Here is a 57,671-nt window from a genome sequence, read left to right on the forward strand (position 1 = left end):
AATTTATGAAATGGAACAAATCCATCACCACAGCGCAAGAACATGATAAAGCGCTAAAGAGACTCTCTTCAATATTTGATACCAATCCAGATAGTCCTGAAGGTATGGAAGCAGAACTATTGGTGACGCTGATAGACAAGTTTGAAAAAGAGCACTACCCTATCGCCTTGCCTGAGCCTATCACGGCGATCAAAGAATATCCTCAAACCTCTCATTAATCAATTCCTTATAAGAAGCTTTAAAATCATCAGAAAGAAAACTGATATCAATCCATTCCATCCAAAGTTTTTTTGATCTGATCATCTTATCAAAAATATAGGCTTGTTGTTTATTGGCTATCCCAGCAGCATCAAAGGACTTAATAAAATCTGCTCTTTTTATTCTATTCCTTTTACCGTTAAGTGTTAAAGCCATTTGTTCTTTATCAGCAGGGTTGACTAATGCCGTATTGACCATATCATAGGCAGGACTTAATACAGGACCTAATTCAGGCTGATAAATCAAAGAAAAGTTTTTGAGATGCATATCGGCATTGCCCGTTAAGAAGCTGAACAAAACCTGTTCATAGAAATTGATTAAGTCTAGACCAGGAGTTTTTGAATATAACTTGATAGCCTTAGCTATCTGTTCATAAGATGCCCTGTACTTATCCTCAGTCAGTCTTTGCAAGAGCTGGCACATATCTTCCATGTGAATCTTGGAATGCTTTACTCTATCGATTCTTTTGGTGATGTAGGCTAGATTCCCTGACTTCAATCGGATGAGTGCATGAGGAACTACTTTAATTTGGCTTAGCTCAGCAAGGTGCATCGTTAAATCCTCAACTTCAGGAAGTTGTGGGTAATATTGAGATGCAGGCTTTAAAATGTAACCTCCCCATAAGCCTACTATTGTAAACTTCTTAGGCACACTCCTTTCTGAGGATATATGCAAAGAAATTTTTGCCTGAACACCAGTCAAGCCAGTATGATTAGCAATTGAGATTTTAGCTAATTCACTTAGTTCTGATTCTGAATAGGGTAATTCAGGGGCTCTAGCAAGTCCAAAAATCTTCTTACTACACTTTACATGGTAATCTATCTCTGTCCCTGATAAAGGTTGATAACAATATAGACATCTATTTTCCATGCATTATATACTAAGTGGTTCAATGCTTACCGCTCCAATTGTATCCTTACAACAAAGCAACAAAAGCCCCATTCTATCCCGGGGATCTAGTTTCCAATTACTCACGGCTATATCCAATAACCAGCCCTCTGGAATCAAACCATCAAAAAATGGAATCATGGTCAAGGAATCATAAGTTGCCTCCTGAAGTGGTAAAGTCACACTTATAGGTTGTGCTTCTTCTTTACTCAAATAAGCAGGATCATATGTAAAATGATACCCTGTATCATCTTGTATATAGATTCCTGCGAGAGAACCATGCATCAATACTTTAGCACTTCTATTGCTCATCTTGCGCTTCTGGTATAGGGCCAAGCCTATGTCCGAACATGGAAAGAACTTGATTCACTTTATCCATTCTCAAGGTCTCTTTACCTTGTTCCAACTCTCTGAGAAACCTCAACCCTACCCCAGCCTTTTGAGCCAGCTCGGATTGTGTTAACTTTACAGCGTTTCGCTTTCCTTTGACAAAATTCGCTAAATCCATTTCTTTATACCTTATCGGGTGTAAATTTAATAAAAGATTAATATCTATACCATATCGGGTATAAAAAATTAAATTGAGATCTAAACTATACCCTTTTGGGTATAATTTGAGCTATTGAACTTATTTACCATAATAGAAACCGGCCCCAAAGGGAACCGGTTTCTTTACTTATCAAAGGCATGTTTATGGAAATTTCACACTGATCATGGCAAAGAAATTCCTTCCAGGCGCAAACAAAGGCACTCTATCTGGACCAATAGGCCTGTTTAAATGCTCATAGTAACTTTCGTTCAATAGATTCTGTGCACCAAGCTTAAAGGAAATTTGAGGGTTGAGGGCATAACTGGCATCAATGTCCAGCAAAGTAAACCTAGGTGTGGCCATTTCGCTGAAACTTTCAGAAATCCGGTTTTGGGCAATTACATGGCGAAGCCGAAGCGCTGTATGCAGGCGGTTGCTCAAATGGGAACCCATCAGACTGTATCGGATATCCAAAGGGGCAATTTCCGGCAAGGCTTCATTGGCAGTCAAATTTTTGCCATAGGTATAGGCCATCATTACTTGCTGCCTAACACCCCATCCTAATTCATGGGAAACTGCCATTTCAAATCCTGTTTTTAAGGCTTCATCTACATTGATAAACTGTCTCACCCCAGGGCTGCTGGGAATCCTGGGTGCTACATCAATTCGCTCTGCAGTAATATAATCGGTCAGGTACGCAGCAAATACACTCCATTCCACCTGAATGCGGGATTTAGTGAAGCCCAACACCAAATCAACCTGATTGTTGGTTTCCGGCTTTAATGCTGCATTACCCACCATTTCATAAGGATCTACACCTACGGGAAAATAATTGATAAACCTTTCGGTGATGCTGCCACTGCGCTGCACCCTGGCCAGCCACAGTCCCAGATTAAAATGTTGACCCAGATCCCTTTTCAAACCGGCCGAAATACCTGGATTCAATTGGGTAACCTCTGTTTTTTCGTTGATTTGTTCAAATTCAGGTTCCTTGTCCTGCGCTAAGGCCTGATTGACATCTATTCGGCCGGCAAGGCTGAAGACATAAGCTCCCACAGGTAACTGATAGGTGGCAAATACCCCCGCTTTATTGATCCTGGAGTCCTGCCAGGCATTGTCAAACAAGGTTCTTCCAGCATTAGGACCCATCAAAAATTCACGCTCCCGGATACCCTGAGCGGCTTCTGTCCTAAAGTCCGCACCAGCGTACAACTTTGCATTTCCCAGCTGCCACACTCCTTCTGTTCTGGCTCCCAAATTTTGGGTATTGGCAGGGGTTCTTGCATTCATCATCCTGGGTTGGATATCTCTGAGCCCATTGTCCATCAAATGGTCTACCAAAGTAAAATATCCGGAGGTAGTCCATTTTTGAAGGTTTCTGCCCTGAAAATTTCGGGTATGCCTTACACTGCCCATCCAGGTATCATCCGTCCTCAAATCCATGCCCAAAGTCGGGAAGTCCACATCTCTGGCAAAGTTCCTGTTTACGGTCACCTGAAGTAAATCATGATGTGACAATTTAAAATCAGCATACATACCGACCGTTCCCCTACGGAAATTGGCAGGGACGACATTGCCATCCCCGTCCACATAATCTGTTCCTTGGGACCATGAACCCATTATTCCAATGTCATGGTTCTCTCCAGTAAACCCTACCCTTCCTTCATTTCTGAAAATATTTCCATTGGACTCGTACATGCTTGAATATCTTCCGTAAACTCCCCTTTCCACAGAAAAATGAGGGTCTTCCTGTATAAAATTGATTGTTCCTCCAAGGCCTATCCCATACCTCAGCGCATGTGGGCCTTTCAGTATTTCCACTTGCTTGATCCGGTTTAACGCAACTTGGGAAGTAGGCGGGTCCATGCGGTTAGGGCAGGCTGCATTAGCACTCTGCAACCCATCAATGACAATATTCAACTGCTCGTATTTGAATCCCCTCATCACGGGATCAAAGGCAAAGGCGCCACTTTTCCTTATCCCATTTACCACAGGATTAAGGTTAAGAATCGCACCGGCGTCATGATGTAACCTTTCCTGATCCGAGATGAGAATTTTTTCATCCTTTTCATCCATCATTTTGAGAGAAATGACCGATATGGGCTGTAGGTTGATGATTTGTTCCTTTCTGTAAATTCTATTCTTGGAGGCTGCTTCCAGAACTTCTTCCGGGCTCAACTGCCACTTTCCATACAGAATATGGGAAAGATGGAGGTTTTCCTTTGCATAATAGGACAAATTAATGAACCCTTGCTCGTCTGAAATCCCTTTCTGGAATCCATAATGATAGGTCAAGCCGATGATGGGTTCTTTATTGATCTGATCCATAACCTGAAACCTGACTTGTTGTTGGGCCATAGCGGTAACCGCAAATAAGCAAGCTAGCCATATCAAAAGCCCAAGTTTTTGAATGGATATGATATATGTTTTCATGGTGAAATCATTTTGAATTTGATAATGGAAGGCAAGGGTTTTCCCGCAGTAGGGAAATACTGAGCAATTGCCTTTGAAAAACAGGTAAAGTGGCGCTAAGATCTTGCGCTTCTTTAGAAAAAAATCAAGCTTGTGGGGGATGGAAAAAATCTTTAATGGACAACAAAATTTCAGGTTTTTCATCCAGAACCCCAAAAACCGGATGATAATGCTTCCAATATTGGTCAAGGGCTGATTTTACTTCTGGTTTCAGATACACCCATGTAACTTCTTCCTGTACTGCCCTACGTTTATTTTCTTCAGTTTCCTGGGCTTCATCCAAACGTCTTTCCAATTCGCATTTCCCATCGCAGGCCAGTTCCGGTTTGTCTTTATTGATACAAAAGAGGGCTGCTATTTTATCCTGATAAATGTAAAAATCAGCTTGGATTACAGAATATCCCATGCCATTAATCAAAATGAGCAATGCAAGCAGGATATGTAGGGTACGCTTAAACATTTTGGATGCAAATTTATCTTCCTATTAATGCTCAGAGGTGACCTAAATCACTTCTTGTTTACTTTTTAAACTTTTTTCCTCACCGGAATCCACTATTGTCTTAACCAGATTGGTTGCTTGTATTTCTATTGATATGATAGCTTTACGTTTGAATTTACCGGCCAAAACTTTGACCAATACAATACCAGCCATCATGACAAACAAGAGGACAATTGACCAGCCATTTACCACTCCAAATATAGTCCTGAGTGAACCCATCCCTGTAAGGGAAACCAATAACCTGCCCAACAGACTTACCTGAAATAGTATCCAAAATGGCCACAATATTCCATGGTAAGGACTTTCTTTTATGTTCAGTACCATGGGCAGAATGATAGGTGCATGGGCCCAAATCATAGAGAAAGTAAAACCTAAAAAGAAGGTGTGCAGGTATAAATCATAGTATAGGGCATGCTGCTCCAAAAAGAGCAGGATAATACCATTCAACGTAAGCCATAAATAGCCTACCCTAAGACCTACCCCGATATATTTGAACTGACGGGATTTTTTTGAAGCAATTTTAGCCATATCAAAATGCAGCAACCAAAATGAAATGAAAATAGCCGCAGCCCCCATGATCCAGTTTCCATGCCTATGAAAGGGCAACCACATCCCGAGCAGAAATAACAGCAGCAGGCCATTGAGGCCTTTTTTGGCCCAGCGGGGTGTAGGTAAGAACTTACTTAATTCCAACCTTTCTCCTATGATCGTAAACAATATAAATCCTATCCACCAAGGGGTAGCAGCGGCTACCAAGCCGGAATGGATTAAAGAAAAATTACCGACCAACCAGAATACAGCCCCCAAACTCATGATCAATTGATGAACTACCTGGTGTTTCAAGGTTTGCAAATACATTATAGTGACCAAGCCCAAGCTGGCAACAAACAAGGCATATGTCCCAAGGGAGGCCCATCCCGCTACCATAAGCGGGACAGACATTCCACTAATAAATGGAACCAACAACCAAATTTTATTTTTCATCACCATTGCTCTTTCCAGAGCGATCAAGGTGCCTAAGAAACCTCCAACCATCCATATTCCATGGTGAGATGCTGCATGGGGCACCAGCCATTCTGTATAGCCCAAACGTACCCAGCCACCGGATATACCGAGTAAAAGGGCCAGTACGACCAAAGGGAACAGAAATATGGGTTTGATCTGTATTTTCATAATAAAGGACAATTTTATCCTTATTTTATCCTTTTTAATTGTTTTAAAAAGGGAGAATGATATTCTCCCCTTTATTGATAGCTCAAAGATAAGAACAAAAATATTATCGGACAAATATATCTTTTATTTTTTTTCTGTTCTTATATCTTTATTTTTTGGCCATTAAACCCACCTAAGAAACTGTAGGCACCATACCTTGAACCTCTTCCTGAAGGGTTTTCAATTGAACCTTCATTTGTTCAAGGACATGGTTTGCATCCAAATTAACCCGCTGTACCAAATCCTGATAGTAGTTGATCCCATCGTTTAAATTGGTCTTAAACTTATCGATATAAGAAACATACTTAGCAGTCTGTTCAGGAAGCGATTTCTCAATCTCCTTTTGCAAATGTTGGACATACAATTGCAGTTCTTTAATGAATACATGAGGCCTATCCGGATCCAACTGTAATTGGATTTTACCATAGATATGATCCACCATCTCTTTTAGAGTAAAAGTGCCCTTAAAGTAAGCCAGGTTTGGTCCGGGACAAATCGTAACGGCATTGAGGTTTCTTCGAGGTTGCTCGCCTGCACTTAGCAAGGCCGGTGCACTCAATCCCTCACATAGGCAATCTTTTTCCAGTATTTCATTGACTTCCTGCTCCCCTACCTCTCCTCTATCCAACTGCTTCAATTTCAAATGTTGGTATTCTCTAGAGGCCGTACAAATGGGTTTCTCTGAAAACTCCGTGCTAAAGGTCAAAAACTTTTTATAACAGGGGCTTCCGGGCCTATTCTTTGCAATTCTTGCCTTTCTTTGATCCTCACCACTACTGATACGGAGGTTGTTAAAGGGAACTCCTAAGGGTGACGCATGACTGAGGTAAAAATCAGATTTTTTGGCTTTCAAAAGGCGCTGTAAGGTATCTTCATCCACGCTGGTAGCTTCTGGTACCAATAAGAAAGGACTTCCCCAGCCTGTGCCATCCAATTTATAATGCTTCAATAGAAACGCATTCTCCTCTGCATTGCCAATACCTCCCTGATAAGTGATTTTGGGCACAGCCTGCGCTGCAATACTTGTATAGCCTTTTTCCTTCCATACTTGCTGGCAACCTGTCAGCAGCGTTTGCGCCAATTCCGCCCTGTTATTTTTGAAATCTTCCAAAATAGGGCCCACCAATAGGCCATCCGTAGCAAAAGCATGTCCTCCACAGTTCAACCCCGATTCAATTCTGAACTCCGACACCCAAAGGCCTTTTTTGGCCAAAAATCTTCCCTGAATCAAGGCTGATCTATAATCTGATACTTTCAGGATAATTCCTTTCTTGATCTGACCATTTTGGTCAGGGAAAAAGTCTTCAAACTGCTCTGCATAGGCAAAAAGGGCAGGATTCAATCCCGCAGAAAATACCACCGAACCTTTGGCTTTGCTTTTTGCAAATCCTCTCAATGCAGAAAGGGCATCAGAATATTCCCGCGGCAAGGCCTCTCCGGCTTTATTATAATTGATTTTATCCACTTTGGTCATGATGTTGACATCAATTTGACCAGGCTGAATATATTCCCGAAGTTTTTCCTGCAAGACTTGTCCTTGCTTTCCTTCAGAATTCATCATCTGCTGATACAATTCCGTCGCAGGGTGCTGCTCAGGCAGAAGTTGAAAATATTGATTGATTTCGCGGCTGCTTTCAAAATCAGCCTGCTTTAATACCTCAACCTGTTGGTCCACCACCTCCTGAAGCAAGTTGAGATAAGCGGTGACCCTTTTCGCTCTATAGTCCTCACTGCCCTCATCAATGGGCAAATATGGGATTTGGTAAGTCCTGGAATAATACCTTCGCATATCTTCCAAGAGGTGGTCATCCATAATGGATACAACAGAAGATATTCCAAATTGGGCAACTTTAATGGGAGAATCTACAGTAAAGCCCAGTCCCATGACCGGTATATGAAAAGTGTGAGGTGATGACATGCTTGAGGAAATTTAATGAATGCTATTAACTAACTAATTGAATATGGTAATGAGACAAAAGTAGGGTATATAAAATCCTCAGAATATGATTTATGTCAGGATAAATGAAAACTTCAGTGGTTTTTAAGGCGGACACTTTGATAATTAATGCCCAAAAACGGACAGACCATTATTTCAAATGCTGAAATTTTGCGAAATTTCAAACGTTTCCTTGCATGGCATTGCATTTGAACGAATAATTACAAAAAACACCATGGCAACTTTCTTACTTTGGCTTATTCTTATCGTGATTTGCTGGCCGCTGGCCTTATTGGCCATCATCTTGTATCCCATTGTATGGCTGCTGGTTTTGCCTTTCAGGTTACTGGGCTTTGCCATAGACCTTTCCTTTTCCTTCATTAGAAATCTGGTCATGTTGCCTTTTAACCTGATCAAAAGGTAAATGTCCCACTTTATTGAGAAAGTCTTGATCCGTTGGATCAGATCAACTTTTTAACCTTTTCCTATAATGTAGGTACTACCATTTGCTCAAACCATGGATTCCTTCTTTGCCAGAGCTTTGAATATTCATCCCCTAAAAGGTATACGATTAGGTTGAATTTGCAAAAAAAGCACCTTGAAAATTGGAAGACAAATTTATCCTTTATTGCTTGTTCGACCTAATTTTATGAAAGATTTTTTCCCTGATTTAAGTCAAGTTCAAACATGACCAAAGCCCTATACCAACCTTATTCTAATCCTTACCTTGTCCATGTTTTTATACATTTCCACCTCGCAAACCACAAAAATATGGATCAATTTGTCATTAAGAGAAACGGGGAATATGCCCCTTTCGAAGCTTTTAAAATCGAAGATGCTTTAAAAAAAGGATTTCAAAGCGTTCATAAACCTTACGATCCGGTTGTATTCCAAAAAATTTTGAAAAAGCTTGATCAGCAAACCACCTGGGCAGTAGAAGATATACAGGACATTATCGAAAAGCAATTGTTTGAATCTGGCTACTTCAATGTCATGCGCTCTTTTATGCTTTACCGGCACACCAGGAAAATGCAACGGGAACACGTGGCCGGGCTAAATGAAGACACCACCTATGTGGACAGCACGCAGACCATAGAGGAATACATTATGGAAACAGATTGGCGGATCAATGCCAACGCCAACACTTCCTATTCCAATGCAGGATTGGTAAATAATGTTGCCGGGAAAATCATCGCCAATTATTGGTTGGACAAAATCTACAACAAGGAAGAAGGCTATGCCCACCGCAATGGGGACATACACATTCACGACCTGGATTGTCTTACCGGCTATTGTGCCGGATGGTCTCTCAGGGTGTTACTCAATGAGGGCTTCAACGGTGTACGGGGAAGGGTGGAAAGTAGGCCTCCCTCCCACTTTCGTGAGGCGCTTGGACAGATGGCCAATTTTCTCGGGATACTTCAAAGCGAATGGGCCGGTGCACAGGCCTTCAGTTCTTTTGATACTTATCTGGCGCCTTATGTTTTCAAAGACAATTTAAGTCAAAAAGACGTAGAAAAAGCCATTCGTTCTTTTGTATACAACTTAAATGTTCCCGCAAGATGGGGACAATCCCCTTTTACCAATATTACTTTGGACTGGGTAGTTCCGGAGGACCTCAAAGATCAAATTCCCACTAAAAATGACCTTCACCTTTTCAAAGGATTGGAGGACCCCGAGTTGTTGATCCGAGTGATAGGTAGAGGGGTCAATCATGTAGAAGAAATGACTTATAAGCATTTCCAAAAGGAAATGAACATGATCAATAAAGCCTACTATACTGTAATGACCGAGGGAGATGCTTCAGGACAGCCTTTCACATTTCCTATTCCTACCGTCAATATCACAGAAGATTTTGACTGGTATGGAGAAAATACAGACTTGCTTTTTGAGAATACCGCCAAAATTGGTTCTTCCTACTTCCAAAACTTTATTGGAAGTCAATACATGTATGATGAAAATGGAAATAAAATAGAAAACCCCGAAGCCTACAAGCCCAATGCAGTCCGTAGTATGTGTTGTAGGTTACAATTGGACCTGCGGGAACTATTGAAGCGGGGCAATGGTCTTTTTGGCTCAGCAGAGATGACCGGAAGTATTGGAGTAGTCACCATCAATATGGCCCGATTGGGATATATCTATAGGGGAAACAAACAAGGGCTTTACAACAGACTGGACACCTTAATGGCCATTGCTAAATCTACCTTGGAGAAAAAGAGAAATTTTATTCAGGAAATGTACGATCGAGGACTTTACCCTTACACCAAAAGGTACCTACCACATTTCAGAAACCACTTCTCCACCATTGGAGTCAATGGAATGAATGAAATGATATTGAATTTCACTTGTGAAAATGAAGATATAACAGGAGATTTTGGGCAGCAGTTTGCCACTGAAATTCTGAAATACATCAGAAATAGGATGAAAGAATTCCAAGAAGAAATTGGAAACCTTTACAACCTGGAGGCCACCCCGGCCGAAGGTACTACTTATCGCTTTGCCAAAGAAGACCGTAAACGCTTCGTGGATATTATTCAGGCTGGGACTGCCGAAAACATCTATTATACCAACAGTTCTCAAATACCCGTGGATTTCACAGATGATCCATTTGAAGCCTTGATACTTCAGGATGAATTACAGTGTAAATATACAGGGGGAACCGTCCTGCACTTGTACATGCGGGAAAAACTTTCCACGCCGGAAGCTTGTCGCAATCTGGTCAAAAAGGTCCTCACCAATTTTAAACTCCCTTACATTACGGTAACTCCTGTATTCAGCATCTGTCCTGTACATGGATACCTGAATGGTGAACATGAATATTGCCCAAAATGTGATGAAATTCTATTAGATCAAATTAACCATAAAACCTCTTAAGTTATGCAAACAAATGAAGCAACAATTGAAAAAATTGAAACCCAAACCTGGCTGGAAGCCAACAGGGATAAAAGAACCAAATGTTTGGTCTATACCCGGGTAATGGGATACCACAGGCCAGTAGAAAGTTTTAACATTGGAAAAAAAGGTGAACACAAGCAACGGGAACATTTCAAAGAAGAAAAGGACAGATACTGCTAGACCCATTTATAGCATTACCCCTTTTACATTACTGGATTATCCTGACCATACAGCCTGCATCCTTTGGTTTGCAGGCTGTAACATGCGTTGTGGATACTGTTACAATCCTGAAATTGTAGCAGGCAAAGGGAAACTTAGCTATGGGGATATTCTTCAGTTTTTGGAGAAAAGAAAAAATCTTCTGGATGCGGTTGTATTCAGTGGAGGGGAATGCACCCTCCATCAGGATGTCCTGTGGTTAGCCCATCAAATCAAAGAATTGGGCATGAAGGTGAAGATCGACACCAACGGCAGCAGACCGCACGTTTTGGAAAACCTCATCGCAGAGAAACTGGTAGATTACGTCGCTTTGGACTTTAAAGCCCTGCCTGGAGCTTATCAGAAAATAACAGCCTCCCAGCTTTACGGTGAATTTGTAGAAAGTCTGGATATCCTGCTGTACAGCAACATCAATTTTGAAGTCAGAACCACCCTCCACAGCTGGCTAATCAGTGAGGAAGACCTTTTTAACATGGCCAAGTTCCTTAAGGAAAAAGGATACCAAGGCAACTACTACCTTCAGCATTATGTCGGAGACAAAGGCAGCATTTCCAAGCTACCGGAAAGTATAAAGAAAGTATATACCCATGAGAAATTTGATTTTCCGGTGAAAACCATTTGGAGGAATTAAAAAAAGGTGAAGTCAAGAACCTCACCCTTTCATTCACCGAAAACACATGATTTACACACACATTTCTGAAGCCAAAATTTGAGGTTCCATGATGACCATGGTCTTAATAGAGTTAGAAATCAGACAAGCATTTTCAGATTTTTCCAATACTTTTAACGCCTTACTTTCAGACTCCTCTGTACAAATGGTCAACTCGGGCTTAAGCACTATTTCTGTCATCATCCATTTGCCTGACTCTCTGGAAAGCCTTCCAAATGCCTGACTGGAGAAATGTTCATATTTTAATTTGTAATTATCTGCCACGGCAAGAAACGTCGTCATAAAACAGCTGTTGACTGCTGCAGTAAACAGGTGCTCAGGAGACCAGATTCCCGGAACACCTTCCGGAAATTCGGGAGGCGTAGCACATGAAAAAGAATGTTCAAGTTCAGGAGAACTCATCTTTCCGATTCTTCCATTTTGCCAATGGACATTGACTTCATAGGTAAATGATTCAAACATATATTAAAATTCTAATTGGTTTAAACTGTTTCTATTTCTTCTTCTACTTCCTCAAGGTGATGATCAATCTTTTCCATTTCATAGGCTGGTTTGAGATGCTTGGCACTTTTCAACACAAACCAGGTCAGAGGAAAGAGGCCGCCGATACAAAAAACCGCTCCCCCTACAATCCTTAACCAGGTCATTGCCTGAAAAGGTACACTTTGGATAAACTCCTGAGACCTGGCAAACCAATACCCTTCCTCCATCACTGCAACAAGTTGATGGATTCCTGCAGGGAATAAATCCAAAGTCACCATCAATAAAAGTCCAATATTGATTGACCAAAATGCCGTTTTCACTAATTGGGTGTTCCATGCTTCAGGCTTTAGTAAAAATCTCAAAGCAAAAAGAATGGCTGCTATGGATAAATTACCGTAAACCCCCATGAGTGCTGCATGCCCATGATTGACTGTCAGGTAAGTTCCATGCTCATAATAATTGGCTATGGGAAGGTTAATGATCAGACCAAAGACTCCTGCACCAAAGAAATTCCAAAAAGTAACCCCAATGATAAACAGGAATACTCCAGGCATGGCAAATAGAGAGGATCGGTGTCTTTCTTTTTGCTTGGTCGATAATAGGTAAGGCATACGTTGCATCCTCCATGCCTCCAAGGTTAACAAAATCAGCGGAACCACCTGTAAGGTCGAAAATACACTTCCCAGAGCAAGCGTTCCTACAGGTTTGGCATTCCAATAGAAATTATGTGAAATCCCCAATAGCCCTGAACCCAAAAACAGTAAGGCTGCGATATACACTACTTTCACGACAGCTTGCCTGTTGACCAAACCCATCATCACCATCATGTAGCCTACTATTATCGTGGTGAACACTTCAAAGAATGCTTCCACCCACATATGCACTACCATCCATCTCCAAAAATCAGCAATGACGAAATTGGTTTCAGGTCGCGCTACAAAGCCCGATAATAAAAGAAGTAAAATACAGACAATGGAATACACCAACCAATTGGGTAGGCCCCAGGGCATACCAGGTCTAAGGGTGTTTTTAACCCCCCGATATACAATAATCGCCCATAGTGCAAAGATGGCCAAAAGGAAATATTGGTATAGTCTGCCTAATTCCACAAACTCCCAACCTTGATGCCCTAACCAACGGGAATAATCCCCCAACATCCCCATTGGTCCCATGAAGATTCCCACAAAAGACCCGCCTACCATGACAAAAAATATCCCAAAGAGCAAATTGATCAAAAATAGCTGACCTTTAGGTTCACTCTTTGCCAACAAGGGTAGGATAAAAAAGGAAATCCCAACCCAACAGGCTGAAATCCAAAACAGAGATAACTGAACATGCCAGCTCCTTGAAATTGTAACAGGTAATACTTCCTGAATATCCCAACCAAAGAATTTGGTAAACCCAACAAAATCATGAACAGTCAGAACTCCAGCCAAAACCTGAATCAAAAACAGGATTACCGCAACATAGAAAAACTTAAAGGTGGCTCTTTGGGTCGGCGTAGGTTTGTATTGTTGTAATTTTTCTTCAGTGACCATTTCTGATGCACCTTTTGCATAATACTCCTCACTCAGTTGTTCAAATTGTCCATAGTAATACAGAACAATTCCCAAACCCAATACCAGCCCCAAAAGGCCCACAATACTCCAAATTAAAGTGGAAGGCGTAGCGACATTTCCTGCAAATTCATCATAAGGCCAATTATGGGTATAACTGTATTTTTCACCAGGTCGCTCTACACTACAGACCCAGGATCCCCAAAAAAAGAATGCACTTAAATCCTTGATCTCTGTGGGATCGGAAATATATCCAGTTGGCTTAAATGCCTCATGAAAATCAGGATTGAGAAACATCTCCTGATAAAAGCCCTCCAAATCCCGAATGGCAGCTACCTGAGCGAAAGAAATGTTAACCTGATTGTTATTCTCATCGTATGTATTTTCCTTAATTTCTTTTTGAACTTTTCTTAAAATACCCTCTGACTCAAACTCACTCCTGCTTCCATTCTCATTCAAACTTTCCTGATAAAAACGAAACATGGATTTGGCTCTTTCATTCAAGGCCTGAGCTGTAAAATCAGGACCCCTTAATGCGCCGTCACCAAACATACTTCCATATTCCATCAAAGCATAGCGATGGAAAACCTCCTGTCCTCTCAATATTTGCTCTTGGGTGATGATTTCTTCTCCCTTTTCATCTACATAATGCGGAATAGGAGGCGCTTCCTCGTAAGTCTGATAGGCAATGAACAAAAGACCTACTATACTGATGACAAAGATGACCATAAAAGGAAGCCACCAGTTCTTTTGTTTCATGATGTAATTCAGGAATTTAGTATCCGGTTTCATGGGTTAATGGTTTAAGGTAGATTTATTTCATATTTAAGAGTATTAATTCTTAATTAACAGGAAATTTTTTTTAATCAAATAACCGTACTTCTTCAGCAAGTATCTTTTCTCCTAATTGGGCAAGGCTCGTATTACAGAGATGGGATTTTATGTCCTCTTTGATGCCTTTCCAAAAATTGTGGACAGGACAAGGCTTTTCTACACCACAGCCTGGAAAACCTAAAAGACAATTGTCAAAGTAATCCTCTCCTTCCAAAGCCAAGACAATGTCTATAAGCATTATCTGATCTGATGGTTTGGCCAATGCAATCCCTCCTGAAGGTCCCCTATAAGAGTACAATATGCCTTTATTGGTCAACTCTCTAAATATCTTAGTTAGAAAATGAAAGGAAAGATTCAATTCTTTTGTTATTTCCCCAATACTGACATATTCTCCTGTACTTGGATTACTCACAATATACAATAGAGCCCTTATGCCGTACTTACTCGTTTGGGATAATACTTTCATGCTTTTTAATTAAGACTTTTAACTCTGAAATTAAAGTATTTTTTTCTTGACAATCAAATTTTAAGAGAAAGTTTTTAAGCCCAAAACCCAACTACCACTACCACCAGCAATCCTATAAGGACAGTTGCAAACTTCCAGAAGAAATGGGCCTTACGCAATTCCATAAATACAAAGGCAACCAGGAAGAATTTAACAGCAGCTAAACCCATCACCAGCCAAGTCAAATAATTTACAACTCCAAGATTGAAAACACCAAGAAATGCAGAGACTTGGGTCATCCCAATCAAAATGAAGAGTATTAATAAATTTTTCTTTTCCATCTTAGAATATCAGGTATAAGGAAGGGAATAATAAAAGCCAGATCAAATCACACATGTGCCAAAAAGCGGCCCCAGATTCCAAATCTGTCACCTGAAGAGATCTAGGTCTGGTTTTTATCTGCCACCAACTGAATACCAAAATCACCAGACCTACCAAAACATGCGCAAGGTGGAATCCGGTCATTAGCCAATAAAAGGTAAAGAACATGTTATCCCCCATGTCTAGGTCGCCTGTCAATTTTTCAACATATTCATAGCTTTTCAATCCTACAAAAAGCAACCCGCCCAACATGGTCCAAACCAAGTATTTTTTAGCTGATTCAATAGCCCCTGATTTAAGTTTCAGGACAGTATTGGTCATAAAATACCCACTGACCAATAAAATTAAGGTATTCAAGGTGCCGATAGAAGTATTTAATTGAAGCCTGGATTGATGGAATAGTTCGGGCTCTAATTTGCCATAATAAACCAAGCCTCCGATCCCCAATCCGAAGGTGATCAGCTCCAATATGATGATTATCCATAACAGGATGCCACCCGGAGGGTAAAAGATATCCTTATGATCTATATTCTGGGCTTTTATTTCCATTCCAACAGTCTTTTTTCTCCATCTATATGCTTGATATCTGTGATATCCTGTGACATTTCTATGACCCCACGGTAATTTTTATCCGCATCCCGTACAGCGAAATACCGGATATAGATCAACCTGCCTTTAAAATTGATCCAAAAAGAAGCTTCACTTTGCGTGCCCTTTCTGAATTCCTCCAGTATTCTCAGGACAGTATCCACACTTTTGGGCGGGTGACAGAACCTGACTTCCCTACCAATAATTCCTGCACTTCTTGGAAAGGTCCGTTCCTCTCCTCTATTGTAAAAGATCACTTTGTCATTTTCATCCACATATGTAATATCCAAAGGCATCGTACGAAGTAATAGGTTGACCTGTTCTACCGTCATATAGCCTTCATCATAATGCTGACTTTCAGCCTTAGCAAAACTTAAATCTCTTTGAGTAAAATCTTCTGATGGGTGCACATAGGCCTGTTCAGGATAAGCAGCAGGCTTTTCTGATAGCATCCATCCTATCTCCTCCTCTCCTTTCCGCATTTGCTGCCAGTCTTCTTCTTTAAGTATTTTCAGGGAATTGGGGAATAAAACTGTCTCCTCCACCAGCATGAGCCTTCGGATATTATTGCTTAAATGATGGAAATTCTCATAGACTCCACGGATATCCCTGGCTTCCACTTTTTCCCTGACAAACTTGAAAATACTGCGAATGGTGTCATGAAAAGACCACATATTTTGGGAAGGTCCGTTCCAACCACTTTTTTCAAGAAAGGAGAAAAGTTGGTTTTCTTTGCGTTCAAAACGCCTTTCAATTGTTTGAAGTTTATTAAAGAGGTTGTAGAATACCTGATAATCATTTTCAATATCGCACTGTTCCAATTCATCAATCAGCTGATGAATCATGGCAGTTTCCTGCAAATAGGTATGGATGGGATGACCTTTTGGGAGGTCTAATTCTTGTTCGTAAGCATTCATATTACTGGTGTTTAATCCTTTCGTACAATTTGACCAGGGAACTCAATAGCTCCACCGGTGTCGTCAGAATCTGGTAATGGTTTTGTCCAAACATCTGGGGCAGGTAATATTTGGCCTGAGCTTCTATCGCAAGAGCGTAGGAGTTTATCTGGCGTTCGTTAAGTTCCCGTAGCGCCTGTTTGATATCCTGAATACCGTATTTCCCTTCATAGCGGTCATAATCATTGGGCTTACCGTCAGAAATTAGGATTACCCATTTATTCTTCGTGCTTCTCTGATCAAGTCTTGCGCCTGCATGCCTCAATGCTGACCCTATACGGGTGTACCCCTGAGGTTCTACCGCTCCAATTCGTTTTTTACCCAAATCCCAGCTTTCATCAAATTCCTTAAGGGTAAGGTAAGTGGAGTAATTTCTGGTTTTGGAATAAAAACTATCAATGGAAAAATCTATATCAAACTCATTCAAAATCTCTCCGAAAAGAATGGATACTTCCTTTTCCACGTCAATCACCCGGTTATTGGCAGCATAGCTATCGCTGGATAAACTCACATCCAAGAGAAGTAATATGGAAAGATCCTTCTCTTTTTTCCGTTTGGAAAGGTAAATGTCTTCAGCTGGGGTCTTCCGTGCATGAACGTCTGTAAACAAATCAGTCAAGGCATCAATGTCAAATTCATCGCCCTGATTCTGTTTGCGTTGAAGTTTCATTTTGTTGTTGATAGAAGTCAGCATCTTTCGTAGCCCCAGCAAAGTACTGGCATGCTTGGAAATGGTATTTCGGTAATAGGCCAAATCAGTTTTCACCAAAGTTTGGGGATACACTTTACAAAAATCAGGTTTATAAATCTGCTTTTTAAAATCCCACTCATCGTAGCAAAGGTGGAAGCCTTTTTCATCCCGCTCAGCACTTTCGGAGATGGTAGTGTTTTCTACAAATTCTGCCTGATAAACCGAATGCGCAGGGTCATCCACCCTTACGGTAAATTTCATACTTAACTCTTCCAATGCATCCTGATGATCTTCCAACTCGTCCTTGCCATCAAAATCCCTCCAAACCCCACTTGATTCTTCAGCCGTTTCCACCTTTTCAAAGTTGTGCAGTAAAACATAGTCTTCTTGCTGCTTTTTATCGATGGTGAGGTTTTTGACTTCCTCCACCGCTTTAGCTATCAATGTGGTTGTTGGGTTTTCTTCTTTGCCTTTTTTGATTCGATTGTCAAAATTCTGAAGCGGATCCTCTTCCGTTGCTGAAGGGTCAGCATACATCCACTTTCCATAAAGTAAACTCAAATCTGCTTGCTCTCCAGGCTTGGTCTTAGACTGAAAATGGCTTTTTAATTTTTCATGAAGTTGGGCTGCAATCCTAAACTCATCAGCTAACTTTTCCAGGACGGCAGGAGCCGTCTGTTCGGCCATCTGACGGGAAAGAATCAGATCGTCCGTTTCCTTGGTCCAATTGTAGCCTAGGTCTTGTTGTGCGCTCAGGTAAAGTGTTCTGAAAAAATAGAAATAGAGATTTTCTTCCCAAGTGGGAAACTCGGCAAAAGAAATGGGAAGGAAGAAATTATTGTTTTTAAAACCTCCTTCAGCTTCAGCAGGATAAATGTCAATTGCTTTCCCGGTAATGGCCCTGGCCAAAAAAGTCAATCTTGGTCGGATAACTTCCAAATCCACCTTGTGGTGCATTTCCAACTCGGCTTTCAATCGGCTTTTTTTAAAATACCGAACCAATCTGCCATATATCCATTCATCTATTTCCAGTCCCATCTTCTGATTTATTTCTATTTATTTCAATTTTATTTCGCGAAGCTTATTTATATTCTATTTCCATATATTTCGCGCACCATATTTCAACCATATTTCTATTATATATCCAACATATTTCAATTTCATATCATCAAATCAACCAAATCCTTCATAGACTCAATGGTCTGTGCATCATCGCTAAGCGGTTCCACTATGGCGACATGACAGGCCAACCTTTTGGGAAGACCGGATTGAATCAGCTTCGCCGCATCCACCAACAATCGGGTAGATACCGTTTCGGTCAAACCCAATTCTGTCAGATTTCGGATTTTACCTCCTATAGCAACCAGCTTTTTGGCAATATCCTGCTTCACTCCAGTTTCGTTGACAAGGATTTCTGTTTCAATTTTTGATGTTGGATAACCAAAGCTCAAAGCCACAAAACGTTGCCGTGTGGAAGGTTTCAGCTCTTTGAAACCTCTTTGGTAACCTGGATTGAAGGAAGCAATCAACATGAAGTTTTCATGGGCTTTGACCGTCTCTCCGAGTTTATCAATGAACAATTCCCTTCTGTGATCTGTCAGCGAGTGGATAGCCACTATCACATCAGGTCGGGCCTCTGCCACTTCATCCAGGTAAAGGATGGCTCCTTCTCTAACAGCGGTGGTCAGTGGGCCATCTATCCATACCGTTTCAGCTCCTTTGATGATAAACCTACCGATCAGATCTGTGGATGATGTTTCTTCGTGACAGGAAATAGTGATCAGTCTTTGACCGGTAGCATGTGCCATATATTCCACAAATCGGGATTTCCCGCTTCCTGTTGGCCCTTTTAGAAGCAAAGGCATGCGGTTTTGGAAGGTTTGCAAAAAAACCTCTGATTCCTGATCTGTCTGATGATAATAAGGTGCTTCTATAACCATAATGTTAAGTTTTGAGGTTTGAAAGCCGGGCTGCCAGAAGAGGCGACCCAGCTATTTTCAGAAGTCGGCAAACTGATTAAGAAATAAACCGATGGCCGATTTTCCTGTTTGACAATTCAAATGAAGGGTTTAACTAACCAAAACAGTTTCTTCTTTTTTGGATAGTGCTTCATTAGTAGGTCTTCCATACTTAATAAATTCATAAATATAGATCCCGATTCCAGTTGCAAACATGGTAGCACAAAGCAGCATGACCACAAAGTGGATTTTAACTTCTTCCTGAGCAATCATAAAATCCATACTTAACCTTCTTTCAAGATAAACCTGAACAACACCTGCAACACCAAGTGCTACCACCATACCGAGCATACCGATATTTGATAGCCAGAATGCCAAATGTCCGTTGGTTTTATCATGTCGTTTTCTGCCGGTGATGTTGGGCATGGCATAACTGATGATGGCCAATACGATCATCACATAAGCACCCCAGAAAGCATAGTGGCCATGCATAGCCGTTACCAAGGTTCCATGGGTGTAGAGATTGGTCTGAGGAAGGGTATGGGCAAAACCCAGCAACCCGGCACCAATAAAGGAAACAATTGCAGCTCCTATAGTCCAGAAAAGAGCAATTTTGTTAGGGTGGTTTTTCTCACCTTTGCGGTACATATAGACTGCAAACAGGGCCATGGCAAGAAAAGCAAGTGGCTCTAATGCAGAGAACACGCCCCCTACTACCAACCAGATTTTGTTGACACCAATGTAATAATAGTGGTGACCTGTACCGAGTATCCCTGAGAGAAAGGTCAAACCAACGATCACATACAGCCATTTCTCGATGACTTCTCTATCCACACCGGTTAATTTGATCAACAGGAAGGCCAAGATACCGCCCATGATCAATTCCCAAACGCCTTCTACCCAAAGATGAACTACCCACCATCTAAAAAAGGAGTCGGTTACCTGTGAATCAAACCATATCATTCCAGGGAGGTACAAGAGCGCGGCAAAAACCAGCCCCATAGTCATAACCAAAGCTGTGGTGGTCTGCCATTTCCCTTTAAACAAAGTAGCTAGAATTATTCCCAAAAACAGCAGGACATTGACGACTACCAGATAATCCAATTCACGGGGAATTTCCAGAAATTTCCTTCCTTCCCAGATATTAAAGTGGTAGCCCGTAATAGCGGCCACCCCAACCACAGCCAGAGAAATCAATTGCACGTAAGCCAGCTTGACACTGACAAGTTCCCGCTGGGCTTCCTCTGGAATGATATAATAAGCTGCACCCATAAATCCGGTCAGCAACCAAACAACCAATAAATTGGTGTGCACCGCCCTTGCGGTATTAAAGGGAATCCAGTCATGGAGTCCATCCATGCCGATTCTGGCAAATCCCATGATAAATCCATAGACGATCTGTAGTGCGAAGAGCAGCATACATAAGGCAAAAAACCAGTAGGCTACCTGTTGTGATTTATATTTCATGTTTCTAGTCTTTTAACTTATCTTTTGCCAATGGTGAAACAATACGGTCGAAGCCGTTAAGATCGATTTCCCCTATCCACTTTAGGTATTCAATCATAGCTTCTGCATCCTCATCGCTCATTTCATAGGCGACCATTTTCCTCCCGTTGGGTGCCCAGGGAATGGGCGATTGAAGGATGGCTTTCACCAAAGGTGCACCACGTCTGTCAATCACTTTGGTGAGTTCCGGTGCATAATAGCCCCCTTCCCCCATAATGGCGTGGCAACCCATGCAATTATTGGTTTCCCAAATGTGCTTGCCTTTGATTACCTGCTCGGTAATGTTCTGATGATTAGACTGGTCATTACTAGGGGCCATGGAATAAATGGTTAATCCGATAAATATCAGAAAGGTCACCACTGTACCACCCAGAAAGAAAGTCCTTGCTTGTGATTTTGATAGCATATAGAACTGGGTTAAATTTAATTTAGATTAAAAGACCTTTTTATCTTTTTATGACACGAAGATACAGGTGGATTTCAAAAGTCAAATAGCACAAAGGAAAAAAAATCTACAAATTTGTAAAAAACTGATATCAATCATGTTTTGAATTGCTGTATATCACTTGGGCCAGTACCAAATCCTATTTACTTGCAACTATTATGAATATAAGTCCAAACTGCAAAATGTGTCCAATTGCTACATGCTTGGTAAAGCAATGCAATCACACATGGATTAATCGTTTATCTGATGCCAAAAACTCCCCTATCTATCCAAAAGGGCAATTTGTTTTTATGGAAGGCAGTTTGGTTTTGGGTGCTTACTTTATTTTGAAAGGTAAAGTAAAAGTAATCAGTTCCAATGTAGGCGGAAAAGAACAAACGGTCAGGTTGGCAGGTGAAGGGCACATGTTGGGACATTCGGCCATTGGCCTTGAAAAATACAGCATAGGTGCTGTCACTTTGGAGGAATCACAAATCTGCTTTATCGACAATGCTACACTTTATGAAGCTTTTATGGCCAATCCAAAGTTTACTTTTGAAGTAATGCGGTTTTATTCCAGGGAATTAAGAAAAAGTGAAATCCGTACAAAATGTCTAGGATTGATGAACAATGAAGAAAAAGTGATTTTAGGCTTATTGTACCTTGCTGACACCTACCTTCTAGGATCCCAAGGCAATCAGGTTGAAATTGATTTAAACAGACAAGAAATTGCACAGATCATCGGTACAAATGCAGAACAAGTCAGCCGGGTTTTAACTTCCTTGAAAAAAGAAGGGCTCATCCAAACGGTTGATAGGACAATTCAATTACCTGATATAACAACTTTAAAAGAACGAATACGTCAATATGCCTATGCCACTTCTTACTAATAGCCTGCGAAAATGCAGGCTTTTTTTTGCGAAAATAAAAACCTTCTGTTGAGGTGTATCAGTGTACAATTAAAAATTATCTGGTTTTTTTGTGTCAATGAATAATTGAGAAGTTCATATCAAGCATATCTCCCAAAAAAAAATTAAAACGATAAAGCCATGACTAAAAAACTTTCTTCATTTAAAGGATATATTTATCTTTTACTCTTTTTATCAGGTGCAATATTCACTGCTTGTACCCAAGGTCAATCCAGAAATACCGGAAACTCGAATTACACCAAAGACTACAGTAAAACCAAAGTCTTTGGAGAAATGGTGGCAGAACTAACTGCTCCTCCTCATGTACCACCACCAGTGGGCAACCGTCCTGCCATGAAGCTATACATGGAAATGGAAATAACAGAAGAAGAAATGGAAATGGCGGATGGGGTATCTTACCTTTTCTGGACTTTTGGCGGTACTGTCCCGGGCTCATTTATCCGTGCCAGGGTCGGTGATGAAGTAGAATTCAAAATCAAAAACCACCCTGACAATAAATTGCCCCACAACATCGACCTTCACGCTGTAACAGGCCAAGGTGGGGGCGCTGAGGCTTCATTTGTTGCGCCAGGGCATGAAAAAACGTTTTCCTTTAAACTGATCAACCCCGGACTCTATGTATATCACTGTGCGACAGCTCCTGTAGGCATGCACATTGCCAACGGCATGTATGGACTGATCTTGGTGGAACCGGAAGGTGGTTTACCGCCAGTAGACAAGGAGTTCTATGTCATGCAGGGTGATTTCTACACCGAGGGAAGATTTGGGGAACCAGGTTTACAACCTTTTGATATGCAAAAAGCCTATGATGAAAGACCAGATTATGTGGTATTCAACGGTAGCGTCAATGCACTCAGTGGGGAAAATGCACTGCAGGCAAAAGCAGGTGAAACCATTAGAATATTTTTCGGAAATGGTGGACCTAACCTCGCTTCTTCCTTCCACGTCATAGGTGAAATTTTCGATAAAGTGTATGTAGATGGAGGCGATCAAGTCAACTCCAACGTAGGCACAACCCTGGTTCCGGCAGGTGGAGCAGCTATCCTGGAATTTAAAGCCGATGTACCTTCTAATTTGGTATTGGTAGATCACTCCATTTTCAGGGCATTCAACAAAGGTGCATTAGGTATTCTGAGCGTCACAGGAAAAGAAAACGAGAAAATTTTTGCAGGTGAAATCATGGAAGGAATCTATCTCCCTGAAGGAAGTACCATTCAGAAAATGCCAAAAGATGGCAATGTCGTAAGCCCTCCTGTTACCATGACCAAAAGTGAGCTGATCGATACAGGAAAGAAAATCTACATGCAGGCATGCTTTGCCTGTCACCAAGCCAACGGTGAAGGGGTAGCCAATGCCTTCCCTCCCCTGGCAAATGCAGATTACCTGAATGCCGATGTCAACCGGTCCATCGATGTGCTTCTCCATGGACTATCGGGTGAAATCACTGTTAACGGCAAAAAATACAATAGTATCATGCCCTCTCAGCAACTCAAAGACGAAGAAGTTGCAGCTGTTCTCACTTATGTATACAACAGCTGGGGCAATAACGGGACTGAAGTTACTCCCGACATGGTAAACAAAAGGAGGAAAAAATGAGAAAAGTATTTCTTTTGATTGCCGCCTTGTTTTTGATCAATAATGCTTCTGCCCAAGGAGGTAAGATGGCTCTGGTAAAAGGGGGGAATTATACCCCCCTCTACGGAATAGGTGAGCAAGCAGATGTAGAAGTAAGGGATTTTTACTTGGAAATCAATCCGGTGACCTATGCTGAATTTCAGGAGTTTGTTCGCAATTATTCCAAATGGCAGAAATCCAAAGTAACCAAATTATTTGCAGACGAAAGGTATTTATCCAATTGGGAGAATGACCTAACTGCTCCTGTAGCCCTTTTGGACAAGCCCATCACCATGATTTCTTGGTTTGCCGCTAAAGCCTACTGTGAATGTCAGGGAAAAAGACTTCCTACAGTGGATGAATGGGAATACGCTGCCATGGCCTCCACTACAAAAAGAGATGCTCGGGAAGATAGCCTGTATAATGCAAGCATCCTGCGCAGCTACGAGCAACCCAGAACTTTCCTGAAAACTGTCGGCCAATCCGATGCGAATTATTGGGGAGTTAAAGACATGCATGGCATGGTCTGGGAATGGACCCAGGATTTCAACTCCATTATACTCACCGGAGAGTCCCGTAATAATGGGAATACTGATGCAAGCTTGTTTTGTGCCGGAGGTGCTATAGGAGCCAAAGATATGATGAATTATGCCGCGTTTATGCGATATGCGATGCGATCTAGTCTGAAAGCCAATTTCTCTCTTACTACATTGGGATTTCGCTGCGCGAAAGATGTCAATCATCCACTCACTTTAAACTGATAAAACCATGAAATACTTTAGCCTAATACTGCTCTTAATCCTAATTTTTTCATGCCAAGAAAAGGAAATCATAAAGGACACGATAAATCCTGAAGAAGTTATGGACGACTTATCCATTTATCAGCTCCCCGCCTTATGGAAAACCCAAGATGGTCAAACCATTGAATTCAAAGATTTGAAGGGAAAACCACTGGTCGTGGTCATGATTTACACAGCATGCCGAACAGCCTGTCCCCGATTGGTGGCTGACATGCGAATGATTGAAGAAAAAGTGAGCGGAAAAAAAGGAAAAGACATCCAATATGTCCTTGTCAGCATAGATCCAAAAAATGACACTCCTGAAAAATTGAAAGTTTTCGCAAAAGAAAACGGAATGGAAGATCAAAAATGGCTTTTCCTTCAAGGGACAGAAGATGGAGTCAGAGATTTTGCCAATATCATGGCTGTCAAATACAAGCAGATCAATCCCATCGATTTTTCACACTCCAATATCATCTCGGTTTTTGACCGCCGAGGGGTAATGAAGTACCAAAAAGAAGGGCTTGGATTGGTTGGCGAAGAGATTGTAAATAAGATTGTGGCTGTGGCTAAAAACTAACCGCTCCACCGCTCCTCGAAATTTGTAATTCCAGTCGAGTCATCCTCAAACAAGACCAAGATTTCAAATCTTTTTTAACTACTGTTCAATGACAAAGCTTTGGTTCAGGTGTATAGCTTATTCCAAAAAATAATTCTTCAATAATTTTGAATTTGAAAATAAATATTTAACTTTGTTAGTGAATACTAACTAACCAAATGGAAATCTCAGAAAGACAGCTGGAAATCATCTGTGCCGCCGGCAAAATCCTCACAGAATCGGGTTTGAGTGGCCTTACTACCAAAAATCTGGCGAGGGAAATGGAATTTTCTGAAGCTGCTATCTACAGGCATTTTGGGAGTAAAGAAGATATAATCCTTGCACTGCTCCAATACCTTCGTAGCAATATGAACGAAAGACTGTCGCAGATCTGCCTTCCTGATACGGCTCCTGAACTTAAATTTCAAGCGATCTTCAATAGCCAATTTCAATTTTTCAAAGCCAATCCACACTTTGTAGTGGCAGTGTTTTCTGATGGCTTATTGGAAGAAAGTGAAAAAATCAATCAGGCCATCCTGCAGCTGATGCAGGTCAAAATGAAGTATTTGATGCCCCTAATCATGCAGGGACAACAATCCGGTACATTTACGCAAGCAATTACCACAGAAGAACTTGTACATATCATCATGGGTTCATTTCGCCTGCAAATGTTCAAATGGCGCATTGCCAATTTCCAGTTCGACATCATCCGACAAGGAAAAAACATGCTCGAAGCATTGATCACTTTAATGAAACCTTAAAAAAATTTACTTCAAAATGTTAGTAAATACTCACATACTTAAATTAACCTTGGTTTTGCTGATCCTCTTCAGTTTCCAAGCTCAGGGACAAGTGAAAACATGGACCTTGCAGGAATGCCTTGATACAGCAATGGTGCAAAACAAAAATATCCAGCTCACCAAAAATCAGAGCGAAATCGCACTTCTCAAAAATCAGGAAGCCAAGGCTCAATTGCTTCCAAAGCTCTTTCTTCAGGGGGACTATCGCTATTTCACTGAACTCCCCTTTCAGCTGATGCCACAATCCGCATTCGGAGGTCCTGAAGGTTTCTTCAGGGAAATCCAATTTGGGGTGCCGCATAATATCAGCACCAATCTGACCTTCAGAATGCCGCTCTATGACGCGCAGCTGATGGGAGGGATCAAAGCTTCCCAAACTTATCAGGAACTCGCCTATTTACAGGAAGGAAAAACCAAAGAACAAGTTTACCTAGAAGTTTCCAATCTGTATTACAATGCCCAGATTTTAAAAAATAAACTCGCATTCATCCAGCAAAACCTCGACAACAGCCGGAAACTTGAAAAAAACACCCGTCTATTGTACGAACAGACCATTGCGCAGCGAACAGATTGGGATAAGGTACTCCTCCAAATCCAACAACTCGAAAGTGCAGCGCATCAGGTCGAAAGTCAGTATGAGACTTTCCTGAAAGCTCTCAAATTTGTGATGGGATTGCCTTTAGATACGGAAATGGATATCCCTTTCAACATCAGAATAAGTGAATCAGAGGATTGGTCCACACAGAAAACTTTGGATGAATTAATTCAGGAGAAAAAACAGCAAATAAGCCTACAGGAAATCAGGACTATAAGAAACAGCAGAATCCCAAGCCTTGCCCTTTACGGAAATTATGGCCGGACAGGATTTGGATTTACAGGTCAGCCCGAATCCTTCCTGAATTTCTATCCGGTAAGTTTTGTAGGGCTTCAACTGAACGTCCCGATTTTTAACGGTACGGTTACCCATAAGAAAATCAGCCAGAAAAAAATCGAACTCCAAAACAACCAAATCCAGCAGGAACTGATCGTGCAACAAACGGACATGTTGCAACAAAATGCCTTACTACAAAGTCAGGTAGCCAAAAGCCAACTCAAAACCAGTCAGCAACAGATCCAAATGGCTGAATCCGTTTACCAAAGAATGCTCCTCCAACAACAGGAAGGATTGGCCAGTCTGACTGAAGTCTTGTTGGCCGATAATGCCCTGAGAGATGCCCAGCAAATCTATCTCAACGCAATGGTAGAATACCTGAAAGCAAATCTTGACATCAAAAAAACCAGTGGAAACCTCTTGAATTGATATTAAAATGAAAAAGATCCTATATATCCTGATCCCCTTGGCTCTTGTCGGCCTGATAGTCGCCAAACTCCTGACCAACAAGCAAATCGCAGAAGATCGTGTTTATCTTTATGACAGGGAGCAACCGGTACAAGTTACCGCCCTACAGGTTAGTCAAACCAATATCAATCCCGAATACAGTTTCACGGGTACCTTTGAACCCAATAGAGAAAGCAAACTCAGTGCAGAAGTACAGGGCAAAGTCAACCGTGTCTTGGTAGAATCAGGTTCTACTGTGAGAAAAGGCCAGGTGCTTATCCAGCTAGATGACGCACTGCTTCAGTTGCAACTCAAGGCCGCCGAAGTTCAGGTAAAAGGACTCGAAGCAGATCTCAAACGCTACCGCATCTTGGTAGAAAATGAGGCCATTCAGGGCATACAATTGGAAAAAACCGAATTGGCACTGGAGACAGCCAACGTACAGGTCAGTACCCTGAAAGAACAAATCAGCAAAAGTCAAATCCGTGCACCCTTTGATGGGGTTGTAACAGCCAAACTAACGGAGGAAGGGGATTTTGCGGCACCAGGAAAGCCACTATTGCAGCTTACTGACATTTCTCAGGTCAAATTGGGCATTCAGGTACCGGAACAGGACCTCAAATTATTTGAATTGGGTAAGAGCTATACAGTAAGCATTCCTTCACTTCCTGTAGAAACTATAGGAAAGGTCAACATGATTGGGAGCCGTGGCAATCCTGCCAATAACTTCCCTGTAGAAATCATTGTTCCAAACCTTTCCAAACAGGAAATCAAAGCCGGTATGTTTGGTCACCTGACCTTAATAACCGATAGGGACATTACGGGAATAGTAATCCCTTCAGCGGCTATTGTTGGTTCAGACTTGGAGCCTCAGGTTTATGTAGTCAAAGATGGCAAGGCCCGCATCCAAAAGATTCAAATTGAAAAAAGAATGCAGGATCAGGTACTTGTTCGCTCAGGTCTTCAAGAAAAAGATGTCATCATCATTGGAGGACTGATCAATGTGTTTGAAGGTGCTTCTGTCATCACCAACCTTTAATCCTAAAGCCATGAACATTACCTCCATATCCATCAATAGGCCTTCGCTGATCATCGTACTGTTCAGTATATTTATTCTGCTTGGCTACATCGGATTCACCAACTTGTCCTACGAGTTGATGCCGGACTTTAACCAGCCCGTAGTCGTGATCAAGACGATTTATCCGGGTGCTGAACCCGAAGAAGTGGAAAGTTCCGTTTCCCAAAAAATAGAAGATGCATTGTCCAACCTGGAAGGTGTAGATTATTTGGTTACCAAATCCCTGCCCAATGCCTCAGTGGTCATTGCCAACATGAAATATGGCGTAGATTTGGATCAGGCCATGCTGGATGCACAGCGGTACATAGACAATATCCGGAAGGACTTACCCGATCAGGTTTTGTCTCCCGTAATGACCAAGGTCTCCCCCAATGACCTGCCCATCATGTCCATCACTGCTACGAGTAATCTGAGCAGCACAGCATTCTACCAAAACCTGATAGACGAATACCTTCCCCAAATCCAACAGATCAAAGGCGTAGCTGAAATCACTGTTTTGGGCGGCGAACAGCGAGAAGTACAGGTCAAAGTAGATCAGGAAAAACTGCGTCAATACAAAATATCGCTCAACCAAGTAGTAGAAGCCATCAACCGCTCCGGTTTGGACATTCCTGCAGGCCTAGTTCAAACAGACAAGGAACAAAGTGCCGTGAGGCTGACAGGGAAATTCAGAACCCTCGACGACATCCAACAAGTGCAGGTAGCAATGCCTGTTCCTGGAAGTCCTGTTTATGTTCGGGATCTGGCGATTGTCAAAGAGGGTATCAAAGAGATTACTTCAGTCAGTAGATACAATGGTCAAGAAGGTATAGGCCTCATGCTCAAAAAGCAGGGGGATGCCAATGCGGTAGATGTTTCCCGGGCTGTACGGGAAAAATTGGCCCAAATCGAAAAACTACATGCCGCTGATGGGGTGAGTTTTATCCTTGCAGATGACAGCACCGACAATACCATCGCAGCAGTCAACTCGGTGGTATTTGACCTGATTTTGGCAGTTATTCTGGTTTCGCTGGTCATGCTGCTGTTTTTGAGAAGTTTCAGAAACTCCCTGATCGTGTTAGTGGCTATTCCTACCTCACTGGTCACTGCCTTTGCTGTGATGTGGATATTGGGATATACCCTCAATTTAATGACCTTACTGGCCATGTCATTGATCATCGGTATTCTGGTAGATGATGCGACGGTGGTTTTGGAAAACATCCAAAGACACTTGGACATGGGCAAGGAAAAGCGTGCTGCGGCCATGGATGGCAGGATGGAAATTGGTTTTTCTGCCCTTTCCATCACCTTGGTCGATGTGGTGGTGTTTTTGCCTATCTTATTCCTACAGGTCTTTGTAGCGGATATGTTGAAGCAATTCTCCGTAGTCGTCATTACCTCCACCATGACGAGTTTATTGGTAGGGTTTACCCTCACGCCTTGGATGGCTTCCCGCATAGGCAAGTCTGAAGACCTACAGCCAAGCAATGCCTTTAACAGGTTTTTGATCTGGTTTGAAGAACAATTGGACCGCTTCATTGCTTGGTATGGTCGACAGTTGGCCTGGGTGCTTGACCATAAACTGGCTTTTGTTGGTATAGTGCTCGCACTTTTTGCGATGACTGGTCTGATCTTAAAACAGGGAATTATCGGAAAAGAACTGATAGCCACAGGTGATCAGGGGAAATTCAGGATGTATCTGGAATATGATAAATCCACCAGCATCAAGGAAAACAATATCCGGACACTTGAAGTAGAGCAGTTCCTGCTTCAGCAGCCCGAAGTGGCCACTGTCTTCAGCAATGTGGGCGGACCAAGTACCGGAATAGGAAGCTTGGGAGTAGGGTCACCTTATAAGTCAGAATTGACAGTGCAGTTAAAGGAGGCCAAAGAAAGAAACAACATTCCGACAGAAAGCTATATGAAAAATATCCGTGAAGAACTCAAAAAAGAGTTTCCCGGAGCCAGCTATGCCATGTCTGCCTTGGGTTTGGTGCCACGTTCTGCACCCATAGAACTGACATTAAGCGGTCCAGACCAAGAAAAGGTGATGGCTGAAGCCAAAAAACTAAAAACGGTTATTGAAAATATTCCAGGAGCAGACTTTGTTAAATTATCTGTAGAGGAAGGCAGTCAGGAGTTTCTGGTCATTCCCGACCAGGACAAGTTACAACGCCTAGGGCTGACCAATGCTTATGTGGGATTAAACCTTCGCCATGCCTTAAGCGGGAATGATGACGCAACCCTTAGCCAAGGAGGGACCGAATATCCTATCCGTGTGCAATTAGATAATTTTAACCGCCAAAATTATGACGATGTTCAAAGGCTACTTTTGGTCAATCCAATGGGAATGCCGATTTCTTTAACACAAGTGGCTACTATAGTACAGGATAAATCCCCTTCCCTATTGGAAAGGAAGGACAGACAACCTGCGGTAAGCATTACGGCTGATGCCTTGGGAAGGCCTTCTGGAACAGTAGCTGATGAAGTAGTGGCATACTTTAAAGAAAACCCACTTCCTGAAGATATCAGCTATGTGTGGGGTTCCGATATCAAAAGGCAGAATGACAGTTTCGGGGCTTTGGGTTCTGTTCTGCTGATTTCTTTCCTGCTGATTTACCTGATCATGGTGGCCTTGTACGACAGTTTTGTTTATCCTTTTGTGGTCTTATTCTCCATTCCTGTGGCAGTAATCGGAGCTTTCCTAGCACTCAACCTTTCCATGAACAACCTCAGTTTATTTGCACTATTAGGACTGATCATGCTGATGGGGCTAGTGACCAAAAATGCCATCCTGATTGTGGATTTTACCAATCAGTTGCGGGAAAAAGGGTTAAATGTCCGTGATGCGCTGATGGAAGCTGGTAAAGGTAGGATGCGACCTATACTGATGACTACCCTGTCCATGGTCTTTGGGATGCTCCCTATTGCTTTAGCAGCAGGTACCGCTTCGGAATGGAAAAACGGGTTAGCATGGGTCATCATTGGCGGGCTTGTTTCCTCCTTGATACTTACCGTTTATTTGGTGCCGGTAGTATATGAAGCCATGGAAAAACTACGGGGAAAATTGGGTAAAAAAACGAATAGAGTCAAAGAAGTGACTGCTTAAAGAAATTTGATATTTGGGGTTTTCAAGAACCCCAAAGGTCTTTTTCCATAAATCATTCAAAAACAGCTCATATCCTTGCAAAAAAACCTTTGAGCTTAAAAAAAGACCTCAAAGCTTGGTGACAACCTGACCTTCGGGGTTTTCAAAGCCGAGAAAATAGTTATATTCCAATCTCAAATAAATCCCTTTAATGATACTTATCACGCAATCATGAATCAGAACCCTTCCACATCCTATTGGGAAAATATTTATACGACCAAAGACACACAAAAAGTAGGCTGGTATCAGCCACGACCTGCCTTGACTTTGTCTTTGATTGAAGAACTTTCCATACCCAAAGATTCTCAAATTATTGATATCGGCGGCGGGGATAGCTATTTGGTAGATAACTTGTTGGCCGATGATTATAGGAATGTCAAGGTATTGGATATTTCTTCCAAAGCAATCAATAAAGCAAAACTAAGGCTAGGTGAAAAAAGTAAGCTTGCTGAATGGATAGTATCAGATGTTAGGGAATTCAAGCCTAATCGCCAATACAATTTATGGCATGATAGGGCCGCATTCCATTTCCTCACAGCAGAGGCGGACATCAGTTACTATGTAGAAACGGCAAAAAATGGAATCGTTGAAAATGGCTTGATGATTATAGGTACTTTTTCAGATAAAGGACCTAGCACATGCAGTGGCCTTCCTGTTAGGCAATATACATTGGATGAATTGCAGCAAACCTTTTCACCTTATTTTGAAACTGTCAAAAAATTTAACACAGACCACATCACCCCTTCCGGGCAAAGTCAGAACTACAGCTTTTGTATTTTCAGAAGAAAATAAAATGAATTACTTCTCTGTATTTGCAATCCCTGGGACAGATAAAGAGAATTTGCAATTCAAGAAGATTCCTTCTTAAAGAGACCAAGATTACAAATCCTATTTATCAAGAGTTCGGGATTGCAAATCCCGAATAGCCTACCAAATCCCGCACAGCTTCACTACTTCCAAAATTCATCTTCCCAATCTTCGCAGGAAGTGGCTTTGCCATGGTGTTGGGCGATGATTGTAAGCTGATCTGCTGTTGCTGTGTCCTGAATTTCATTGAATAAGACCCTTTCTTCGAATCTGATATGGGCTTCCAATTGCCTTTCCAATTGATTGAGGTGATCATAATCCGACTTTGAAGCATTAAAAAGATCTTTCAGGATTTGATGTTCCTCGAGTGCTTGTCTTACCATTTCGTGATCATTACCCAGCACGGGAAAAACGAACCGCTCCTCTTCCTGAAAATGCGGCACCAAGTGTTCCTTCCAGAACCAGTTGCAATACTTTTTGATTCTTTTTTCCTCTACTCCCATTTTTATACCCTGTCGGATCTTAAAACAAAGTAACAATCCCTGATGATGGTCTTTACTGAGTCCGTGCAGGCTTTGGTGACGTTTAATGGGTTGGTGCTTGGTCATTTTTTGAAATCTAAGATGGTTTAAAACATGACATAAGGCAATTTGCCTATTTTTGCATCCATGAAAAGAAAAAGCTGAAAAAGTCCTTACAAAAAGCCCGATACATTGTATATAAGGAAACAAGGCACAATCCTACAGACAATGCATGGTCTTTTTTTGGTGGCTTTTTAGGTTTAAGTACTATAGGCATCCTTCAAGGACTCTTCCACACTGATGACAATTCGGATATTTTATTTTTGATTGGAGCATTTGGAGCCACCTCAGTCATATTATTTGGCAATCCTCACGGTCCATTTGCTCAACCCAGAAATTTATTCTTGGGAAGCTTAATCTCGGCAGTTATTGGAGTTACAGTTTATAAGTTTTTTTACATTGAATCCATGATCTGGTTTTCACCAGCATTGTCTGTTTCATTGGCTATTCTGGCCATGCAATACACCAAAACTTTACATCCTCCTGGGGGTGCCATTGCACTAATTGCAAACATCGGTTCGGATGAAATCAAATCAATGGGATACTTTTATGTCATCAACCCGATCCTGACCGGCATCATAATTCTTTTTGTAATGGCAATTTTATTCAATAATTTGTCAAAAAACAGGGTTTATCCATACAGAGATGAAGAAATCCGACACTTAAAATATGGAGAGAAAGTCTGTTTTTGGAAAAAGGAAACCAACCATTCTAAAAGCATCTGAACCTGATGGCTGATAACACTGACCTTCAAAATCTACTTCAAAAAATCCATTCAGGAGAATTTGAAAGTATGATCAATTCAATACAGAAAACCCTGGAATTGGTTTACATACCTGAAAGTGTTCCAACTTCCAACCTTTGCTTTAGAGAAGCCAAAGAAGTTTGTGATGAATACAAAGCCCATTTTTCCAGCCTGGATTTTGCATATTACCTTGTTGGAATTGATTTCGAAAAGAGGGTTAGGAATGATTTTAACTCAGTTATTCCAAAGTCAACCGAGAAATTTTGGCAAAAAATCAGAATTGGTATTAAAAAAGTTTGAACCAATATACTTTCTTATAATGTGTTATTCATTTACATCCTCCTCGAAATTGTCATAGACCTTGGTCCTTACCAAATTTCTAACGAACACTTATTTGGTTTAATTTCAAATTACTGTTTTTCAAAACCTTAAACCTTATTTTGTGTATATTTAAGTATAATCAAAAGAAACTAGCGAGATGGAAAAAACATGTTCAAACTGCAACCACTGGGAGCCAAATGCACCCGTGGTAGCCAAAAGAAAAAACTATGGCGAATGCAATAAATTGAGTCATATTGAATCAAAAATGGACCCCGACTATATTATTCCAGTATTGAATGATGGCAAACCAATGGACCCCAACACCAAAGCCATTGAGTTTATAACCGGAGCCAACTTTGGATGCAATCAGTTTGCCAGTGCTTAATGGATTAATCTTGTCTCCATATTCTATCCATGAATTTGGAGACACCATTTTCCTGGTTATTCTTTATTTTAATAATTCACAATCAAAGGCTTATTGATGCATAAAAATGCATTATCTCTGTTGATATTCCGTAATTTTTCTCTTCCCTGTTCAGACCCAATCTTAAAAATACAGTAAATACAAAAAATATTTTTTTATTTTCGAACCTGCTTACCTAATTAAGTATCCTAACAATCACCCCCAATCATCTCAATGAAAGGAATGCGATTAATACTAATTTGTTTAATGCTGTTGGCTTTTAACCTTAGCTTGGCCCAAGAAGCAGCCCCAGAGGTATTCAATATAGTTGAGATCGAAGGTGTTCGTGTGTTCGGTAAATCCGTTGACCATCAAACCCGCTGTGTCCATTGGCACTCGGCATTGGATGTTATTGCGATCAAATTCAAATGCTGCGATAAATATTACCCCTGTTTTTCCTGTCATGAGGAGGAAGCAGACCATGAACACCAAGTTTGGCCCAAATCTGAATTTAACCAAAAAGCCATCCTGTGTGGTGTATGCGGACATGAGTTAAGCATCCAGGAATACATGGATGCTGATAACACTTGTCCTAAATGTGAGGCCAGTTTCAATCCAGGTTGTAGCAATCATTACCACTTGTATTTTGAAACCAATGAATCAAAAGCCAAAAACACTCCAAAGGACTAAATGAAACAGATGATCTCAGTAACGGAAGCCAGGGCTATCCTCGAAGAAAATATTCCTTTAGGCCCCATAAAGAAGGCGCCCTTGCAGAAAGCCTTAGAATTGGTGGTGGCCGAGCCATTAAGGTCTCCTATGGCAGTCCCCTCCTTTGACAACTCTGCTATGGATGGCTATGCCATAGCCTGGGATGAAACACAGACCCATTGGGAATTGAGCGATGAGGTTACAGCTGGAGATGGGAAAATGCATATGCTGGAGAAAGGCAAGGCCTGCAGGATTTTCACGGGTGCCCCTGTTCCACAAGGAGCAGATACCGTGATTCCACAGGAATGGGTGACAAAAGATGGCAATTCCATCACTTTCGATATTGCTCAATTTCAAAAGGGCCAACATATACGACTAAAGGGAGCCCAAACCAAGTTGGGAGATCCTATTTTAGACAAAGGCCAATTCATAAGCCCGGGTGCCATCGGGCTTTTGGCCTCAGTGGGCATCGCTGAAGTTCCTGTGTATGCCCCGCCTTCTGTAGGGATCATCATCACCGGTAATGAGCTGAAGAACCTTGGTGAACCTTTGGATTTTGGGCAGATCTATAATGCCAACGGACCTGTTTTGGAGGTCTACCTCAGAAAATTGGGTATTAAAGAAATACAGCAGTACGAAGCGAAAGATGAACCTGAATTAGTTCAAGCAGCCATAGACAAGGCTTTGGCAAATCATGATATAATCCTCCTTTCCGGGGGAATTTCCGTTGGGGATTATGACTATGTAAAGGCAGGTTTGGAAAAGGCCAGAGTACGTCAACTGTTTTATAAAATCAGGCAAAGACCTGGAAAGCCTTTATATGTAGGCAAGAAGGCGAATAAAGCCGTATTTGCACTTCCTGGCAATCCTTCTTCCGTGATAACCTGCTTCAATCAATACGTTAAGCCCTCTTTATTGCAATGGATGGGACATTCCCATCCTTGGAAGACTTCTGAAACACTTCCTCTGGCAAGCCCCATCAACAGAAAACCCGGCTTGACCTTTTTCCTGAAAGCAAAAGTTGAAAAGGGACAAGTCCATATCCTCCCCGGCCAGGAATCTTTCAATCTGATCGCCTTTGGTGCGGCGAATTGCTTTGCAGAAGTTCCTGAGGAAGTAGAACAATTGGCTGTGGGAGATCAAATCGCTATTTATTATTGGTAAATGATAATGGAAGAAGCTTGGTGGATCCTTTTTATTTTGATGCCGGTTGCTGCTTTTTTATATGCAGCAGTAGGCCATGGCGGGGCAAGCAGCTACCTGATGTTCCTGGCCTTGTTCAATTTTGCACCTGAACAAATCCGTCCAACTGCTTTGATGCTTAACATTGTGGTATCTTTAATGGCATTTTTTGCTTTCAAAGGAACAGTAAAGTTCCCATTTAAACTTTTCCTTTCTATTACCCTTTTTTCTGTGCCTGCTGCATTTTTAGGGGGTAAAATCTTGGTTGATGCTGGACTATACAGGCAGATTTTGGGCTTACTATTGTTTTTTCCCATCCTCCGTTTTCTCAATGTTTTCCCTAAAGGAAGGGAACAAAAAATCAACGAAAACTGGCTACTTTCCGCTTTTTTAGGATTAAGTATAGGATTTGTATCAGGATTGATCGGAATTGGCGGGGGCATTATCCTTTCCCCGATCTTATTGTTACTTGGTTGGACAGATATGAAAGAAACCGCTGCTGTCAGCGCCTTATTTATCTTTTTCAATTCTATCTCCGGCTTGTTGGGTACCCAGTTTTTAGCAATTGAATTTGATCCCAGAATTTGGGTTTTGATGCCTTTGACCATTACAGGGGGAGCACTTGGCGCTTATTTCGGTGCCAAAAAATTCAATTTCAAGGCAGTTAAATATACCCTTACCATCGTTTTGTTCATTGCAGCAGTAAAGTTGATTTTAGGGTAAATAAGTGCTAAATTTAATTGGAGAATTAAATTTTTATCTGATTATGGTGAATTTTAAAACAATAATTGCAATTGAACCTGGAAAAAGAGGAGGTAAACCTTGCATTAGAGGGATGCGGATTACAGTTGGAGATATTTTGGGATGGTTAGGTTCAGGAATGACAATTAATCAAATCTCAGAAGAATATGATGAATTAACAGAAAATGATGTTTACGCTGCCCTACAATGTGCTGCAGATAGGGAAAATAAAACCATTCAAATTGCAGTATGAAACTTTTTTTCTTACCTCTTGCTTCTTATTTCTTGTTTCTAACTTCTAGCCTCTACATTAAATGATCAACATTACCCATAAATCCCCCACCCTTCGTAAAGCCATTGCTCAGGCCATCGTCAAAGTCAGTACCCAGGCGACTATTGATGCCATTGTTGAAAAAAGGGTACCCAAAGGAGATGTCTTTGAAATGGCCAAGGTAGCGGGCTTGTTTGCTGCCAAAAGGACGGCGGACATGATTCCTGACTGCCATCCGCTCCCAATTGAATTTACGGCCATCAGCTATGAAGTCAAGGATTTGGAGGTTTATGTTTATGTAGAAATCCATACCATCTATAAAACCGGTGTAGAAGTAGAAGCCATGCATGCCGCCTCGGTGGTGGCCCTGACCATGTATGATATGCTCAAGCCTATTGATAAAAACATCAGCATCGAGCAGATCAAACTGGTTGAGAAAAAGGGAGGGAAAACGGATTTTAGAAAAAGCATAGAAAAAGAGATCAAAGCCGCTGTACTTGTTTGTTCGGATTCTATCACCGCAGGCAAAGCAGAAGACCGTGCAGGAAAAGTGATCATCCAAAAGTTGGAAAACTTAGGGGTTGAGGTCCCTGATTACTGGATAATCCCAGATGAAAAGAAAGTAATTCAAAATCAGGTGAAAGATTTGGTGTCTAACAATAGAGATTTGGTCATTGTCACAGGAGGCACCGGCCTTTCTCCAAGAGATGTAACCCCGGAAGCAGTTAGGCCCATATTGGATAGGGAAATTCCCGGCATAGAAGAGGCTATCAGATCTTATGGACAGCAAAGAACCCCCTACTCCATGCTTTCCCGCTCTGTTGCTGGATTGATTGGAAATACCCTTGTTTTGGCCTTACCGGGCTCTACCAAAGGGGCGGAAGAATCCATGGATGCTATTTTCCCAGCTATCCTGCATATTTTCAGGGTGATGGAAGGCCCCGCTTTTAAGCATTGAGCGGAAATTGAGTGAGCAGGAGTTGGCTGTTAGCTTATAATATAAGGACAATGAATAATCAAAAAGTTTATAATTGATGGAATCCATTCATTTTCATTGAAAAAAAGGGAAAAGTAACAAATCTCACAGAAACAATACGAGAAAATATTGATTTTTGTCATATAATATAATCAGAATTGAAAAATCTAAAACTGAAATAGCTTATGTTCTTCGAATTAGTTTATGACAAAAGTTTGGCCCAAGCCAGTTATGTAATCGGATGTCAGGCACATGGTGTTGCAGCCGTAATTGACCCTAAAAGGGATGTTGATACTTATCTTCAGATAGCCAAAGCCAATAACATGGAAATTACCCATATCCTGGAAACCCATATCCATGCGGACTTCTTGAGTGGTTCCAGAGAGTTGGCTGCTTTGACAGGCGCTGAAATGTATCTTTCCGATGAAGGTGATGAAAACTGGAAATATGAATTTCCCCACAACAAAATCAAAGGCGGAGATGTCGTGAAAATGGGTAACCTTACTTTTGAAGTCATCCATACCCCGGGACATACCCCTGAAAGTGTCAGCTTCTTATTGACTGACAAGCCCGCATCCAGCGAACCTGTGATGTTGTTTACCGGTGACTTTGTATTCGTAGGTGATGTGGGAAGACCTGACCTTCTGGAGCAAGCTGCCGGCATCAAAGGAACCCAAGATGTGGGTGCTGCCCAGATGTATGATTCTTTACAGGAGTTCAGCAAATTGGGTGATTTTATCCAAGTATGGCCAGGTCATGGTGCAGGTTCTGCCTGTGGTAAAGCCCTTGGTGCAGTTCCGATGACCACTGTGGGGTATGAAAAAATCAGAAACTGGGCCCTGCAAATGTTGAATGACAAAGTTGCTTTTGCCAAAGAATTGCTGGCTGATCAGCCAGAGCCACCTAAGTACTTCGCCATGATGAAGAAACTGAACAAGGTGGATAGAAAATTATTGACTGAAGTACCCCAAGTTCAAAAACTTACCAAGGACGCTTACGAGAAAGTGAAAGCCGATGGTTTGAAAATCATCGATACCAGACCTTGGCAGGAATATGCAGAAGGCTTTCTAAGAGGGACTTACAGCATTACCAATAACAACTCCTTCTCCACTTGGATGGGTTGGTACCTGAACTATGAAGAGAACTTCGTATTGATCGCTGAAGAAGCTGAGATAGAAGATTTGACCAGAAAATTGATGAGAATCGGTTTGGACAACCTTTACGGTTACATCACTCCTGCGCAATTGGCTGAGTTTGAAAAAGGCAATCTGGAAACTTTCCAACCGATCGACAAAGAAGCAGTAGAAGCAAAAATTGCAGAAGGAAATGTTCAAGTGGTAGACGTAAGAGGTGTGGCAGAATACAAAAAAGGCCATATTGAAGGAGCGGACAATGTGTTTGTTGGAAAACTTCCTCAAAACTTGGACAAGATATCTAAAGATCAGCCTGTAATTATCCATTGTCAGGCAGGCGGCAGGTCTGCGATAGCTTACTCCATTTTGAAAGCAAATGGTTTCGATAATGTTGAAAATTATGCAGGTGGATGGGCAGACTGGTCTGCCAAAGAAGAAGCATTGATTAAAGGTTAATGGTGAACAATTTTTCACAAAAGCCCGGAAGACCGGGCTTTTTTTGTTATAAAATGCTCTTGCAGAAAGCAAATGCTTACTCTTTAAACACCTTTAAGTCTTGCTTTAAAAAATAGGTGTTTTTTTTATCATTAAGTATGATATCTATAGTAGCATGATTATTTTTAATAAATAGCTTTATCCCTAAAATCTGTGGATATCAAGTTTCAAGATAGTCTATGATTAGATTTCAACTTAACCCATAATTCCATGTGCAAAAAGATAGTGGTAATTGGAGGTGATGCAGCCGGTATGAGTGCTGCTTCCAAAATCCGTCGGACACATAAAAACTGGGAAATTACGGTTTTTGAAAAAAGCCCACATACTTCTTACTCTGCATGTGGAATGCCTTATTTGATTGCGGGCCAGGTAGACAAACCTGAAAAACTGATTGCCCGAAGTCCTGACACATTTTAAAAAGACTATAATATTCAAGCTAAAACATTTCATGAAGTGATACAGATTGATCCCAGCAAACAGAAAATTTTGGTTAAAAACCTGGAAAAAGAAAAAGCCTTTTGGGAATCGTATGATAAACTTCTGATCGCAACCGGTGCCTCCCCCAACAAGCCCACAATTCCCAAAATCAACACACAAGGAGTATTCTGCCTCTCCACCCTGCAAAGCGGAATTGAGGTTTGGCAGTTTATGGAAACGCATCAACCCAAAAAGGCTGTAATTGTCGGAGGTGGTTACATCGGGGTGGAAATGGCTGAAGCATTGCTTGAAAAAGGCCTTGAAGTCACAGTTATTGACCGATCGACATATATCATGAAGACCCTTGATCAAGATATGTCTGAAGAAATATGCCAAAGCATGCGTAAAGCAGGTATCCAATTGTTGCTGGAGGAGCGTTTGACAGCCATTGAAACTGATGAAAACAATCAATTACAAGCTGTAAAAACAGAAAAAGGACACATTCCAGCAGACCTTGTCATCCTTGGATTGGGCGTCAAACCCAATACCATAATTGCTGAAGAAGCAGGAATTAAACTTTGCGACACGGGAGCCATTTTGGTCAATGAAAAAATGGAAACTTCCATCAGCAATATTTGGGCGGCAGGAGATTGTGCCTCTTCCTATCACATTCTTAAAGAAAAACCCATGTTTATAGCTTTGGGAACTATTGCCAATAAACATGGTCTCATTGCAGGAAGCAATATGGCAGGTGAAAACATAACTTTCCCTGGGGTATTAGGGACAGCTATCACCAGATTCAACGAACTGGAAATAGCAAGAACAGGCCTGTCAGAAATGGAAGCTAAAAGCATGGGATTGGCATATAAAGTAGCCACCATCCAATCATCCAACTATGCAGGCTACTATCCGGGTGCAGGAAAAATAAAGGTGAAGCTCCTCGCCAGAAAAGACAATTTACAGATTATTGGTGCTCAAATAGTAGGAGAACAAGGTGCTGCCAAGCGCATCGATACCATTGTAGCAGCAATTTCAGCCAAACAGACTACTTATAGCCTAGCCATGATGGATTTAGCCTATGCACCTCCATTTTCGAATGTTTGGGATCCTGTTCAGATTGCTGCCAGACAATTGTTATAAAGTTGTATCCATGCAGGCCTTTATTCAAATATAAAGTCAATTGTAAAGTGCAATTATTGACTGAATGATTGACTTGGTTTTTGAATTGTTATCAATAAGCAGGAGCATATAGAAAAGAAAGAAACAGACACAAAACGGATAAAATGGCTCAAATCCTGAAATCTAGTTCCAGTTAATAGAAGACAAAAGGACAAGTTATTCGTGAAAATATAAATTAAAATCCCGGCTAACTGCAGGGATTTTTCATTTTTTATTCCGCTTAAAAAGCTTACATTTTGAAGTTATTGTTTTTGAAACACGATGAAAAAACATGTTCCGATAATTGCTTTCCTGCTATTTGCATGTAATCTTTCACATGCCCAAATTCTCCACACTGAGAACTTTTCTGTTATCCTAGATACGGCAAAGAACTTTAAGGGGAATATCCTACCTAGTTTCAAATATCAAAACCTCCGGGAAGATCTGATCAAGTTTGAAAATACCGCTGATTTCTCTCTCCGCTTTGGACAAAATGCATTGACAATGGCCAATAGGTTTGAGTTGTCAAAATTCGGCGAGGAAACATTCCAAAGCGGAGGTTATGTCTACTTGGAGTATCGGGCTATTTCCAAAGCATCACCCTTTGCGCTGGAGCCATATGGGCAAGTTCATTGGAATGAAGTCCGGGGACTCGACCGCAAATATGCCGGTGGTCTCAATTTCCGTTGGCGGATAGTTTCCAACGAAACTACCGGATTTTTCGCAGGGATAGGTCCCTTTTATGAATTTGAGCGTTGGGATTTCCGAGGAGTGCGTGCAAACGTTGAACTCCCCAACGACCGCAGTCCTATAGAAAGAGAACTATGGCGATTGGGTTCTTATATCAGTTTCAAACAAGAAGTGGCAGAGAAGGTCATCTTGGATTTTAGCGTGTATTACCAAAACTCCTACGATCAATTATTTACCGATCCACGACTTGGGAGCAGTGCAAGAATTACCTATATGCTGACGAAGTTTCTGGGGCTGACATTATTATACCAAAATATTTATGATCCTGCTCCTCTGGTACCTATTCCAGAGCTGTTTCATGACCTTACCTTTAGTGTAAATATCAGCCTTTAAACTAAGAATCTATGGAACCTATGAAGAGCAGATGGTCTAAATGGAAAGAAAAACTGGATGTCCTATTTGAAAGAATAAAGGACAAATTATCCCTGCTTAAAAAAAAGGTAGGCATCATCGATGAGAGTGAACCCATTTCTTTCGATGTAGCAGAGTTTATGTCTGATACGCAACAGGCATTGGAAAAACTCCCAAATGACTATAGAGAAAAATGCGAAATCAAAGCCATTCAGGATAAGCATAATTTTCTTTTCAGGGAAGAGGAAATGGAAAAAATTGAAAAATGCCTGGAACATTGGAAAGAAGATCGTTTTGTTACAGCAGCCTTAGTAGGAGAAAAAGGGTCTGGCATCAGCTCTTTGGTCAATATATTCTTAGAGAACCATCCAGAACTTACAGTTCTACGTGCGGAAATTGATGATAAAATTTCAGAACAGGATATATGCATGGAATGGCTTTCATCTTTACTTCAAAAGCATCTAGAGAATACCCAGATGGCCATACAAATCCTGCAGGATGAATTTGACGGCAAGGTCATTGTCTTGGAAAATCTCCAGCATCTTTTCCTCAAAAAAGTAGGCGGCTTTGAAGGCATTAGGACACTTTTTGATATCATAGCCAGTACAGGAAAGCAGGTTTTTTGGATCGGAGCACTCACCCCTTCATCTTGGAATTACCTGGACAAAACCGTATCCATCAGGAATTATTTCACTACTGATATTCACCTAAATGATATTAAAGCGGATCAACTCAAACAACTATTTTTGAGTAAACATAAGGGCTACAAACTTAAAATTAAGCCTACGAAAGAAATTGCAAAGGATAAGTCTTTTAAAAAAATGTCTGATAAAGAACAACAGGAGTTTTTGGAGGAACAGTTTTTTTATATGCTCAATTCACTTTCACATGGCAACCTTACCTTAGCACAACTCTACTGGGTGAGGGCCATATCTACTGTAGAAAATCACGAGGTACAGTTGGCCGATATTTCCAAAATTGAAACAGATTTTCTTGAAAACCTGAATCCTGAGCAGCTTTTCTCGCTGCAGCAAATGTTAATTCATGATGGACTGAACATAGAAGACTTTGCCAGCGTCACCAATCAACCCCTGCTTGTTTGCAGAAATACGTTGATTCCTATGAGAGAAAAAGGCTTATTGATCCAACCATCTGAAAAATATACTATAAACCCTGTCCTTTATCAGCCTGTGTATCAATTACTAAAAGACAAAAATTTCATCCATTAATGCTAAACTTATGCGGATACTTGAAACGGTATTGTTGATGACCCTAAGTCAGTTTGTTGTAGCACAGGACATGCCTGAGGTCGGTAAAGAGGTAAACCCTCAAGATGTGCTGGAGTTAATTTCAGTCAGCAGGATACTCTGGACCTTATTTTTCATTATTGCAGGCTATATTGCTGTTAAGATCGTCACCAAGGTCTTGGAATTTTTTGCTGAGAAAAGCTCTAAATTCCGAATCACGATCAAAGGTTTGATTCCTGTGATACGCATTTTGTTATGGACTGCCATTATTTTTTGGATCATCAAGGGCATATTTAATCCTCCCATGGAGATGCTTTTGGCCGGCTTGGCATCCGTAGCGATAGCAGTTGGTTTAGCTGCTCAGGATTTACTTAAGAATGTATTCGGTGGCTTGATGGTTCTAATCGATAAACCCTTTCAGATCGGGGACAAAATACAAGTAGGTGAGCACTATGGAGAAGTCATGGAAATCGGTTTGAGGACTACACGCATTCAGACGCCTGACGATAGCATGGTGGTGATTCCCAATATGGAATTGATGAATTCTTCGGTATCCAACACAAACACAGGAGCCTTAGATTGCCAAGTAGTCACTGAAATATTTCTTCCCATCCATACCGACACACAAATCGCCCGTAAAATCGCCACAGAAGCGGCTCAGGTTTCCAAATACATTTACCTCAACAAACCCATCGTCGTGCTATTCAACAATGAAATGCACAATAAAAAGTCTTTCCTGAAAATGAAAGTAAAAGCTTATGTCATGGATATCCGATATGAATTTCCCTTTCAGAGTGATATCACCGAGACGATTGTATCGGAACTTCTCAAACAAAGAGTCGTTCATCAGGAGGATTTGGAATGATAATTTGGTGTTTTCAGGTCATTCCAGATCAGGATAATCTGTCATTGCTAGTATCAAATAAATTAGGAAATTGAAAGGAAATGACAATTCAACTTACTCAGGATAGCCTTTGGCTTTCTTGAAATCCTACGATGACTACCTGTAAAAGGATTTCACAAACTCATCCATCACCCGATTGGTCCTTGCTCCTGAGTATCCTGTGCTGGGACAGGTTCCCAACCCCAATAAATCCTCCACCACAGATTTGATCAGAGGTTGCTGAATATGGTATGGCAATTCCAGTTCAAAGTGCTGCCGGTCTTCCCCATCTTTTTCCAGAATAAACTCGCCTTTTCCAAAGGTTTCAAAGCAGATTTTTCCTTTACTGCCATAGATGGTAATCTCATCAACTTCGGCACTTTTGGAAGCCGTGAAACACCAATTGCCTGTACCTACTACCCCATTTTCAAAAATAAAACTTCCAACAACCAAGTCTTCGGCTTCATAAGCTTTGGCTTGATTGACCGCAAATCCTTGTACCTTTTCTATTGGCCCAAAAAAGAAATCCAATAAGTCCAGTTGATGGGAAGCCAGATCGAAGAAATAACCTCCTCCTGAAATTTTAGGGTCGATCCTCCAATTGTTATCCAATTGTGCCACTACTTCTGGTTGAAGTACTTGCTTAAGATTAATATGAACTGTCCTGACATCCCCTATTGCTCCTTGCCACATCAATTTTTTGATCTGCAAAAAATGGGGCAATGCCCTTCTATAATAGGCCACATAAAGCGGTACTTTTGACTGCTCACAGGTCTCAATCATTGCCTTGCATTCGTCAAAATTCCTGGCCATGGGCTTTTCCACATACACAGGTTTACCAGCCAATGCAGCCATTTGGGTATAAGGCAAATGCATTTGAGGAGGCGTGGCGATATAAATCGCATTCACTTCCGGATCATTGACCAAGGCTTGTGCATCTGTATACCACTTGGGCACACCATGCCTTTGGGCATAATCCCTAACTTTTTCCTCATCCCTCCGCATCACAGCTACCAACTGACTGTTTGCCACCAAATTCATGGCTGGAGCTGATTTTTTTTCGCACACATTGCCAACACCTATTACTCCCCACTGGACTTTATTTCCTGTTATTTTTTTCATCATAGAAAGATAAGGAACTTTTTCCGGGATATTTTCGAGTTTTTCGCAACCTGATTTCTGGAAATTTTTTTTTTAAATATGTAAAATAAACCAAAAACCTGTAAATTTAGTAAGCTATATCCATCAACAAGATTACTTTTAAACTGTATATTTTATGACCGAAAAATTAAAATTTCCCGTAGGGTCTTTTAGGGTCCAGGGTGAGTTTTCTGAGAGTCAGATCAAATCATTTATCCAGGATATCAAAGACTTCCCAAAACTTCTCAAAAATGAAATACAAAACTTAAGCGAGAAAGAAATTGATACCTCCTATCGACCAGAAGGCTGGACCATTAGACAGGTAATACATCACTGTGCGGATTCCCATATGAACAGTTTTATCCGCTTTAAATTGGCCCTGACTGAAGATAATCCTACCATAAAAGGCTACCATGAAGATATATGGGCCCTGGGAAACGATTATACTCAGATGCCTATCGTCTCCTCCATTCAAATTTTGGAAGGCCTACATGCGAGGTGGACTAAACTGCTGGAATCCATGCGCCCGGAAGATTATAAGAGAACTTTTTATCATCCGGAAATGAAAAAAGAAGTGGCCTTGGATAGGAATCTGGCCCTCTATTCCTGGCATTGCAAACACCATCTAGGGCATATCAAACTCATCTCTCAGAGAAATAATTAAATCCGTCAAAAAGCTGTTGGAATTTGATGGGTTTGGACTTAGTTTCAAGCCATGATTAAATTAATAGAGTGCCCTCGAGATGCCATGCAGGGAATGGAAGGCTTCATAGATACCGCGATCAAGGCTGCCTATATCAATCAATTGTTGGAAGTAGGATTTGATACCATAGATTTTGGAAGTTTTGTAAGCCCGAAGGCTATCCCCCAAATGCGGGATACCGCCGAAGTACTTTCCTTATTGGATCTCCATCGGTCAAAGTCCAAATTATTGGCTATCGTTGCCAATACAAGAGGTGCCGAAGATGCCTTGCAATTTGAAGAAATCGATTATTTGGGCTTTCCATTGTCCGTATCTGAAACTTTTCAACAAAGGAACACCAACAAATCCATGGCAGAAGCACTTCGGGCGGTGGAAGAAATCCAAAATTTGTGCGAGGTAAAAGGTAAGGCCTTGGTTACTTACCTCAGCATGGGCTTTGGTAATCCTTATGGAGACCCTTATGCTCCCGATTTGGTTGCAAGTTTTGTAAAGCATCTTGATGACTTGGAGATTAGGATAATTTCCTTTGCGGATACCATAGGTTCCGCTGTTCCAGAATTGATTGCAGCGCTTTTTCAAGTCAATGCGCAAACCTATCCTCAAATAGAATTTGGCCTTCATTTGCACTCAAGGCCGCAGGACTTAAAAGCAAAAATTGAGGCTGCCTTGGCAGTTGGCTGCAATAGATTTGATGGCGCCCTGAGAGGCTTTGGAGGCTGCCCCATGGCCAAAGATGAACTCGTGGGTAATGTGGCCACAGAATCTCTGATTCAGATCTTGGAAAGCAAAGGTTTAAATACCGGCATTGATAAGGCAGAATTTTCAGAAGCCATGAAATTGGCCCAAGTAGTTTTTGGGTAATCTACCAAAAATTACAACCGTTAACAGGAAAACATGCCTACCCCAAGAAGATTCATTTATCTTTGAATGCAAATGCCAAATTCCCGTATTTCCAATATAGCTACCCATACAAGAATCCATAGAAGAATCCATAAATGGATCAGTCTTCCTTTTGTCTTTTTCCTGCTGCTTATTGGGATTACTGCTATACTTCTAGCTTGGAAAAAGGAAATGCGACTGATACCCAAAACCCAAAAAACGAAGGTTGAAAATCCCTTGGAATGGATTCCCGTGGAGCGCATTATGGAAATCGGAACGACGTTTATGATGGACAGTTTGCAAAAGTCTCATGAAATAGACCGTTTGGATATCCGTCCTGATAAAGGCATTATTAAAATTGTTTTCAAATATCATTTTACAGAGGTGCAGGTAGACGGATACTCCGGAGAAATTCTTTCTGTCAGTCAAAGGAATTCGGACTTGATAGAAAAGATCCATGATGGCAGTATTTTGGATTTTTTATTGAAATCAGACTCAGAAAACAGCAAGTTGGTTTATTCAACACTAACCTCATTGGCACTGATCATATTGGGCATCTCAGGATTTTACCTGTGGTACAACCCCAAAAAAATCAAAAGCATCAAAAAAAGAGGTTACTCTTAGCGCTATTACCCCTGATAGAGGGATTGCTACCGCTTAGAAGTAACCTCGAAAGCCAAAGGCTTTTCTGGCTGGGATTTATTCAAATTTAACGCTCAAGACAGGAATATCTGACTTGAACAATACGGTATCTGTAACACCTATTTGATATGCTGATTTGGATTTTCGATTGGATGAGGCTAATCCGATTAATCCGATTTTATTGTTTTCAGCAAACTCAATGATACCGGACTCCGCGTCTTGGTGATTGTAAATGTGCTTATGGATCACCATGTCCTCTAAGCCTTTGGAATAGCCATCCATTTTTTTCAAGGCATCTGCACTATTGGTAAATCCACTAGGTGTATTGATGAAGAGAAAATTAACGGAAGTCTGAAATTCCTTGATAAAGGGTTTCATTTTAACAAAGGCGGGTCTAGAATCTTCATTGAACATGGAAGCAAAAGCCATTTTTCTGAAATGATTGCCGTTCATAGCTTTTTTGACTGCCAAGACCGGGCAATCTGCATGACGCAATACTTTTTGCAAATTCGAACCCACAAATTTTTCATTGGTATGCCCTTTACCATAGGCACCGATTACAATGAGATCAGCTTTTTGTTTTTGGGCAATTTCTACAATTTTTTCATGTGGAACCCCCACTTCTACAACCGACTCAACAGGCACGCCTCCAAGTTTGTGATCCATGACAAATGCCCTTAGTTTATCCTTTGCCTCAGCTTCGGCATCCAGGATATCAGGATGACTTTTTCTTCTATCAGCACTAAGGTTTTTCCAGTCCAGTGCAGAAGTCACGACATTAATGCAAGTGATGCTACTGTTGCCTTTATTGGCTATTTTCAATGCAGACAGAAAAGCATTATCAGCGTAAGAAGAGAAATCGATAGGAACAATAATTCGTTTCATAGTGCGTGGTCATTTGGTTTAAATATGCTTAAAGATCAGCATTTTGGCTTTTCAAAATACTGATGAAAGTCATATTATCACCTGATTCTTTCCATTAAGTAAACGAAGAATAGTAGGTAATTTTGATCAAACCAAAAACCAATAACCCAATATGTTATTAAAAGGAAAATATGCGATCATCACCGGAGGCTCAGGAGGTATAGGCTTGGCTACAGCCAACATGTATTTAGAGGAAGGAGCTGCAGGAATTTTGTTGGTGGATCTCAATAAAGAGAATCTGGAGGAAGTGAAGCAAAAAATAAACAATGATAAGGTTCATACTTTTGTGGCTGATGTAAGTAAGGCCGATCAAGTAAAAGCCTACACCGATAAAGCTGTAGCATTATTTGGCCAAATCGACGTTGTTTTTTTGAATGCCGGAACAGAGGGAGTGGTCAAGTCCTTGACGGAATATTCGGAAGAGGAGTTTGATCTGGTGCTTGACGTGAATGTGAAAGGCGCATGGTTGGGCATGAAGTATGCTTTCCCTTATATGGAAAAAAATGGCGGATCTATTCTCATTACCTCATCTGTCGCAGGAGTAAGAGGTACAGCCAAAATGATTGCTTACACCGCTAGCAAGCATGCGGTAATTGGCGCCATGCGGGTAGCTGCCAAAGAAGGGGCGCCTAACAATATTAGAGTTAACACCATTCACCCGGGTCCTGTTGAGAACAGGATGATGCGTTCTTTGGAAGACCAATTTGCACCTGGTGCTGGAGCAGAAGTTAAAAAAGGATTTGAAAGCATGGTGCCCCTGGGCAGGTATGCTGTAAATGAAGATATTGCACATATGGCTGTCTTTCTGGCATCCGATAATGCAAAATACATAACCGGAGCCGTACATATGGTTGACGGTGGTTTTAGTGCTTAATTAATAGGTTTGGTGGTTGAAAAGGGCCGGGTATTTTATCAGGCCTTTTTCTATTGTAACTTTTATCACTAAATTGGGGCAAAGTCAAATCCTATTTTTAACAAAATTTTGACCATGGAATTAGAGGATCTTAAGCAGAAATTACCCAATATCACCGACCCCAATTTATTAAACGCACTATTGGAATATAGTGCTATTTATGAATTCCAAGCAGGGAAAATCATCACTGAACCCGGACAATTTATCAAAATGGTGCCCATTGTCCTGGAAGGAGCCATCAAAATCCTACGAATGGATGAAGATGGTAAGGAACTATTCCTTTATTATCTGGAGCCAGGTGAAACCTGCGCCCTGTCCCTGACCTGTTGCTCTGCCTCAAGACCCAGTGAAATCAAGGCAGTGGCTGAAGAAAAAACGGTAATTTTGGGTGTCCCAATTGCTAAACATGAGGAATTCACAGACAAGTACAAGCAATGGAAAGATTTTGTATCCATGACCTACCAGACCAGATTTCAGGAAATGTTGGTAGCCTTAGATGCGGTGGCTTTCAAAAGAATGGATGAACGGCTGATGCGTTACATCGTCACTAAAATGAAACAATACAAAGCCAATGAACTGAACATCACCCATCAGGAAATTGCCAATGAATTGGGCACCTCCAGAGAAGTGATCTCCAGACTTTTGAAGCAATTGGAGAAGAAAAAGTGGATTGAATTGGGCAGGAATGTGATTTACATCAGGGATGATTTTGAAGAATTGATCAGTGCTTAAGGGCTATCAGTGACAGAAATGTGCCTCGCCCTGAGACATTAAAATTTACAATTACAGAAAGGCAATGACATCTAGCAAACCGTCATACTGATCCGCCACAGGCGGAGAAGTATCTCCCATAAAATAGGAGACCCTTCGCTTCACTCAGGGTGACGGGCGTGAAGTTCTGTCATTGGTAGTGAAGGGAAAGCCTACCCCGATCCTTTCGGGGAGTCTCCCAAAATATAGGAGATTCCCCGTAATGCTACGGGGCAAGCTTTCACCTCCGCAGGCTGCGGTTACCAATGACAGAAATGTACGTCACCCTGACGAAGGAAGGGTCTCCCAAAATATGGGGGATCCTTCATCCTCGTTCCTCGGATTCAGGATGACGGTGGGGAATGTCATTACCTTTCTGTAAATACCAAATTATAAAATCTTAATGTGAAGAAAAAGAAGGATTGCAAATCCTTTGTACCGCTCCTCGGGATTACAAATCCCAAAGAGCAAGAAAAAAAAATGCCGCCCATAAGACGGCATTTTTTGCTTTGATCATATGTCGATCAATCAAAAAATCATACCACTGCGGGCATAATATTGTATTTCTTTTTCAAATCGTGTACCAAACCTGTGGAGAAATCAAATACCCATGCATGTAACCTGATTTCCTCACCCCTAGCTATCGCTTTTTTATATACAGAAGTCTGTTTGATATTTTCTATTTGCTCCAATACATTCAGCTCCACCAGTTTGTTGATCCTTTCATTTTCATCCTCAATGGACTCGAGTTCATTCTTATAATGGCGGATTACATCCTTAATGGTAGCCAACCAGTTGTCTATCAGTCCATTAGTTTTATTTTCATAGGCTGCCTTGATACCCCCGCAACCGTAATGGCCGTACACGATGATGTCATGGATGCCCAGACTTTCTACCGCATATTGCATCACTGATAGAAAATTAAGGTCTGTATGGGACACCACATTGGCAATATTCCGATGGATAAAGAGTTCTCCCAGATCAATTCCCAAAACTTTGGAAGGAGATACCCGACTGTCCGAGCAACCTACCAATAAGGCTTTTGGGTGTTGTCCTTCTTTCAAGGTATCGAAATACCCTTTTTGGGAATGTAACATGGTAGAAGCCCATTCCTTATTAAATTCCAAATATTTATCTAAATCTAACTTGCACATAATAATTAATTGGTTTGAGTGGCATAGGGTGAATATTTATCCAGTAATTCCAGATCAATATCCTTATCGTAGGCAGAAACTGCGGAGTTGTCATCAAGGAATACATGGTCAGCTCCCACACATTCCAAAATCCCCCATCTGTTCAATACATCTCTAACAGGGCCTTTGATACTGCTCATGCAAACATCAATGCCTGATTTTCTCCAAGCAAGAATCCATTCGTTTAACTCATGGGCTCCTGTACTGTCAATATTGGTAACACTTTCCATATTAAATACAATCATATTGACCTTATCCTTTTTACCTGCAATCCACTTATCCAGCTTACCTTTGATAAATTCTATATTTGCAAAATAAATTGGCCCATCAATCCTGACCATTAAAAGCTCATCTCTTTCTTCCAAATCTTTGAACCTGGAGACATTCCTGAATATATTTGTTCCAGGCACCCTGCCCAAACGGGCCATATGAGGCCTGGAAGCACGATAGATGACTACAATCAAGGATAAAACCATGCCTGCAATAATGCCTGTTTCAATACCCAAGGTTAAGGTAATCAGAAATGTAGCAATCAACATGGCAAAATCAGATTTGTCCTTGTGCCATAAATGAATGGGTTCTTTGTAATCAATCAAGCCTGAAACTGCTACCAATACTACCGCTGCAAGAATCGCACTTGGAAGGTTGTAGAATAAACCTGTGAAAAATAATAAGGTCAATACGATCAATATAGAACTGATAATGGCAGCCAATCCGGTTCTCGCCCCGGCATCATTATTGACCGCTGTCCTGGAAAAACCTCCTGTTACCGGATAACCTCTGAAAAAGGCAGCACCAAAATTGGCCATACCTAATCCTATCAGTTCCTGATTGGCATCCAACTTGTAATTTTTATGCTTGGCCTGTATGGTTTTGGCTACAGCAAAACTCTCTGCAAAACCCACCAAAGAAATGGTCAATGCTATCGGAAGCAAGGTGTTCCATACTTCCATATCAAAAGAAGGGGAAGATAAGGTCGGAAGTCCACTAGGTACATCTCCTACTATCCTAACCCCTTGGTTTGTCAGGTCAAAACCCGATACCAGGGCAATACCAACAATCACTGCTACCAATGGTGCAGGGAAACTCTTATGTATTTTTTTACCATATTTGATAATAATGATACCGACAACTCCTATTCCAAAGGTTAACCAGTGGATGTCTCCAATATTCTGTGCAATGGCCACTACCATTTCCTGAATATGCTCCGAATTAGGAAGATTGATCCTGAAAAGGTGCTTGATCTGACTCAGACCAATGATAATGGCTGCCGCTGAAGTAAATCCGCTAATCACTGGATGGGATAGAAAGTTGACTACAAAGCCTAATCGTAACACCCCCATGCCAAACTGAATCAAGCCTACCAAAAAGGCCAATGACAGGGCGTATAACAGGTACTGTTCAGGTGAATCTGCATTCAAGCTGGCAATCCCTGCTGCTGTCAACAAAGAAACCATGGCCACAGGACCTACTGCCAATTGTCTGGATGTACCAAAGATAGCATACAACAACAATGGCACCGTAACTGCATAAAGCCCATGAATGGGCTCCAACCCTGCTAACATGGCATAAGCCATTCCTTGGGGGATCAACATGATACCTACAGTCAAACCGGCAGACAGGTCTCCCTGAAGGTCTGTCTTCTTGTAATTTGGCAACCATTCCAGAATGGGCAAAAAGCCCTTGATGGTATTGGTAATGCTTTTATTCATGACGTGAATTTTCTCTAATTAAAACTTGATAACAGGAAAGTCAATTTACTTTCCAACACATCTACAAAAGTCCCAACTTTCAGGGGCAATGTTGGTGATGTTTGTTACATGTTAGGAAGATGTAAAGCAAAGCAGTAAAATCAGAGTTTAGTGTGAAGACTAGATTAAGCCATTTTTATGTTTTCATCAATTTAGTTCCGGACCGATGGAGATCCAAAATTGAATTTTGAACTTCGGATTCATATTATCACCCAGCATGAAAAAAAGCGTTTTAATACCCCTTATTTCCTGTCTGCTTTTGATGGCTTGTACTTCCGAAAGTTGGGCCCAAAACAGAAGAAGCAACAGATCCTTTATTGAAACCATCAGCTTTGGTTCCTGCAATAAACACGATCTCCCTCAACCACTTTGGAATCCCATTATGGTAGACAACCCCAATGTCTGGATCTGGCTTGGCGACATCGTGTATGGGGATACGCATGACATGGATCTATTGGAAGAAAAGTACAACATTCAAAAAGACCTTTTAGACTACAGAAGACTGAGATTAAACACATCTGTGATAGGCATTTGGGATGACCATGATTATGGGATCAATGACGGTGGTAAATATTTTGCTCAAAAAGCGGCATCGCAAGAGCGACTGTTGGATTTTTTGGATGAGCCTGCAGACAGTCCCCGCCGAAAACAGGAAGGTGCTTATGCCAGTTATTCCTATGGGATAGGAAACAATTCGGTAAAAGTGATCCTTTTGGACACCCGGTACCACAGGGATACCCTGTATAAAGAAGACAGAAAATACCTCCCAAATTTTGAGGGAAGCATGCTTGGTGAAATGCAGTGGACTTGGCTGGAAAAAGAACTTAAAAACAGTACCGCTAGAATAAATATCATCGCTTCAGGTATCCAGGTTATTCCCACGGAACATCCTTTTGAAAAATGGGCCAACTTTCCCAATGAAAGGGAGCGTTTACTCAACCTGATAGCAAGTTCTAAGGCAAGGAACCCTGTTTTGATCAGTGGTGACCGACATATTGCAGAAATCTCCTTGCTGAAAGACCAAAGGTTCCCTAATGGGATCTATGAGATTACCTCTTCTGGTCTGACCCACACTTGGTCAAATTATAGAGAGGAGTATAACCCTTATAGAATCGGGAATCTTATTGCCTCCTTACATTATGGTACGGTGAATTTTGATTGGGAGAAAGATTGGATGACTTTTTACATCAAAGGTGAAAAGGCACAGATCTATTTGGAGCAAAGGATACCTATTAGGTAATAGGGATATCGTTCCTCAAGTCAAAAGTACATTAGTTTTTTTCGAATCCTTTTGAATAGTTGGGTAATTTGAAATCCAGATGGCTCCGTAACTAAGACCATCCCACATTTGGAAGCAGGTGTTTAAACTTATTCAATACATCCTGTATTTTTCCCGCATGGCCTTGTATGACCCCAAATCCTGCTGCCAGCCTGCCCGTATTTCCTCTTCTGACTTTCCGGCCAGGATATCCTTTCTTAATTGATCTGTACCTGCCAGCTTATCAAAGAAATTATTAAAAAACTTCTCCTTTTTTCCTGAAATGCCATAAGCTCTTAGCAGATATTTCAAGGTAAACTGATGATCCAATGATTCATTCCTAAGATCCTCTCCATAACATAACTTATCCTGTTGCGGGGGATTCTTGGACATTCCCACAATACTGACAGGAGTAAAGGTAAAATCGCCAAATTTAGGATCAGGATAGCCATAAACCTGAAAAGGAAAGTATGTCCCTCTTCCCAGTGAAACATCTGTACCTTCAAAATAACATAATGAGGGATAGAGCCTTATAGCAACATCATTGGGAAGATTGGGAGAAGGCTTCACAGGTAGGCTATAAGCCATACTATGGTCCCAGTTTTTTACTGCAACTACTTGAATGGGTGCTTGCACCCCTCCTTTCAGCCATCCTTCCCCATTGATCATACGGGCTAATTCCCCAACCGTTAGCCCATGTACTACCGGAATTGGATGCATGCCTACAAAACTTTCAAATCCTTTTTTCAATACCGGACCATCCACATAATTCCCATTGGGGTTTGGCCTGTCCAGAATCAATAGCGGCATATTATTTTCAGCGCAGCTTTCCATCACATAGTGCATGGTGCTGATATAGGTATAAAACCTCACACCTACATCCTGAAGGTCATAGATCAGGATATCAATATCATTCAAAGAAGCTTTGGATGGTTTCTTATTGTCACCATAAAGGGATACAATAGGGAGGCCTGTTGCTTTGTCTACCTCAGACTTGATGGCCTCTCCGGCATCCGCGTCCCCTCTGAAACCATGTTCCGGCACAAATACCTTCTTTACATCTATCCCTTCCATCATAAGAAAATCGACCAAGTGCATGTTGTTACTCTGGGTCAAAATAGAGGTCTGATTAACTACAAGTCCTACCCTTTTCCCTTCCAATAGAGGCAGGTATGTTTCAGGCTGATCAGCTGCCGGCAAAATAATAGAAGGCAAATCACTTACAATTTCTTCCACTGGCTTATCTGGATTTTTACAAAAAGCCAGTGATATCATTAAAAAACTGAGAAGAATGATCAATTTGAAGGACTTCATAGTTATTTTGCGCTAAATTTCGACCAAATTAAGAAATTCCTTGAACCTTTCTTATTTCATTGCCAAAAGAATCAGCTTCAAACGAACGGGTGGTTTCACAGGAACCATACACAGGATTGCTGTGGCCTCTGTGGCCATAGGTATTGCCATTACTTTGATTTCATTTATGATTCTTGGAGGCTTTCAAAATGAAATTTCCAACAAAGTATTTTCTTTTACCGGACATTTTCAGGTGATGCGCTTCATGTCAGGCAATGCATTTGAAGAATCTCCTACCAGCAAAAAATCAGACTTCTACAAGGAATACCTCAATCAGGACTATATCGCACATGTTCAGACATTTGCCCACAAGGCCGGACTGCTTAAAGGTGATAATGAAGTAGAGGGCGTATTAATGAAGGGTGTAGGCCCCGATTTTGACTCCCTGGCCTTTCAAGCTTCCATAAAAGCCGGGCGGTTTATCCAATTTTCAGAAGAAGGTGCCAGCAATGAAGTGTTACTAAGTACCAAAATCGCCAACAAACTTCTTTTAGAGGTGGGGGACCGTGTGACCATGTATTTTGTCCAGGATCCTCCCAGGTTTCGAAGATTAGAGATCGTGGGACTTTATGAGACTTTTCTTGAAAATTTTGACGATAAAATTATCATTGGTGACATTCAGACCATCCGAAACCTTAATGGTTGGACGGAAGACCAAGTTGGCGGCTTCGAGGTCTTTGTTGATAATTCCAAAAATCTCGAGATGTATGTAGATCCACTTTATGATATTTTGGATTATGACCTCAAGTTGGTCAAGGTCACCGATAAGTACATGGAGATTTTTGATTGGCTACATTTACTCAACAATAACGTCTATATTTTCTTGGGATTGATTCTTTTTGTAGCTGCCTTTAACATGGTGTCCATCCTGTTTATCCTGATCATGGAAAGAACACAGATGATCGGTATATTGAAAGGACTTGGCGCCAGAAACAGTCAGATCAGAAGAATATTTGTATGGAATGGTATAAGGATCATTGGCCGTGGCTTGCTTATAGGCAATGCCATAGCCCTGAGCTTTGGCTTCATTCAGGAAAAATTTCGCCTGATTCCACTCGACCCGGAAAACTATTACATGAGCTTCGTGCCCATATATTGGAATTGGCCAATTTTTATTGTGATGAACTTATTGGTATTGACCGTTACATCCTTGGTACTGTTTATTCCTGCCATGGTCATCAGCAATATCCAACCCATTAAGGCAATACGCTTTGATTAGGACGGTAACGTACAAAGAGACTTTTAAACTTCATGTATATTACGCCAAATATGGCTTCCCTAAAAATATGCGTGCTCATCTTGGAGGTACCTTTGGTTCTATCGGTAAAAATGATGGGTACTTCTACAATT

55 protein-coding genes and 3 pseudogenes (1 of these 58 running past the window's edge) are annotated in these 57,671 nt (G+C 41.3%); 34 read left to right on the plus strand and 24 right to left on the minus strand.

Annotated elements, in window-relative coordinates; translation table 11 throughout:
- Positions 1-218, plus strand: a pseudogene (locus B879_RS06715) (transcriptional regulator); the annotation flags it as partial.
- On the opposite strand, the gene B879_RS06720 reads toward B879_RS06715, so the two are convergent.
- The 7 genes from B879_RS06720 to B879_RS06750 form a co-directional block, all read right to left on the minus strand.
- Complete coding sequence (locus tag B879_RS06720) at positions 190-1,128, minus strand: HipA domain-containing protein (RefSeq protein ID WP_009184404.1); 939 nt, start codon at positions 1,126-1,128, stop codon at positions 190-192. The pseudogene B879_RS06715 and the gene B879_RS06720 sit on opposite strands and share 29 nt — an antisense overlap.
- Positions 1,129-1,131: 3 nt before the next feature.
- Positions 1,132-1,458: a HipA N-terminal domain-containing protein gene (locus B879_RS06725; protein ID WP_238542093.1), complete on the minus strand. Its 327-nt coding sequence runs from the start codon at positions 1,456-1,458 to the stop codon at positions 1,132-1,134.
- Positions 1,448-1,654 (minus strand): helix-turn-helix transcriptional regulator, encoded by a 207-nt coding sequence (locus tag B879_RS06730; protein ID WP_009184406.1) that lies wholly within the window; start codon positions 1,652-1,654, stop codon positions 1,448-1,450. Before B879_RS06730 ends, B879_RS06725 begins: the two co-directional genes overlap by 11 nt.
- 183 nt (positions 1,655-1,837) lie before the next feature.
- Positions 1,838-4,108: a TonB-dependent receptor domain-containing protein gene (locus B879_RS06735; protein ID WP_009184407.1), complete on the minus strand. Its 2,271-nt coding sequence runs from the start codon at positions 4,106-4,108 to the stop codon at positions 1,838-1,840.
- Positions 4,109-4,232: 124 nt separating this feature from the next.
- A complete protein-coding gene (locus B879_RS06740; protein WP_009184408.1) occupies positions 4,233-4,607 on the minus strand; it encodes a hypothetical protein in 375 nt (124 codons plus the stop codon).
- A gap of 42 nt (positions 4,608-4,649) precedes the next feature.
- Positions 4,650-5,819, minus strand: coding sequence for a DUF8744 domain-containing protein (locus B879_RS06745; protein WP_009184409.1), 1,170 nt, complete (start codon positions 5,817-5,819; stop codon positions 4,650-4,652).
- A gap of 172 nt (positions 5,820-5,991) precedes the next feature.
- Positions 5,992-7,776 carry a hypothetical protein gene (locus B879_RS06750; protein ID WP_009184410.1) on the minus strand — a complete coding sequence of 595 codons (1,785 nt, stop codon included), beginning with the start codon at positions 7,774-7,776 and terminating at the stop codon, positions 5,992-5,994.
- 253 nt (positions 7,777-8,029) lie between these two features.
- On the opposite strand from B879_RS06750, the gene B879_RS06755 reads away from it, so the two are divergent.
- The 3 genes and pseudogenes from B879_RS06755 to B879_RS06770 all read left to right on the plus strand — a co-directional run bounded on the left by B879_RS06755 (position 8,030) and on the right by B879_RS06770 (position 11,539).
- Entirely contained in the window at positions 8,030-8,218 is a 189-nt protein-coding gene (locus tag B879_RS06755; protein WP_040400344.1) for a hypothetical protein, read from the plus strand.
- Positions 8,219-8,565: 347 nt separating this feature from the next.
- A pseudogene (locus B879_RS06760) lies at positions 8,566-10,869 on the plus strand (ribonucleoside triphosphate reductase).
- The gene (locus tag B879_RS06770) at positions 10,817-11,539 is read left to right on the plus strand and encodes an anaerobic ribonucleoside-triphosphate reductase activating protein (RefSeq protein WP_009184413.1); all 723 of its coding nucleotides are present in this window, start codon (positions 10,817-10,819) and stop codon (positions 11,537-11,539) included. Before B879_RS06760 ends, B879_RS06770 begins: the two are co-directional and overlap by 53 nt.
- Positions 11,540-11,590: 51 nt before the next feature.
- Here B879_RS06770 and B879_RS06775 read toward each other — a convergent pair whose 3' ends face one another.
- From B879_RS06775 to B879_RS06820, 10 genes are all read right to left on the minus strand, one after another.
- Complete coding sequence (locus tag B879_RS06775; RefSeq protein WP_009034366.1) at positions 11,591-12,040, minus strand: OsmC family protein; 450 nt, start codon at positions 12,038-12,040, stop codon at positions 11,591-11,593.
- 20 nt (positions 12,041-12,060) lie between these two features.
- On the minus strand, positions 12,061-14,409 hold the full coding sequence (locus tag B879_RS06780; protein WP_009184414.1) for a nitric-oxide reductase large subunit: 2,349 nt from the start codon (positions 14,407-14,409) through the stop codon (positions 12,061-12,063).
- Between the two features lie 70 nt (positions 14,410-14,479).
- Positions 14,480-14,917 (minus strand): RrF2 family transcriptional regulator, encoded by a 438-nt coding sequence (locus tag B879_RS06785; protein WP_009184415.1) that lies wholly within the window; start codon positions 14,915-14,917, stop codon positions 14,480-14,482.
- Positions 14,918-14,991: 74 nt separating this feature from the next.
- A complete protein-coding gene (locus B879_RS06790) occupies positions 14,992-15,237 on the minus strand; it encodes a cytochrome C oxidase subunit IV family protein (protein ID WP_009034369.1) in 246 nt (81 codons plus the stop codon).
- 1 nt (position 15,238) lies between these two features.
- The gene (locus B879_RS06795; protein ID WP_009184416.1) at positions 15,239-15,826 is read right to left on the minus strand and encodes a cytochrome c oxidase subunit 3; all 588 of its coding nucleotides are present in this window, start codon (positions 15,824-15,826) and stop codon (positions 15,239-15,241) included.
- The gene (locus B879_RS06800) at positions 15,817-16,782 is read right to left on the minus strand and encodes a DUF438 domain-containing protein (RefSeq protein ID WP_009184417.1); all 966 of its coding nucleotides are present in this window, start codon (positions 16,780-16,782) and stop codon (positions 15,817-15,819) included. Before B879_RS06800 ends, B879_RS06795 begins: the two co-directional genes overlap by 10 nt.
- 1 nt (position 16,783) lies before the next feature.
- Positions 16,784-18,550, minus strand: coding sequence for a nitric oxide reductase activation protein NorD (locus B879_RS06805; RefSeq protein WP_009184418.1), 1,767 nt, complete (start codon positions 18,548-18,550; stop codon positions 16,784-16,786).
- A 122-nt stretch (positions 18,551-18,672) separates the two neighbouring features.
- The gene (locus tag B879_RS06810; RefSeq protein ID WP_009184419.1) at positions 18,673-19,452 is read right to left on the minus strand and encodes a CbbQ/NirQ/NorQ/GpvN family protein; all 780 of its coding nucleotides are present in this window, start codon (positions 19,450-19,452) and stop codon (positions 18,673-18,675) included.
- A 129-nt stretch (positions 19,453-19,581) separates the two neighbouring features.
- Complete coding sequence (locus tag B879_RS06815; RefSeq protein WP_009184420.1) at positions 19,582-20,937, minus strand: cbb3-type cytochrome c oxidase subunit I; 1,356 nt, start codon at positions 20,935-20,937, stop codon at positions 19,582-19,584.
- 4 nt (positions 20,938-20,941) lie between these two features.
- Positions 20,942-21,382, minus strand: a complete 441-nt coding sequence (locus B879_RS06820; RefSeq protein ID WP_009184421.1) for a c-type cytochrome — start codon at positions 21,380-21,382, stop codon at positions 20,942-20,944.
- 221 nt (positions 21,383-21,603) lie between these two features.
- On the opposite strand from B879_RS06820, the gene B879_RS06825 reads away from it, so the two are divergent.
- The 9 genes from B879_RS06825 (at position 21,604) to B879_RS06865 (ending at position 32,435) form a co-directional block, all read left to right on the plus strand.
- Entirely contained in the window at positions 21,604-22,290 is a 687-nt protein-coding gene (locus B879_RS06825; protein WP_009184422.1) for a Crp/Fnr family transcriptional regulator, read from the plus strand.
- 159 nt (positions 22,291-22,449) lie between these two features.
- Complete coding sequence (nirK, locus tag B879_RS06830; RefSeq protein WP_009184423.1) at positions 22,450-23,925, plus strand: copper-containing nitrite reductase; 1,476 nt, start codon at positions 22,450-22,452, stop codon at positions 23,923-23,925.
- Positions 23,922-24,704 (plus strand): formylglycine-generating enzyme family protein, encoded by a 783-nt coding sequence (locus tag B879_RS06835; RefSeq protein ID WP_009184424.1) that lies wholly within the window; start codon positions 23,922-23,924, stop codon positions 24,702-24,704. The genes nirK and B879_RS06835 overlap by 4 nt, the downstream gene beginning before the upstream one ends.
- 7 nt (positions 24,705-24,711) lie before the next feature.
- Positions 24,712-25,302, plus strand: coding sequence for an SCO family protein (locus B879_RS06840; protein ID WP_009184425.1), 591 nt, complete (start codon positions 24,712-24,714; stop codon positions 25,300-25,302).
- A 197-nt stretch (positions 25,303-25,499) separates the two neighbouring features.
- Positions 25,500-26,081, plus strand: coding sequence for a TetR/AcrR family transcriptional regulator (locus B879_RS06845; protein ID WP_009184426.1), 582 nt, complete (start codon positions 25,500-25,502; stop codon positions 26,079-26,081).
- A gap of 16 nt (positions 26,082-26,097) precedes the next feature.
- Entirely contained in the window at positions 26,098-27,420 is a 1,323-nt protein-coding gene (locus B879_RS06850; RefSeq protein WP_009184427.1) for a TolC family protein, read from the plus strand.
- A 7-nt stretch (positions 27,421-27,427) separates the two neighbouring features.
- A complete protein-coding gene (locus B879_RS06855; RefSeq protein WP_009184428.1) occupies positions 27,428-28,477 on the plus strand; it encodes an efflux RND transporter periplasmic adaptor subunit in 1,050 nt (349 codons plus the stop codon).
- Between the two features lie 10 nt (positions 28,478-28,487).
- Complete coding sequence (locus tag B879_RS06860) at positions 28,488-31,604, plus strand: efflux RND transporter permease subunit (RefSeq protein ID WP_009184429.1); 3,117 nt, start codon at positions 28,488-28,490, stop codon at positions 31,602-31,604.
- A gap of 210 nt (positions 31,605-31,814) precedes the next feature.
- Positions 31,815-32,435, plus strand: coding sequence for a class I SAM-dependent methyltransferase (locus B879_RS06865; RefSeq protein ID WP_009184430.1), 621 nt, complete (start codon positions 31,815-31,817; stop codon positions 32,433-32,435).
- Between the two features lie 158 nt (positions 32,436-32,593).
- Here B879_RS06865 and B879_RS06870 read toward each other — a convergent pair whose 3' ends face one another.
- The gene (locus tag B879_RS06870; protein WP_009184431.1) at positions 32,594-33,058 is read right to left on the minus strand and encodes a hemerythrin domain-containing protein; all 465 of its coding nucleotides are present in this window, start codon (positions 33,056-33,058) and stop codon (positions 32,594-32,596) included.
- Between the two features lie 182 nt (positions 33,059-33,240).
- Here B879_RS06870 and B879_RS06875 point away from each other — a divergent pair, with 182 nt between their 5' ends.
- The 14 genes and pseudogenes from B879_RS06875 (at position 33,241) to B879_RS06940 (ending at position 44,797) form a co-directional block, all read left to right on the plus strand.
- Positions 33,241-33,756 carry an HPP family protein gene (locus B879_RS06875; RefSeq protein ID WP_438501544.1) on the plus strand — a complete coding sequence of 172 codons (516 nt, stop codon included), beginning with the start codon at positions 33,241-33,243 and terminating at the stop codon, positions 33,754-33,756.
- A gap of 5 nt (positions 33,757-33,761) precedes the next feature.
- A complete protein-coding gene (locus B879_RS06880) occupies positions 33,762-34,076 on the plus strand; it encodes a hypothetical protein (RefSeq protein ID WP_009184433.1) in 315 nt (104 codons plus the stop codon).
- A gap of 178 nt (positions 34,077-34,254) precedes the next feature.
- Positions 34,255-34,482, plus strand: coding sequence for a hypothetical protein (locus B879_RS06885; protein ID WP_009034385.1), 228 nt, complete (start codon positions 34,255-34,257; stop codon positions 34,480-34,482).
- 261 nt (positions 34,483-34,743) lie between these two features.
- Complete coding sequence (locus B879_RS06890; protein ID WP_238542096.1) at positions 34,744-35,190, plus strand: CHY zinc finger protein; 447 nt, start codon at positions 34,744-34,746, stop codon at positions 35,188-35,190.
- 9 nt (positions 35,191-35,199) lie between these two features.
- On the plus strand, positions 35,200-36,375 hold the full coding sequence (locus B879_RS06895; protein ID WP_009184435.1) for a molybdopterin molybdotransferase MoeA: 1,176 nt from the start codon (positions 35,200-35,202) through the stop codon (positions 36,373-36,375).
- Positions 36,376-36,381: 6 nt separating this feature from the next.
- Positions 36,382-37,116: a sulfite exporter TauE/SafE family protein gene (locus B879_RS06900; RefSeq protein ID WP_009184436.1), complete on the plus strand. Its 735-nt coding sequence runs from the start codon at positions 36,382-36,384 to the stop codon at positions 37,114-37,116.
- A gap of 4 nt (positions 37,117-37,120) precedes the next feature.
- Entirely contained in the window at positions 37,121-37,387 is a 267-nt protein-coding gene (locus B879_RS06905; RefSeq protein WP_238542097.1) for a DUF433 domain-containing protein, read from the plus strand.
- A 61-nt stretch (positions 37,388-37,448) separates the two neighbouring features.
- Positions 37,449-38,363: a bifunctional molybdenum cofactor biosynthesis protein MoaC/MoaB gene (gene moaCB / locus B879_RS06910; protein WP_009184438.1), complete on the plus strand. Its 915-nt coding sequence runs from the start codon at positions 37,449-37,451 to the stop codon at positions 38,361-38,363.
- 203 nt (positions 38,364-38,566) lie between these two features.
- The gene (locus B879_RS06915; protein WP_009184439.1) at positions 38,567-39,970 is read left to right on the plus strand and encodes an MBL fold metallo-hydrolase; all 1,404 of its coding nucleotides are present in this window, start codon (positions 38,567-38,569) and stop codon (positions 39,968-39,970) included.
- 249 nt (positions 39,971-40,219) lie between these two features.
- Positions 40,220-41,104, plus strand: a pseudogene (locus B879_RS23150) (NAD(P)/FAD-dependent oxidoreductase); the annotation flags it as partial.
- Positions 41,105-41,170: 66 nt separating this feature from the next.
- Positions 41,171-41,566, plus strand: coding sequence for an oxidoreductase dimerization domain-containing protein (locus tag B879_RS23155; protein WP_262481906.1), 396 nt, complete (start codon positions 41,171-41,173; stop codon positions 41,564-41,566).
- Between the two features lie 300 nt (positions 41,567-41,866).
- On the plus strand, positions 41,867-42,667 hold the full coding sequence (locus tag B879_RS06930) for a DUF481 domain-containing protein (protein ID WP_009184442.1): 801 nt from the start codon (positions 41,867-41,869) through the stop codon (positions 42,665-42,667).
- Between the two features lie 11 nt (positions 42,668-42,678).
- A complete protein-coding gene (locus tag B879_RS06935; RefSeq protein WP_009184443.1) occupies positions 42,679-43,914 on the plus strand; it encodes a P-loop NTPase family protein in 1,236 nt (411 codons plus the stop codon).
- A gap of 10 nt (positions 43,915-43,924) precedes the next feature.
- Positions 43,925-44,797, plus strand: coding sequence for a mechanosensitive ion channel family protein (locus B879_RS06940; protein WP_009184444.1), 873 nt, complete (start codon positions 43,925-43,927; stop codon positions 44,795-44,797).
- Between the two features lie 135 nt (positions 44,798-44,932).
- Here B879_RS06940 and B879_RS06945 read toward each other — a convergent pair whose 3' ends face one another.
- A complete protein-coding gene (locus B879_RS06945) occupies positions 44,933-45,937 on the minus strand; it encodes a Gfo/Idh/MocA family protein (protein ID WP_040400340.1) in 1,005 nt (334 codons plus the stop codon).
- Positions 45,938-46,091: 154 nt separating this feature from the next.
- Between B879_RS06945 and B879_RS06950 the strand changes: the two genes are divergently transcribed.
- From B879_RS06950 to B879_RS06960, 3 genes are all read left to right on the plus strand, one after another.
- Positions 46,092-46,619: a YfiT family bacillithiol transferase gene (locus B879_RS06950; protein WP_009184446.1), complete on the plus strand. Its 528-nt coding sequence runs from the start codon at positions 46,092-46,094 to the stop codon at positions 46,617-46,619.
- A 51-nt stretch (positions 46,620-46,670) separates the two neighbouring features.
- Positions 46,671-47,519, plus strand: coding sequence for a hydroxymethylglutaryl-CoA lyase (locus B879_RS06955; protein ID WP_009184447.1), 849 nt, complete (start codon positions 46,671-46,673; stop codon positions 47,517-47,519).
- A gap of 72 nt (positions 47,520-47,591) precedes the next feature.
- Positions 47,592-48,161 carry a PepSY-associated TM helix domain-containing protein gene (locus B879_RS06960; RefSeq protein WP_040400349.1) on the plus strand — a complete coding sequence of 190 codons (570 nt, stop codon included), beginning with the start codon at positions 47,592-47,594 and terminating at the stop codon, positions 48,159-48,161.
- Positions 48,162-48,236: 75 nt separating this feature from the next.
- On the opposite strand, the gene B879_RS06965 is transcribed toward B879_RS06960, so the two are convergent.
- The gene (locus B879_RS06965; protein ID WP_009184449.1) at positions 48,237-49,064 is read right to left on the minus strand and encodes a universal stress protein; all 828 of its coding nucleotides are present in this window, start codon (positions 49,062-49,064) and stop codon (positions 48,237-48,239) included.
- A gap of 151 nt (positions 49,065-49,215) precedes the next feature.
- Between B879_RS06965 and B879_RS06970 the strand changes: the two genes are divergently transcribed.
- Together B879_RS06970 and B879_RS06975 are read left to right on the plus strand one after the other, a co-directional pair.
- Positions 49,216-49,977: an SDR family NAD(P)-dependent oxidoreductase gene (locus B879_RS06970; protein ID WP_009184450.1), complete on the plus strand. Its 762-nt coding sequence runs from the start codon at positions 49,216-49,218 to the stop codon at positions 49,975-49,977.
- 114 nt (positions 49,978-50,091) lie between these two features.
- Positions 50,092-50,748 carry a Crp/Fnr family transcriptional regulator gene (locus B879_RS06975; RefSeq protein ID WP_009184451.1) on the plus strand — a complete coding sequence of 219 codons (657 nt, stop codon included), beginning with the start codon at positions 50,092-50,094 and terminating at the stop codon, positions 50,746-50,748.
- A 554-nt stretch (positions 50,749-51,302) separates the two neighbouring features.
- Here the strand turns inward: B879_RS06975 and B879_RS06980 are convergent.
- Positions 51,303-51,920, minus strand: a complete 618-nt coding sequence (locus tag B879_RS06980; protein WP_009184452.1) for a carbonic anhydrase — start codon at positions 51,918-51,920, stop codon at positions 51,303-51,305.
- Between the two features lie 5 nt (positions 51,921-51,925).
- Positions 51,926-53,671: a SulP family inorganic anion transporter gene (locus B879_RS06985; protein WP_009184453.1), complete on the minus strand. Its 1,746-nt coding sequence runs from the start codon at positions 53,669-53,671 to the stop codon at positions 51,926-51,928.
- Between the two features lie 256 nt (positions 53,672-53,927).
- Between B879_RS06985 and B879_RS06990 the strand changes: the two genes are divergently transcribed.
- Complete coding sequence (locus B879_RS06990; protein WP_040400341.1) at positions 53,928-54,950, plus strand: alkaline phosphatase D family protein; 1,023 nt, start codon at positions 53,928-53,930, stop codon at positions 54,948-54,950.
- Positions 54,951-55,082: 132 nt separating this feature from the next.
- On the opposite strand, the gene B879_RS06995 is transcribed toward B879_RS06990, so the two are convergent.
- Positions 55,083-56,282, minus strand: coding sequence for an exo-beta-N-acetylmuramidase NamZ family protein (locus tag B879_RS06995; protein ID WP_009184455.1), 1,200 nt, complete (start codon positions 56,280-56,282; stop codon positions 55,083-55,085).
- A gap of 40 nt (positions 56,283-56,322) precedes the next feature.
- On the opposite strand from B879_RS06995, the gene B879_RS07000 reads away from it, so the two are divergent.
- Positions 56,323-57,540 carry an ABC transporter permease gene (locus B879_RS07000; RefSeq protein ID WP_009184456.1) on the plus strand — a complete coding sequence of 406 codons (1,218 nt, stop codon included), beginning with the start codon at positions 56,323-56,325 and terminating at the stop codon, positions 57,538-57,540.
- Here B879_RS07000 and B879_RS07005 read toward each other — a convergent pair.
- Positions 57,518-57,671, minus strand: partial view of a polyprenol monophosphomannose synthase gene (locus tag B879_RS07005; protein WP_009184457.1) — the final stretch only. Its footprint extends 599 nt past the window's final position; the window shows 154 of its 753 coding nt (coding positions 600-753); the start codon falls outside the window, past its right edge; it ends in the stop codon at positions 57,518-57,520. The two genes, B879_RS07000 and B879_RS07005, sit on opposite strands and share 23 nt — an antisense overlap.

The organism is Cecembia lonarensis LW9, from assembly GCF_000298295.1.
Lineage (GTDB): Bacteria > Bacteroidota > Bacteroidia > Cytophagales > Cyclobacteriaceae > Cecembia > Cecembia lonarensis.

Excerpts from the sequence above, each read along its gene's own strand:
- B879_RS06865 (WP_009184430.1), top strand. The coding sequence starts at position 31,815 with ATGAATCAGAACCCTTCCACATCCTATTGGGAAAATATTTATACGACC.
- B879_RS06745 (WP_009184409.1), bottom strand. The coding sequence starts at position 5,819 with ATGAAAATACAGATCAAACCCATATTTCTGTTCCCTTTGGTCGTACTG.
- B879_RS06885 (WP_009034385.1), top strand. The coding sequence starts at position 34,255 with ATGGAAAAAACATGTTCAAACTGCAACCACTGGGAGCCAAATGCACCC.
- B879_RS06845 (WP_009184426.1), top strand. The coding sequence starts at position 25,500 with ATGGAAATCTCAGAAAGACAGCTGGAAATCATCTGTGCCGCCGGCAAA.
- B879_RS06825 (WP_009184422.1), top strand. The coding sequence starts at position 21,604 with ATGTGTCCAATTGCTACATGCTTGGTAAAGCAATGCAATCACACATGG.
- B879_RS06730 (WP_009184406.1), bottom strand. The coding sequence starts at position 1,654 with ATGGATTTAGCGAATTTTGTCAAAGGAAAGCGAAACGCTGTAAAGTTA.
- B879_RS06750 (WP_009184410.1), bottom strand. The coding sequence starts at position 7,776 with ATGTCATCACCTCACACTTTTCATATACCGGTCATGGGACTGGGCTTT.
- B879_RS06985 (WP_009184453.1), bottom strand. The coding sequence starts at position 53,671 with ATGAATAAAAGCATTACCAATACCATCAAGGGCTTTTTGCCCATTCTG.
- B879_RS06790 (WP_009034369.1), bottom strand. The coding sequence starts at position 15,237 with ATGGAAAAGAAAAATTTATTAATACTCTTCATTTTGATTGGGATGACC.
- B879_RS06880 (WP_009184433.1), top strand. The coding sequence starts at position 33,762 with ATGGCTGATAACACTGACCTTCAAAATCTACTTCAAAAAATCCATTCA.
- B879_RS06935 (WP_009184443.1), top strand. The coding sequence starts at position 42,679 with ATGGAACCTATGAAGAGCAGATGGTCTAAATGGAAAGAAAAACTGGAT.
- B879_RS06975 (WP_009184451.1), top strand. The coding sequence starts at position 50,092 with ATGGAATTAGAGGATCTTAAGCAGAAATTACCCAATATCACCGACCCC.
- B879_RS06915 (WP_009184439.1), top strand. The coding sequence starts at position 38,567 with ATGTTCTTCGAATTAGTTTATGACAAAAGTTTGGCCCAAGCCAGTTAT.
- B879_RS06955 (WP_009184447.1), top strand. The coding sequence starts at position 46,671 with ATGATTAAATTAATAGAGTGCCCTCGAGATGCCATGCAGGGAATGGAA.
- B879_RS06995 (WP_009184455.1), bottom strand. The coding sequence starts at position 56,282 with ATGAAGTCCTTCAAATTGATCATTCTTCTCAGTTTTTTAATGATATCA.
- B879_RS06870 (WP_009184431.1), bottom strand. The coding sequence starts at position 33,058 with ATGACCAAGCACCAACCCATTAAACGTCACCAAAGCCTGCACGGACTC.
- B879_RS06800 (WP_009184417.1), bottom strand. The coding sequence starts at position 16,782 with ATGAATGCTTACGAACAAGAATTAGACCTCCCAAAAGGTCATCCCATC.
- B879_RS06780 (WP_009184414.1), bottom strand. The coding sequence starts at position 14,409 with ATGAAACCGGATACTAAATTCCTGAATTACATCATGAAACAAAAGAAC.
- B879_RS06725 (WP_238542093.1), bottom strand. The coding sequence starts at position 1,458 with ATGAGCAATAGAAGTGCTAAAGTATTGATGCATGGTTCTCTCGCAGGA.
- B879_RS06960 (WP_040400349.1), top strand. The coding sequence starts at position 47,592 with ATGCCAAATTCCCGTATTTCCAATATAGCTACCCATACAAGAATCCAT.
- B879_RS06950 (WP_009184446.1), top strand. The coding sequence starts at position 46,092 with ATGACCGAAAAATTAAAATTTCCCGTAGGGTCTTTTAGGGTCCAGGGT.
- B879_RS06850 (WP_009184427.1), top strand. The coding sequence starts at position 26,098 with ATGTTAGTAAATACTCACATACTTAAATTAACCTTGGTTTTGCTGATC.
- B879_RS06840 (WP_009184425.1), top strand. The coding sequence starts at position 24,712 with ATGAAATACTTTAGCCTAATACTGCTCTTAATCCTAATTTTTTCATGC.
- B879_RS06740 (WP_009184408.1), bottom strand. The coding sequence starts at position 4,607 with ATGTTTAAGCGTACCCTACATATCCTGCTTGCATTGCTCATTTTGATT.
- B879_RS06815 (WP_009184420.1), bottom strand. The coding sequence starts at position 20,937 with ATGAAATATAAATCACAACAGGTAGCCTACTGGTTTTTTGCCTTATGT.
- B879_RS06965 (WP_009184449.1), bottom strand. The coding sequence starts at position 49,064 with ATGAAACGAATTATTGTTCCTATCGATTTCTCTTCTTACGCTGATAAT.
- B879_RS06755 (WP_040400344.1), top strand. The coding sequence starts at position 8,030 with ATGGCAACTTTCTTACTTTGGCTTATTCTTATCGTGATTTGCTGGCCG.
- B879_RS06900 (WP_009184436.1), top strand. The coding sequence starts at position 36,382 with ATGGAAGAAGCTTGGTGGATCCTTTTTATTTTGATGCCGGTTGCTGCT.
- B879_RS06855 (WP_009184428.1), top strand. The coding sequence starts at position 27,428 with ATGAAAAAGATCCTATATATCCTGATCCCCTTGGCTCTTGTCGGCCTG.
- B879_RS06810 (WP_009184419.1), bottom strand. The coding sequence starts at position 19,452 with ATGGTTATAGAAGCACCTTATTATCATCAGACAGATCAGGAATCAGAG.
- moaCB (WP_009184438.1), top strand. The coding sequence starts at position 37,449 with ATGATCAACATTACCCATAAATCCCCCACCCTTCGTAAAGCCATTGCT.
- B879_RS06970 (WP_009184450.1), top strand. The coding sequence starts at position 49,216 with ATGTTATTAAAAGGAAAATATGCGATCATCACCGGAGGCTCAGGAGGT.
- B879_RS06890 (WP_238542096.1), top strand. The coding sequence starts at position 34,744 with ATGCGATTAATACTAATTTGTTTAATGCTGTTGGCTTTTAACCTTAGC.
- B879_RS06785 (WP_009184415.1), bottom strand. The coding sequence starts at position 14,917 with ATGAAAGTATTATCCCAAACGAGTAAGTACGGCATAAGGGCTCTATTG.
- B879_RS06735 (WP_009184407.1), bottom strand. The coding sequence starts at position 4,108 with ATGAAAACATATATCATATCCATTCAAAAACTTGGGCTTTTGATATGG.
- B879_RS06720 (WP_009184404.1), bottom strand. The coding sequence starts at position 1,128 with ATGGAAAATAGATGTCTATATTGTTATCAACCTTTATCAGGGACAGAG.
- B879_RS23155 (WP_262481906.1), top strand. The coding sequence starts at position 41,171 with ATGGCAGGTGAAAACATAACTTTCCCTGGGGTATTAGGGACAGCTATC.
- B879_RS06775 (WP_009034366.1), bottom strand. The coding sequence starts at position 12,040 with ATGTTTGAATCATTTACCTATGAAGTCAATGTCCATTGGCAAAATGGA.
- B879_RS06795 (WP_009184416.1), bottom strand. The coding sequence starts at position 15,826 with ATGGAAATAAAAGCCCAGAATATAGATCATAAGGATATCTTTTACCCT.
- B879_RS06940 (WP_009184444.1), top strand. The coding sequence starts at position 43,925 with ATGCGGATACTTGAAACGGTATTGTTGATGACCCTAAGTCAGTTTGTT.
- B879_RS06945 (WP_040400340.1), bottom strand. The coding sequence starts at position 45,937 with ATGAAAAAAATAACAGGAAATAAAGTCCAGTGGGGAGTAATAGGTGTT.
- B879_RS06980 (WP_009184452.1), bottom strand. The coding sequence starts at position 51,920 with ATGTGCAAGTTAGATTTAGATAAATATTTGGAATTTAATAAGGAATGG.
- B879_RS06805 (WP_009184418.1), bottom strand. The coding sequence starts at position 18,550 with ATGGGACTGGAAATAGATGAATGGATATATGGCAGATTGGTTCGGTAT.
- B879_RS06990 (WP_040400341.1), top strand. The coding sequence starts at position 53,928 with ATGAAAAAAAGCGTTTTAATACCCCTTATTTCCTGTCTGCTTTTGATG.
- B879_RS06835 (WP_009184424.1), top strand. The coding sequence starts at position 23,922 with ATGAGAAAAGTATTTCTTTTGATTGCCGCCTTGTTTTTGATCAATAAT.
- B879_RS06895 (WP_009184435.1), top strand. The coding sequence starts at position 35,200 with ATGATCTCAGTAACGGAAGCCAGGGCTATCCTCGAAGAAAATATTCCT.
- nirK (WP_009184423.1), top strand. The coding sequence starts at position 22,450 with ATGACTAAAAAACTTTCTTCATTTAAAGGATATATTTATCTTTTACTC.
- B879_RS06820 (WP_009184421.1), bottom strand. The coding sequence starts at position 21,382 with ATGCTATCAAAATCACAAGCAAGGACTTTCTTTCTGGGTGGTACAGTG.
- B879_RS06930 (WP_009184442.1), top strand. The coding sequence starts at position 41,867 with ATGAAAAAACATGTTCCGATAATTGCTTTCCTGCTATTTGCATGTAAT.
- B879_RS06860 (WP_009184429.1), top strand. The coding sequence starts at position 28,488 with ATGAACATTACCTCCATATCCATCAATAGGCCTTCGCTGATCATCGTA.